Source organism: Pseudomonas sp. 1D4 (assembly GCF_001728925.1).
GTDB classification, from domain to species: domain Bacteria; phylum Pseudomonadota; class Gammaproteobacteria; order Pseudomonadales; family Pseudomonadaceae; genus Metapseudomonas; species Metapseudomonas otitidis.
This window is the reverse complement of the sequence record NZ_LXJQ01000003.1, coordinates 108,997-166,667: the sequence shown is the minus strand read 5'-3', so window position 1 is coordinate 166,667 and position 57,671 is coordinate 108,997. Positions and strand designations below refer to the sequence as shown.

48 protein-coding genes (1 of these 48 running past the window's edge) are annotated in these 57,671 nt (G+C 67.9%); 30 read left to right on the top strand and 18 right to left on the bottom strand.

Annotation, left to right across the window (positions count from 1 at the left end):
- Positions 1–880, bottom strand: the start of a protein-coding gene (locus A7D27_RS02895; protein ID WP_069564025.1) for an AAA family ATPase. The gene continues 2,543 nt to the left of window position 1, outside the view; the window shows 880 of its 3,423 coding nt (coding positions 1–880); it begins with the start codon at positions 878–880; its stop codon lies beyond the left edge, outside the window.
- Positions 881–1,032: 152 nt separating this feature from the next.
- Here A7D27_RS02895 and A7D27_RS02890 point away from each other — a divergent pair, with 152 nt between their 5' ends.
- Positions 1,033–2,520, top strand: a complete 1,488-nt coding sequence (locus A7D27_RS02890; RefSeq protein ID WP_069564024.1) for a PLP-dependent aminotransferase family protein — start codon at positions 1,033–1,035, stop codon at positions 2,518–2,520.
- 4 nt (positions 2,521–2,524) lie between these two features.
- On the opposite strand, the gene sbcD is transcribed toward A7D27_RS02890, so the two are convergent.
- A complete protein-coding gene (gene sbcD, locus A7D27_RS02885; RefSeq protein WP_069564023.1) occupies positions 2,525–3,745 on the bottom strand; it encodes an exonuclease subunit SbcD in 1,221 nt (406 codons plus the stop codon).
- Between the two features lie 138 nt (positions 3,746–3,883).
- On the opposite strand from sbcD, the gene A7D27_RS02880 reads away from it, so the two are divergent.
- Positions 3,884–5,224 carry a TAXI family TRAP transporter solute-binding subunit gene (locus A7D27_RS02880; protein ID WP_069564022.1) on the top strand — a complete coding sequence of 447 codons (1,341 nt, stop codon included), beginning with the start codon at positions 3,884–3,886 and terminating at the stop codon, positions 5,222–5,224.
- A gap of 48 nt (positions 5,225–5,272) precedes the next feature.
- Here the strand turns inward: A7D27_RS02880 and A7D27_RS02875 are convergent, their stop codons facing one another.
- Positions 5,273–10,237, bottom strand: coding sequence for a C39 family peptidase (locus A7D27_RS02875; RefSeq protein WP_069564021.1), 4,965 nt, complete (start codon positions 10,235–10,237; stop codon positions 5,273–5,275).
- 216 nt (positions 10,238–10,453) lie between these two features.
- Between A7D27_RS02875 and A7D27_RS02870 the strand changes: the two genes are divergently transcribed.
- Positions 10,454–10,837 carry a hypothetical protein gene (locus A7D27_RS02870; RefSeq protein WP_069559360.1) on the top strand — a complete coding sequence of 128 codons (384 nt, stop codon included), beginning with the start codon at positions 10,454–10,456 and terminating at the stop codon, positions 10,835–10,837.
- 173 nt (positions 10,838–11,010) lie between these two features.
- Positions 11,011–12,015: a nucleoid-associated protein YejK gene (gene yejK, locus A7D27_RS02865; RefSeq protein ID WP_069564020.1), complete on the top strand. Its 1,005-nt coding sequence runs from the start codon at positions 11,011–11,013 to the stop codon at positions 12,013–12,015.
- A 483-nt stretch (positions 12,016–12,498) separates the two neighbouring features.
- Here the strand turns inward: yejK and A7D27_RS02860 are convergent, their stop codons facing one another.
- From A7D27_RS02860 to A7D27_RS02845, 4 genes are all read right to left on the bottom strand, one after another.
- Positions 12,499–13,431, bottom strand: a complete 933-nt coding sequence (locus A7D27_RS02860) for a glutathione S-transferase family protein (RefSeq protein WP_069564019.1) — start codon at positions 13,429–13,431, stop codon at positions 12,499–12,501.
- Positions 13,432–13,481: 50 nt separating this feature from the next.
- Positions 13,482–13,790 (bottom strand): GIY-YIG nuclease family protein, encoded by a 309-nt coding sequence (locus tag A7D27_RS02855; protein WP_069559363.1) that lies wholly within the window; start codon positions 13,788–13,790, stop codon positions 13,482–13,484.
- The gene (locus A7D27_RS02850; RefSeq protein ID WP_069559364.1) at positions 13,787–14,485 is read right to left on the bottom strand and encodes a glutathione S-transferase family protein; all 699 of its coding nucleotides are present in this window, start codon (positions 14,483–14,485) and stop codon (positions 13,787–13,789) included. Before A7D27_RS02850 ends, A7D27_RS02855 begins: the two co-directional genes overlap by 4 nt.
- Before the next feature lie 79 nt (positions 14,486–14,564).
- Positions 14,565–15,035 (bottom strand): nuclear transport factor 2 family protein, encoded by a 471-nt coding sequence (locus A7D27_RS02845; protein ID WP_069564018.1) that lies wholly within the window; start codon positions 15,033–15,035, stop codon positions 14,565–14,567.
- Positions 15,036–15,156: 121 nt separating this feature from the next.
- Between A7D27_RS02845 and A7D27_RS02840 the strand changes: the two genes are divergently transcribed.
- Complete coding sequence (locus tag A7D27_RS02840; RefSeq protein ID WP_069564017.1) at positions 15,157–16,110, top strand: GlxA family transcriptional regulator; 954 nt, start codon at positions 15,157–15,159, stop codon at positions 16,108–16,110.
- A gap of 685 nt (positions 16,111–16,795) precedes the next feature.
- Here A7D27_RS02840 and A7D27_RS02835 read toward each other — a convergent pair.
- The 4 genes from A7D27_RS02835 to A7D27_RS02820 all read right to left on the bottom strand — a co-directional run bounded on the left by A7D27_RS02835 (position 16,796) and on the right by A7D27_RS02820 (position 20,952).
- Positions 16,796–17,557: an amino acid ABC transporter ATP-binding protein gene (locus A7D27_RS02835; RefSeq protein ID WP_069559367.1), complete on the bottom strand. Its 762-nt coding sequence runs from the start codon at positions 17,555–17,557 to the stop codon at positions 16,796–16,798.
- Between the two features lie 13 nt (positions 17,558–17,570).
- Positions 17,571–18,665 carry an amino acid ABC transporter permease gene (locus tag A7D27_RS02830; RefSeq protein WP_069559368.1) on the bottom strand — a complete coding sequence of 365 codons (1,095 nt, stop codon included), beginning with the start codon at positions 18,663–18,665 and terminating at the stop codon, positions 17,571–17,573.
- Between the two features lie 10 nt (positions 18,666–18,675).
- Positions 18,676–19,860: an amino acid ABC transporter permease gene (locus tag A7D27_RS02825; protein ID WP_069559369.1), complete on the bottom strand. Its 1,185-nt coding sequence runs from the start codon at positions 19,858–19,860 to the stop codon at positions 18,676–18,678.
- Positions 19,861–19,923: 63 nt separating this feature from the next.
- Positions 19,924–20,952 (bottom strand): amino acid ABC transporter substrate-binding protein, encoded by a 1,029-nt coding sequence (locus A7D27_RS02820; RefSeq protein ID WP_069559370.1) that lies wholly within the window; start codon positions 20,950–20,952, stop codon positions 19,924–19,926.
- A 464-nt stretch (positions 20,953–21,416) separates the two neighbouring features.
- Between A7D27_RS02820 and A7D27_RS02815 the strand changes: the two genes are divergently transcribed.
- The 8 genes from A7D27_RS02815 (at position 21,417) to A7D27_RS02780 (ending at position 30,988) form a co-directional block, all read left to right on the top strand.
- On the top strand, positions 21,417–22,076 hold the full coding sequence (locus tag A7D27_RS02815; protein WP_069559371.1) for an alpha/beta hydrolase: 660 nt from the start codon (positions 21,417–21,419) through the stop codon (positions 22,074–22,076).
- Positions 22,077–22,102: 26 nt separating this feature from the next.
- Positions 22,103–24,010, top strand: a complete 1,908-nt coding sequence (locus A7D27_RS02810; protein ID WP_069564016.1) for an acyl-CoA synthetase — start codon at positions 22,103–22,105, stop codon at positions 24,008–24,010.
- Between the two features lie 232 nt (positions 24,011–24,242).
- Entirely contained in the window at positions 24,243–25,181 is a 939-nt protein-coding gene (locus A7D27_RS02805) for a GGDEF domain-containing protein (protein ID WP_069559373.1), read from the top strand.
- Positions 25,182–25,249: 68 nt separating this feature from the next.
- On the top strand, positions 25,250–26,413 hold the full coding sequence (locus tag A7D27_RS02800; RefSeq protein WP_069559374.1) for a dipeptidase: 1,164 nt from the start codon (positions 25,250–25,252) through the stop codon (positions 26,411–26,413).
- Between the two features lie 95 nt (positions 26,414–26,508).
- Entirely contained in the window at positions 26,509–28,020 is a 1,512-nt protein-coding gene (gene rhlB, locus A7D27_RS02795; RefSeq protein ID WP_069559426.1) for an ATP-dependent RNA helicase RhlB, read from the top strand.
- Between the two features lie 172 nt (positions 28,021–28,192).
- On the top strand, positions 28,193–29,149 hold the full coding sequence (locus A7D27_RS02790) for an ornithine cyclodeaminase family protein (RefSeq protein ID WP_069564015.1): 957 nt from the start codon (positions 28,193–28,195) through the stop codon (positions 29,147–29,149).
- The gene (locus A7D27_RS02785) at positions 29,146–30,270 is read left to right on the top strand and encodes an FAD-binding oxidoreductase (protein ID WP_069564014.1); all 1,125 of its coding nucleotides are present in this window, start codon (positions 29,146–29,148) and stop codon (positions 30,268–30,270) included. Before A7D27_RS02790 ends, A7D27_RS02785 begins: the two co-directional genes overlap by 4 nt.
- Positions 30,271–30,346: 76 nt before the next feature.
- Positions 30,347–30,988 carry a transcriptional regulator gene (locus tag A7D27_RS02780; RefSeq protein WP_069564013.1) on the top strand — a complete coding sequence of 214 codons (642 nt, stop codon included), beginning with the start codon at positions 30,347–30,349 and terminating at the stop codon, positions 30,986–30,988.
- A 102-nt stretch (positions 30,989–31,090) separates the two neighbouring features.
- Here the strand turns inward: A7D27_RS02780 and A7D27_RS02775 are convergent, their stop codons facing one another.
- Positions 31,091–31,867, bottom strand: a complete 777-nt coding sequence (locus A7D27_RS02775) for an ABC transporter substrate-binding protein (RefSeq protein ID WP_069559377.1) — start codon at positions 31,865–31,867, stop codon at positions 31,091–31,093.
- 299 nt (positions 31,868–32,166) lie between these two features.
- Between A7D27_RS02775 and A7D27_RS28250 the strand changes: the two genes are divergently transcribed.
- A complete protein-coding gene (locus A7D27_RS28250; RefSeq protein ID WP_165664358.1) occupies positions 32,167–32,331 on the top strand; it encodes a hypothetical protein in 165 nt (54 codons plus the stop codon).
- A 3-nt stretch (positions 32,332–32,334) separates the two neighbouring features.
- Here the strand turns inward: A7D27_RS28250 and moaE are convergent, their stop codons facing one another.
- The 6 genes from moaE to A7D27_RS02740 form a co-directional block, all read right to left on the bottom strand.
- A complete protein-coding gene (gene moaE / locus A7D27_RS02765; protein WP_069559378.1) occupies positions 32,335–32,796 on the bottom strand; it encodes a molybdopterin synthase catalytic subunit MoaE in 462 nt (153 codons plus the stop codon).
- A gap of 1 nt (position 32,797) precedes the next feature.
- Positions 32,798–33,046: a MoaD/ThiS family protein gene (locus A7D27_RS02760; RefSeq protein WP_044411734.1), complete on the bottom strand. Its 249-nt coding sequence runs from the start codon at positions 33,044–33,046 to the stop codon at positions 32,798–32,800.
- Positions 33,047–33,048: 2 nt separating this feature from the next.
- Positions 33,049–33,519, bottom strand: a complete 471-nt coding sequence (gene moaC, locus A7D27_RS02755; RefSeq protein ID WP_044411737.1) for a cyclic pyranopterin monophosphate synthase MoaC — start codon at positions 33,517–33,519, stop codon at positions 33,049–33,051.
- Positions 33,520–33,638: 119 nt separating this feature from the next.
- Complete coding sequence (locus A7D27_RS02750; protein ID WP_069559380.1) at positions 33,639–35,030, bottom strand: PhoH family protein; 1,392 nt, start codon at positions 35,028–35,030, stop codon at positions 33,639–33,641.
- Between the two features lie 308 nt (positions 35,031–35,338).
- Positions 35,339–36,466 (bottom strand): polysaccharide deacetylase family protein, encoded by a 1,128-nt coding sequence (locus A7D27_RS02745; RefSeq protein WP_069559381.1) that lies wholly within the window; start codon positions 36,464–36,466, stop codon positions 35,339–35,341.
- Positions 36,467–36,534: 68 nt separating this feature from the next.
- Positions 36,535–37,719, bottom strand: coding sequence for a tetratricopeptide repeat protein (locus A7D27_RS02740; protein WP_069564011.1), 1,185 nt, complete (start codon positions 37,717–37,719; stop codon positions 36,535–36,537).
- A 180-nt stretch (positions 37,720–37,899) separates the two neighbouring features.
- Between A7D27_RS02740 and yaaA the strand changes: the two genes are divergently transcribed.
- The 16 genes from yaaA (at position 37,900) to A7D27_RS02660 (ending at position 57,554) form a co-directional block, all read left to right on the top strand.
- On the top strand, positions 37,900–38,679 hold the full coding sequence (gene yaaA / locus A7D27_RS02735) for a peroxide stress protein YaaA (protein WP_069564010.1): 780 nt from the start codon (positions 37,900–37,902) through the stop codon (positions 38,677–38,679).
- A gap of 739 nt (positions 38,680–39,418) precedes the next feature.
- Positions 39,419–40,729, top strand: coding sequence for a GDP-mannose 6-dehydrogenase (gene algD / locus A7D27_RS02730; protein WP_069559384.1), 1,311 nt, complete (start codon positions 39,419–39,421; stop codon positions 40,727–40,729).
- A gap of 110 nt (positions 40,730–40,839) precedes the next feature.
- The gene (alg8, locus tag A7D27_RS02725; protein WP_069564009.1) at positions 40,840–42,321 is read left to right on the top strand and encodes a mannuronan synthase; all 1,482 of its coding nucleotides are present in this window, start codon (positions 40,840–40,842) and stop codon (positions 42,319–42,321) included.
- A gap of 25 nt (positions 42,322–42,346) precedes the next feature.
- Positions 42,347–43,513, top strand: coding sequence for an alginate biosynthesis protein Alg44 (locus A7D27_RS02720; protein WP_069564008.1), 1,167 nt, complete (start codon positions 42,347–42,349; stop codon positions 43,511–43,513).
- 11 nt (positions 43,514–43,524) lie between these two features.
- Complete coding sequence (algK, locus tag A7D27_RS02715) at positions 43,525–44,898, top strand: alginate biosynthesis TPR repeat lipoprotein AlgK (RefSeq protein WP_069564007.1); 1,374 nt, start codon at positions 43,525–43,527, stop codon at positions 44,896–44,898.
- Positions 44,899–44,908: 10 nt separating this feature from the next.
- Positions 44,909–46,360, top strand: coding sequence for an alginate export family protein (locus A7D27_RS02710; protein ID WP_069564006.1), 1,452 nt, complete (start codon positions 44,909–44,911; stop codon positions 46,358–46,360).
- 26 nt (positions 46,361–46,386) lie between these two features.
- The gene (gene algG / locus A7D27_RS02705) at positions 46,387–47,946 is read left to right on the top strand and encodes a mannuronan 5-epimerase AlgG (RefSeq protein ID WP_069559389.1); all 1,560 of its coding nucleotides are present in this window, start codon (positions 46,387–46,389) and stop codon (positions 47,944–47,946) included.
- 28 nt (positions 47,947–47,974) lie between these two features.
- Positions 47,975–49,390, top strand: a complete 1,416-nt coding sequence (locus A7D27_RS02700) for an alginate O-acetyltransferase (RefSeq protein WP_139131055.1) — start codon at positions 47,975–47,977, stop codon at positions 49,388–49,390.
- 14 nt (positions 49,391–49,404) lie between these two features.
- The gene (locus A7D27_RS02695) at positions 49,405–50,505 is read left to right on the top strand and encodes a mannuronate-specific alginate lyase (protein ID WP_069559391.1); all 1,101 of its coding nucleotides are present in this window, start codon (positions 49,405–49,407) and stop codon (positions 50,503–50,505) included.
- Between the two features lie 173 nt (positions 50,506–50,678).
- Positions 50,679–52,235, top strand: coding sequence for an MBOAT family protein (locus A7D27_RS02690; protein WP_069564005.1), 1,557 nt, complete (start codon positions 50,679–50,681; stop codon positions 52,233–52,235).
- A gap of 13 nt (positions 52,236–52,248) precedes the next feature.
- Positions 52,249–53,385 carry an alginate O-acetyltransferase gene (locus A7D27_RS02685; RefSeq protein WP_069564004.1) on the top strand — a complete coding sequence of 379 codons (1,137 nt, stop codon included), beginning with the start codon at positions 52,249–52,251 and terminating at the stop codon, positions 53,383–53,385.
- Positions 53,386–53,441: 56 nt separating this feature from the next.
- Positions 53,442–54,086 carry an alginate O-acetyltransferase AlgF gene (locus A7D27_RS02680; protein ID WP_069564003.1) on the top strand — a complete coding sequence of 215 codons (645 nt, stop codon included), beginning with the start codon at positions 53,442–53,444 and terminating at the stop codon, positions 54,084–54,086.
- 127 nt (positions 54,087–54,213) lie between these two features.
- On the top strand, positions 54,214–55,662 hold the full coding sequence (locus A7D27_RS02675) for a mannose-1-phosphate guanylyltransferase/mannose-6-phosphate isomerase (protein WP_069559395.1): 1,449 nt from the start codon (positions 54,214–54,216) through the stop codon (positions 55,660–55,662).
- Between the two features lie 182 nt (positions 55,663–55,844).
- A complete protein-coding gene (locus A7D27_RS02670) occupies positions 55,845–56,309 on the top strand; it encodes a multidrug transporter (protein ID WP_069559396.1) in 465 nt (154 codons plus the stop codon).
- Positions 56,310–56,349: 40 nt separating this feature from the next.
- Positions 56,350–57,189, top strand: coding sequence for an SDR family oxidoreductase (locus A7D27_RS02665; protein ID WP_069564002.1), 840 nt, complete (start codon positions 56,350–56,352; stop codon positions 57,187–57,189).
- Complete coding sequence (locus tag A7D27_RS02660) at positions 57,186–57,554, top strand: hypothetical protein (protein WP_069559398.1); 369 nt, start codon at positions 57,186–57,188, stop codon at positions 57,552–57,554. The genes A7D27_RS02665 and A7D27_RS02660 overlap by 4 nt, the downstream gene beginning before the upstream one ends.
- Positions 57,555–57,671: the final 117 nt, after the last annotated feature.

Here is a 57,671-nt window from a genome sequence, read left to right as displayed (position 1 = left end):
TGCGCAGGCGCTCGGCCGGCTCGCTGGCCGCCAGTTGCTGCAGCTCCGGCTCGGCCGCGTCCCGGGCCTGCCGGGCGGTCTCGCCCTGGGCCTGGGCGGCGTGCAGGCGGGCCTCGGCGTTGGCCACCGCCTCGCGCCATTGGCGCTGGCGTTGCAGGGCGTCCTGCTGCTGGCTGAGGGCAGCTTCGCGGGGGTCGAGGGCGGCGAGTTCGTCCTGCAGGCCCTGGCGCTGCGCGTCGTCGAGCAGTTCGACACCCTCGGCGCGGGCGCGGGTCTGCTCCAGGGCCGCCTTGGCTTCGCGGGTGGACTCGTACACCCGCTGGGAGATCAGCCCGTATACCTCGGTGCCGGTCAGCTCCTCCAGCAACTCGGCGCGCTGGTTGGCGTTGGCTTCGAGGAAGGCGGCGAACCCACCCTGGGCCAGCAGCATGGACTTGGTGAAGCGCTCGAAATCGAGCCCGGTGAGGCTTTCGGTCTGCTTGAGCTTGTCGTTGATCTTGTCGGTGAGGATCTCCCCATCGGCGATGCGCGCCAGCTCCACCTTGGGCGGCTGCAGCCCGCCGTCCACCTTGTCGCGGGCCCGGCGCTGGCTCCAGAAGGCGCGGTAGCCCACGCCCTTCACCTCGAACTCCACCTCGGCCAGGCAGTCGGCGGTGTGCCGCGTCATCAGTTCGTTGGCCGAGGCGGAGACGCTGCTCATGCGCGGCGTGCGGTGGTAGAGCGCCAGGCAGATGGCGTCCAGCAGGGTGGTCTTGCCGGCACCGGTGGGGCCGGTGATGGCGAACAGGCCGTTGCCGGCAAAGGGCTCGGCGGTGAAGTCGATCTTCCACTCGCCCTTGAGCGAGTTGAGGTTCTTCAGGCGCAGGCTGAGGATTTTCATGCGGGGGTCGTGCTCATCCGGGAAGCCGGCATTCTGTCATCCCCGTGCGCCCGTGCCGACCCGCATCCGCACCCGCGCAGCGGCCCTGCCCCATTGGCCTGCCAAAGCCGTACACTCGCCGACTTCCTGCCAGACCACCCACAGGCCACGCCATGGCGACACGTTTCGAGCTGGACACCCTGAAGATGCGCATCGCCCAGGCCGAGCTGCAGCCCCTGGACCTGCACCAGCGCATCCAGCGGGCGCTGCAGGGGCTGATCCTCGACGGCACCCTGGCCCCCGGCCTGCGCCTGCCGGCCACGCGCAGCCTGGCCACTGCCCTTGGGGTGGCCCGCGACACGGTGGAGAACGCCTATGTGCAGCTCCAGCGCGACGGCTACATCGCCCGCCAGCAGGGCTCGGGGAGCTTCGTCTCCGACAGCCTCGGCCAGCGCCTGCGCGGCGCCCCCGCCCAGCGCCGGGCGACCCGCCCTGCCGCCGCCACCGCCACCCCGACCAGCGGGCTGAGCCGTCGCGGCGAGGCCATCCTCGCCAGCGGCGGCATCCAGGACCACCGGCAGGTGCGTGCCTTCGCCACCGGCCTGCCGGAGACCCGCTCCTTTCCCCTCGCCACCTGGACGCGCCTGCAACGCCAGGCCCAGAAGGACCCGGCCGCCCTGCTGCACGGTGACCCGCAAGGCTGCGAGGCGCTGCGCACGGCCATCGCCACCTACCTGAACCTGGAGCGCGGCGCCCGCTGCAGCCCGGACCAGGTGCTGGTGCTGAGCAGCACCCGCCAGGGCCTGTTCCTCTGTGCCCAACTCCTGGTGGACGAGGGCCGCCCGATCCTGCTGGAAGACCCGGGCTACATCGGCGCCCGCCGCGCCTTCGAGGCCGCCGGGACACGGGTGTTGCCGGTCCCGGTGGACGCCAAGGGCCTGAGCACCGAGGCACTGCGGGCCGACCGCAGCGGCGCCAGTTGCGTGTACGTGACGCCGTCGCACCAGTACCCCACCGGCGCCACCCTGCCGCTGCAGCGGCGCCTGGAGCTGATCGGCTGGGCCGCCGAGCGCCGGGGCTGGATCATCGAGGACGACTACGACAGCGAGTTCCACTACGACGGCCTGCCCACCGCCTGCGTCCAGGGCCTGGACGACCAGCAGCGCACCCTCTACCTGGGCACCCTCAGCAAGGCCCTGTACCCCGGCCTGCGCCTGGGCTACATGGTGCTGCCGCCGGCGCTGGTGCCCGCCTTCACCCACGCCCGCAGCATCATCGACGGCCACAGCCCGCAGGTGCTGCAACTGACCCTGGCGCGCTTCATGGAGGACGGCCACTACAACGCCCACGTGCGCGCCATGCGCAAGCTCTACGCCCAGCGCCAGGGGGTGCTGGTGGATGCCCTGGAGCGCCACCTGCCGAGCGTGGTCCAGACCCTGCGCCCGCCAGGCGGCCTGCAACTGCCCTGCCTGCTCGCCGAGGGCTGGACGGAGGCGCGCACCCAGGCGCTCGCCGCCCGTGCCGGGCTGCTGCTGCCGGGGCTCAGTCGGTTGTACCTGGGGGCGGAGAAACGCCAGGGCTGGCTGCTGGGCTATTCGGCCCTCAGCGACCACGAGATCGAAGGGGCGGTGCGGCGCCTGGCCGACGCGCTGGGGGCGTGACGGCTCAGGCCGTGTCGTCGCGCACCTGCTCCAGCACCTGGCGGTAGAGGTCGGTCAGCCGCGCGGCCTCGGCCTCTTCCAGGGCCTCCAGCCCCAGGCGACGCTGGAACACCTCTTCCACGCTCAGCTCGTCGAGGGTTTCCCGCGCCTCGCCCTGCAGGCCGGGGCGCGCGGCACCGCGTTCGCGGCGGATGCGCAGCACCTCCACCGACAGCCCGTCGCACAACTGTGCCAGGCGGGCCTGGAGGTCATTGAGGTAGTCGTCCGTGGTCACCACCACTTCCAGCCAGGCCGGGCGCTCCGGGGTGCCCTCGCGGGCGGCCTCGGCCAGGCGTTCAGGCAGTTCGGCGAGGCTGCCGCGCAGGCTCAGCAGCGGCTGGAAGCACGGCACCGGGAGCGCCTGCACCTCGCGCAGGCCGCTGCCGTCCAGCTCCACCAGCAGCACCTCCTTCTGCTGGCGCGCCTCGTCGAAGGCCAGGGGGATAGGCGAGCCGCTGTAGCGGATGTGCGCCAGGCCGCCGACCTGCTGCGGCCGGTGGATATGCCCCAGGGCGATGTAGTCGGCCGCCGGGAAGGCGCTGGTGGGGAAAGCCTCCAGCGCGCCGACGTAGATTTCCCGCACCGACTCGCTGGCACTGGCGCCCACCGTGGTGAGGTGGCCGGTGGCGATGATCGGCAGGTCACCGCCCGAGGCGGCGCGGCACTGCAGGGCACGCTCGAACAGCGCCTGGTAGTGGGCCTGGATGGCCTGCTGCAGCCCCAGTTGCTTGTCCTCGGCGCTCTGCCCGGCCTGGCTCAGCAGCACGTCACGGGGCCGCACGAAGGGCACCGCGCAGAGCACCGCACCGGGCTGGCCATCGCGCCGGGGCAGCACCCGCACCTGTTCGTCCGGGTCGGCCACCACCGCCGGCACCACCCAGGTGTCCAACTGGGCCAGCAGCTCGCGGCTCTCGCCGAGCATCGCCACCGAGTCGTGGTTGCCCCCCAGCACCACCAGCCGCGCCCCGCTGGCGCGCAGGTCGACGATGAAGCGGTAGTACTGCTCGCGGGCATAGCTGGGCGGCGCGCCAGTGTCGAACACATCGCCGGCCACCAGCACCGCGTCCACCTCATGCACCCGCACCTGCTCCAGCAGCCACTGGCAGAACGCCTGGTGCTCGGCCTGGCGAGTCTTGCCCATGAAATGCTGGCCCAGGTGCCAGTCGGAGGTGTGCAGGATGCGCATCGGAAACCACGCTGAAGACGATGAAGGCGGCCACCTTGTCATCGGCCACCGGCGCTGGCAACCACCGCAAGCGGCTCGTGCTGCCCAGCGCAGCGGCACGCACTATCCTGTAGCCGTCATACCCGCAACGGAGTCCCCATGCCGAGGCTGTTGAAAGACCTGAAGATCATGCTGCTGGCCAACCTGTGGACGGTGCCGGTGCTGGCTGCGCTGGTGGGCGCGCTGTTCTACTTCGTCGCCCCGCCGCCGCCCATGCACGCACGCCTGGCCACCGGCGCTGCCAATGGTGGCTACGCGGTGTTCGGCCAGCGCCTCAAGGAGGAACTGGCGCGCCAGGGCTTCGACCTGGAGCTGGTGCCCAGCGACGGCTCGCTGGACAACCTGGAGAAGCTGCGCAAGGGCGAGGTGGAGATGGCCCTGGTGCAGAGCGGCCAGGAACTGACCCTGCCCGTGGAAGTGCGCCAGCGCCTGCACGGCCTCGGCGTGATGTATCAGGAGCCGCTGTGGCTGTTCCGCCGCGCCGACGTGGACATCGACAGCATGGCCGACCTGCAGCAGCTGCGGGTGGCGATCGGCAAGCCCGGCAGCGGCACCCGCGCCATCGCCGATGCGCTGTTCGCCGCCAACGCCATCCCCACGGATACCTACCCGGCCAGTTGGCAGGCCTACAGCGGCAGCCGCGCCGCCGAGCAGTTGCTGAATGGCGGGCTGGACGCGGCCTTCGTCGTCGGCCCGGCGGAGAACGCCGTGGTGCAGCGCCTGGCCGCCAGCCCGGGGGTGGACCTGGTGAGCTTCCGCCGCAGCGCCGCCTACCGCGCGCGGCTGCCCTACCTGACCCGCCTGGACGTGGGCGAAGGGCTGCTCAACCTGGCCAACAACGTGCCCCGCCAGGACATGCTCACCCTCGGCCCGGTGGCCACCCTGGTGGCCGGCGAAGGCTTCCACCCTTCGCTGACGCCGCTGATCCTCGAAGCCGCCCGCGAGGTGATGCAGAACGGCAGCCTGCTGGACCCGTCCGGCACCTACCCGAAGGAGCAGCCGATGACCCTCGCCGCACTGGACGAGGCCAGCTACTACTACCGCAACGGCTTGCCGATCCTGCAGCGCTACCTGCCCTTCCGCATCGCCTCCCTGGCGGACCGCTACATCATCCTGCTGATCCCGCTGCTGGTGGTGATGTTCCCGCTGCTCAAGGCCGTGGGCCCGGTGTACCGCTGGCGCGTCCGCGCGCGCATCTACCGCTGGTACAAGCACCTGCGGGAGATCGACCGCAAGCTCGAACGCGGCACCGCCCCCGAAGCGCTGGACGAGGAAATCCGCAGGCTGGATGCCCTGGAGGCACAACTGGGCCGGGTCGACGTACCGCTCTCCTACACCCACGAGCTGTACGACCTGCACATGCACCTGCGCTACGTCATCGAACGCCTCAAGGCCCTGCGCGCCCAGCGCCAGGCCGACGCACCGGGCATGCGGGACTGAACGCAAGCGGGCCGGGTTACCCCGGCCCGCAACGCCCGATTCAACGACCTACGCCAACTGCAACCAACGCCACAGTGCCGCCCAGCGCGGAGTCAGCGGGCCGAAGGCCAGGCGCCGTGCCAGGCCATGGCGCAGGCGCCGGTAGAAGGGATGACTGCCGACATGACGGGCGTACCCGCCGGCCTCCCCGAAAAGGGCTCGGGCGGCGCGGGCGTCGCCCTGTTCCCAGGCCTTGGCGGTGCCTTCGGCCAGCCGCTTCAGGCACAGGTAGAAGGCTCTCAACTCTGCCCCTTCCAGCCTGGTCAGCCACTCAGTCACCGCTTCACGGTCACCGGCCAGGGCGGCGTCGCCCACCAGCCAGGCCATGGCGTCGTGGTTGTTGGGGTCACGCTGCAGGGACAGGCGCGACACCTCCGCCGCCTCGGCATCGCGCTTGAGGGCACGCAGCGCCAGGGACAGGTTGTCCAGCGCCCAGGCGGGCAGGTCGTCGCGCTCGCGCCAGTCGCCCATCCAGTGGAGCATCGCCGAGTAGCGCTCCTGGCTGCTCAGCGCGTAGCTGGCCATGCCCCAGGTCACGGGGTTCTCGCGGATGGCCGGGGCGCACGCTTCCAGGGTGCGCGTGAGCAGCCCGCTAGCGTTCTTGCGCTCGGCCAACAGGTCGAACATGCCGTGGCGGGCGGCGTGACGTTCATCCTGGGGCAGCACGCGCTGGAAGGCCCGCCACAGGGAACCGGGCATCCAGCGGGCATCCTCCATGGCGAACCAGTGGCGGTAGGCGATGCGGTGCAGCTCGCCGCTCGGGGCGAACTGCTCGAGCACGTCGCTCCAGATCCGATCATCCACTGGGACGCCCAGCACCTCGATGACGCCTTGCCAGGCATCCAGCCCCGCGGCGGTGGTGCAGACCCGCTCCAGGGCCTGGCGCTTGAGTTCGCGGTCGTTGACCATCCCGGCCGCCCGCACGCCGCGCACCAGCGCGGAGGGGCTGGCCTCGCCGGCCAGCAGGCGGCGCACCACGTCGGCCGACTCGGCGTGCCGGCCGTTCTCGGCCAGCAGGTCGAAGGCATGCAGCCCGGCGAAGCTGTAGTCGCGGTCCAGCTCGAAGGCCTTGAGGAAGGCCGGCAGTGCGTCGGCCTTGCGTTCGGCCATCAGCAGGGCATGACCACGGAAGCCATGGGAGACGGCCTTGCGCGGTTCCAGGCGGACCATCTGGTCGGCGGCGGCCAGGTAGGCCTGGGCGTTGCCGCCGTTGTCGTGCAGGTCGGCCAGCTCGCGCCAGCCGTCGTAGGCATCCGGGTGCACCCGCAGCAGCGCGTCGAGTTCGGCCTGGGCGCCCTCGCGGTCGTCGTTGCGCAGGCGCACGCGGGGGCCGTAAAGCGCCAGTTCCACAGGTGGCGCGCCGCCCCAGCAGGGCGCCTGGAGCAAGGCATCCAGCTCGTCCTGGCGGCCGCCTTCCAGCAGCAGGCGGGCCAGCAGGTCGTTGGCGCCCCGGTGCCGGGGGTTGAGCTGCAGGGCGCGGCGCAGGGCCTGTTCGCGGGCTTCGTCAGCGCTTTCCTGCTCGGCCAGGGCCAGCCAGGCGTCGCTGTCGCCGGCGCGCCGCTCCACCAGGCTGCGGGCCAGGGCCAGGGGCCGCTCGGGCTGGTCCAGCGCAGCGCTGTAGCGGCGCAGTTGGTTCCAGGCCCAGCCGTTGCCGGGCTCGTCGAGCAGGACGCGCTCGGCTTCGTCGGCACCGGCGGCCATCTCGCCACGCTCGCCCAGCACGTAACCGAGCCAGGCGCGCAGGTCGGTGTTGTCGGGGGTGCGCTGGAGCACGCCGCGCAGCATGGCTTCGGCCTCGTCGAGGCCGGTGCCCTCCTCCACCAGGGTCTCCACGTAGAGGCGCACGCTCTGGGTCCACAGCGGGTTGATCCGCAGGCTGTCGCGCAGGGTCTCGCGGCACTCGGCGTAGCGGCCCTGGTCGCGCAGCAGCAGGGCGCGCTCCAGACCCAGGCGCGGCATCTGGCTGAAGCGTTCCTGGGCGCGGGCCAGCAGGGCGTCGGCTTCGTCGGTGCGTTCGAGGAAGGCCAGTTGGCGGGCGGTGACCACCCACAACTGCCAGGTGTCCGGCTGGCGCTCCAGGGCGGCCTGGAGCTGCTCCAGCAGCGCGGCATCGTCCAGCAGGGCGCGGGCCTGGTAGGCGTAGGTGAGCCAGCCGTCGCCGAAGTTCACCTGCTGCACCAGTTGGGCGTGGATGTAGGCCAGGGCTTCGTCCAGTTCCTCGCGGCTGGCGCAACTGTCCAGCAGCATGCTCAGGGCGTAGTCGTTGTCGATGCTGCGGGCCAGCGCCAGGCGGAAGGCCTCGCGGGCGGCTTCGCGACGGCCGGCCTGCAGGTGCACGAAGCCGAGGGTGGACTGGGCGCTGGTGGCGCCGTGCTCCACCTGGATGGCCCGCTCGCAGGTCTCCAGGGCTTCGTCGTCGCGCCCGAGGCGGGCCAGGGTCACGGCCAGTTCGCGGATCGCCCAGGCGTGCTCGGGGTGGCTGGCCAGCAGGCGCAGCAGGGCGGTCTCGGTGTCTTCCAGGGAGCGCCGCTTGGCCCGCTCCACGGCCAGGTCGGCGATGCCCCGGTGATGAGGGAAGCGCGCCACCAGGGCTTCGACATAGGCGTCCACCGCCTCTTCGCCGGCGCTCTGCAGCAGCAGGTCAACCTGCAGGCGGTGCACGCGCATGTTCAGCGGGTCCAGTTCGCCGGCTTCGCGGCACCAGGCCAGGGCCTGTTCGAGGTCACCGCCGGCGCGCTGGCTGTGCAGCACGGCGGCGCGCAGCCAGTTGCCGCGCCGGCTGACCGGTTCGGCGCGTTCGAGCAGGGCCTGGTTCAGCTCCAGTTCGCCGATGCGCCCGTAGAAGTCGGCCAGGTTGAGCAGCAGCGCGGGGTCGCGCGGGCGCTGTTCGACGGCCTGCTCCAGGACCTCGCGGCACTCGCGGGAGAAATCCAGCTCCTCCAGGCATTCGGCGAGGGTCAGGCTGGGGCCGGCGTCCAGGCTGCCCAGGCGTGCCTGCCGGCGACGCAGGAAGGCCAGGCCCTCCTCCTGCCGGCCGAGGAAGCGCAGGGCGCGGAAGTACTGGACGCTGAAGCCTTCGTTGGTGTCGTGCAGGCAGGCGGCGATGCGGTAGTAGTCGCAGGCCGCCTCGCGCTCACCGGCGCTCCACAGCTGGCTGGCCAGTTCGTTCCAGGCCAGGGCGTTGGTCGGTGCCTGGCGCAGGACGCGGGCCAGCAGGCGGCGGGCCTCGGGGGCGTCGCGGCCGTCCTCGCCGAGCACGCTGGTGTAGCGCACCAGCAGCACGGGGTCGCACCAGCGTTCCTGGCAGTGCTGGGCGAGCCAGTCGAGGTGGACTTCGCGGCTTTCCAGCTGGGACAGCGAGGTGGCCTTGGAGAGGATCAGGTTGGCGTCTTCGGGAAAGCGCTGCAGCAGCGCCTCGGTGGCCTCCAGCACCTGGCTCTCGCGGCCGTCATACCAGCCGAGGGCGCGCTGGCCCTGGTAGGCCAGGCGGTGCTCGGAGGCAGCTTGGCGCAGGGCCTGGAGGGCGGCCTCGGCCTCTTCGCGGTCGTGCACTTCCAGGGCGCTGACCAGTCGGTAGTAGTGATCCCACACGTCGCTTTCGGGCAGTTCCAGCCCGTCCAGCCGGTGGGCTTCCTCGGGGGGCAGCAGGAGCATGCCGCGCGGGCCGGAGGGGCGCTGGCTCTCCAGCAGGCCGACGGCGAGGGATTCGCCGAAGTGGGCCTGGCCGGGGTCGCGGATCAGCAGGGTGCCACGGGGTTCGTCGTAGCCCACCACGGCCTGCAGGTGGCCGCTGCCGGTGTACTGCAGGGTCAGGGTGAAGGGGATGCCGCGGTCGATCAGGGCGCGGCTGGTGGCCCAGTCCACGGTGAACTCGCGGGCCAGCCAGCCGTTGCGCTCGCCCCAGGCGCGCTCGGCCTGGTGGGAGGTGCCGTCGTAGCAGATCTCCTCGGCGACTTCGAGGTGGCCGACGGGGCGGCCCCAGTAACCGGACAGCGCGGTGAGGGTGGCCGGTACGCAGGTCATGTGGTGCTGGCGGACGAAGCGCACCGGCAGCAGGCAGCGCCGGCCCTGGGGCTCGGCGAGGTGCTCGGCGACCTTGCGGTAGAACGGCGACTCCGACTCCAGGGCCAGGCGATGCCCGGCGGCCAGGTCGCCACGCAGGCAGGCGATGTCGCAACGGCGGGCGGCGTACCAGCCGCGCATGCCCTTCTCCATCAGCGGCGCCAACTGTTCGCCATGGGCCAGCCAGTGCTCGGCCTCGTCGAGGGCCTCGCGTTCGATCAGCAGGTCGGTGAGCTGGGCGCACAGGCTGGCGCTCTCGCTGCGCGCGCAATCGGCCCGCAGGCGCGCCAGGGCGGCGTCCTCGCGGCCGAGCTGCAGTTCCAACTGTGCGGCCTGGTGCTGGGCGCTGCGGTAGTCGGGGCGTTCGGCGAGCACGGCTTCGCAGAGGGCCAGGGCTTCTTCGTAGCGGTCCTCCTGCTCCAGGCTGTAGGAGCGCTCCACCGGCAACCACGGGTCGCCGGGCAGCAGGCGCTCGGCTTCGGCGTGGCATTCGGCGCTGCGGTCGAAGTCACGCAGCAGCGCGTGCAGGTAACCGAGGAAGGACAGCCATTCGGCGCGCAGCTCGGGCGCCTCGGGCAGGCAGCCGTCGAACCCCTGGACGAAGCGCCAGGCGCGGAACTGCCCGCGACGCGAGAGCAGGAAACGCGCATGGCGCAGGCGTGCCTCGGGGGATTCGGGGTGGCGGCGGTAGGTGCGCCAGGCCAGGGCATCGGCCAGGCGCGGCGCGCCCATATGGCCGACCAGGCGGCTGGCCAGGGCCAGGGCAGCGGGGTCGCGCCATTGGCGGTAGTCCCCCAGGCGGCCGGCCAGGGCATGGGCCTGGAGGAACAGGCCACGGTCGGCCAGCGCTTCGATGGCGTGCAGCAGCTCGGCGCGCTGGTGGGCGGGTAGATCGAGGGCGATGTCGGTCATCGGAACCATCCCTGGTCAGGCGGGGCCGCCACGCTGAGGTGGTGCCGCGCTCAAGGTGAGAGCGGATTCATCCGCGAAACAGGCGGAAAAGAATAATGCCCGGCCCCGGGCAGAACCAGCGCCTGCAGCCGCGTTCTACTGCGCGACGGCTCATCGGTTCACAGGGGTGTGAACCGGGTAGCAGTCGTCGGATTCCTTCAGGAGCGAAGAAACGAGATGGCGACAAAAGCGGGTGTCTTCACCAAACGTGTGGTGGGCGTGCTTTTGACCGTGGTGGCGCTGGGGGCGGTGACGGCCCAGGCAATCGACTACGACCTGGATAACGATGGCTATCGCGATGCGCAGTTCGGTGGCAGCGATTACGACCTGGACAACGATGGCTACCGCGATGCCCAGTTCGGCGGCAGCGATTACGACCTGGACAACGATGGCTACCGTGATGCCGAGTTCGGTGGCAGCGATTACGACCAGGACAACGACGGCTACCGCGATGCGCAGTTCGGCGGCAGCGACACCGACCTGGATAACGACAGCTACCGGGATGTCCGCTTCAACGGCAGCGATACCGATCAGGACAATGACGGCAACCGCGACGATTGATCCCGTCCCTCCAGTGAGAACGCCCGCCTGTGCGGGCGTTTTCGTTTACCGCCCCCTTGTTACCCCCTCCCGCGAAACGACCACCCGCCGCGCCGTTGCGCCGGGAGCCTGTTAGACTTCCGCCCCTCAGCCGACCCCAGCGGTCGCCCCGTCCACCGTTCCCGGATATGTCCATGCCGATTCGCCATTGCATCGTCCACCTCATCGACAAGAAGCCCGACGGCAGCGCCTCCACCCTGCACGCGCGCGACAGCGAGCTGGCCGAGTCCAAGGCCATCGAGAACCTGCTGGCCGACCTCAACGACAGCTACAACGCCAAGCAGGGCAAGGCCTGGGGCTTCTTCCACGAGGAGTCCGGCGCCTACCCCTTCAGCGGCTGGCTGAAGGCCTACCTGGAAGGCGGCGAGTTCGCGCCCTTCACCCGCCAGGCGGCGGAGCACCTGCAGAAGCTGATGGACGAGTCCAACCTCTCCACCGGCGGCCACGTGCTGTTCGCCCACTACCAGCAGGGCATGACCGACTACCTGGCCATCGCCCTGCTGCACCACAGCGAAGGGGTGACGGTGACCGAGTCCCTGGAGCTGGCCCCGGCCCGCCACCTGGACCTGGGCCAGTTGCACCTGGCGGCGCGCATCAACCTCTCGGAGTGGCGCAACAACGCGCAGTCCAGGCAGTACATCTCCTTCATCAAGGGCAAGAACGGCAAGAAGGTCTCGGACTACTTCCGCGACTTCATCGGCTGCCAGGAAGGCGTCGACGCCCCCGGCGAGACCCGCACCCTGCTCAAGGCCTTCAGCGACTTCGTCGAGCAGGAGGACCTGGCCGAGGAACAGGCCCGCGAGAAGACCAAGACCCTGGTGGACTACGCCACCACCCAGGCCAAGCTGGGCGAGGCCATCACCCTGGAAGAGCTGTCCGGGCTGATCGACGAGGACCGCCCGCGTGCGTTCTTCGAGCACATCCGCAACAAGGACTACGGCCTGTCCCCGGAGATCCCGCCGGACAAGCGCACCCTCAGCCAGTTCCAGCGCTTCACCGGCCGAGCCGAGGGTCTGTCCATCAGCTTCGAGGCCCACCTGCTGGGTTCGAAGATCGAGTACGACGAGGGCCGCGACATGCTGATCATCCGGCAGGTGCCGACCCAGTTGAAGGATCAGCTCAAGCGCCGCAAGGACTAGGTCTAGGCGCCAATAAGGCTGTGTGCTGGTGTTGTAACGCCCGGTTGGTTTCCGAGTTCTGCTGAAGTCTTTGGTTTCGCCCTCCCGGGCGAGCCCCTTTTGGCAGTCGCCCCCAAAAGGGGTCAAAAGGGCTTGCCCCTGCATACGGCCCGACTCCGTCGGGTCCCCTCGCTACATCGTTGTTCCAGGGGCACGCGCTGACGGGCCATCCCTGGCCCGGCAGCGCTCTCGCGACATCCATGTCGCTCAACCCCTTTCACGACGATTCCACTCGGCCTCCTGAAGGGGCATTTTCGCCGCCCTATCTTCGCGAACCTGGCACCATTTCTGTGTGCGCACTTGGCTAGCGCCTCTGTCCATAAGAGAGGGGCTCAAGGTACAGAGCGCCGGAAAGTAGTCGCTGAAGAAACTCAATGACCCAACAAAAAGCCCGGCACATCGCCGGGCTTTTTGTTGTTCGCTGACGCGGGAGGCTCGGTGTTGTCAGCGCGCCTCGATATGGAAGCCGACCCGCGGGAAGTGCACATGGACCACCCCGGCGCGGTCGTCCTCGCGGCGCAGGATGAGGCTTTCCAGGCCGACGAACAGCAGCTCGCCTTCCACCGGGTCGACGCCGTAGTCGGTGGCGGCGATGCTGACCGCCTGGCCGGCTACCAGGCCATTGGCGTCGCTGAAGGGCTCGGCCGGCAGCGGGGCCGGTTCGGCGGCGCGGGCGATTTCGATGGCTTCGGCGGCGCTCAGTTGGCTGGAGGCGCCATGGCCGAAGCCGAGCACGCGGCCCAGCCAGGCGGCGACCTCCGGGTAGTCATCCACCAGCGGGGCGGTGACCGGGGTGCCCTTGAGGAACCACAGGCAGTGGGCCAGGGAGAAGTCGGCCATGCTCGGCTCGCCGAACAGGAAATCGCCGCCGGCAGCCAGTTGCGCCTGGACCCGGGCCATGAAGGTGGGCCAGTTGTGCCGGGCCACCTCCAGTGGCAGGCGGCTGCTGGTGCCGCCGCTGAACAGCGCGGCGCGGTCGGCCATGAAGGCCTTGATCGCCTCCGGCGGCAGGCCGGCGAAGCGCACGGCGGCCGATTCGGGCTGGAACACCAGGGCCACGGCGTGCTGGAAGATCACCGCGTCCACCCAGTGGCAGAAGCTGGCGATGTTGAAGGCGTGGGCATCGGGCAGCAGCGCCGGGACGGCCTTCTCCTGTTCCAGGCGACGGGCGATCAGGGCGGTGTCGCAGTAGATGTCGGCACCCACCTGCAGCACCGGCGTCTTGCGGTAGCCGCCGGTCAGGGCCATCAGGTCGGGCTTGGGCATCACCCGGGGAATGTGCACCGAGCGCCAGGACAACTGCTTGAAGCCCAGCATCAGGCGGACCTTTTCGGCGAAGGGCGAGGCGGGATAGTGGTGCAGGATCAGCTCGTGCATGGCGCGCTCCATCGGGTGGCGTGGGAGCCGCAGCTTAACCGGCCAGCGCGCTACGGCCTATTGCCCAACGGGCATGACAGGCCATCAGCCTCGCTGATGCAGGCCGCCACCAGCGCCTCCTTGGCGCGCTTGCTCAGGGCCTTGATGGCGCGCTCACGGCGCAGCGCGTCGCCCTTGCTGGCACAGACCTCGACGTAGACCAGCGCCTGGGCCGGGCTGGAGTGGAAGAAGCGCGCGCCCTTGCCGCTCTGGTGCTGCTCGAAGCGGCGCAGCGGGTGGTCGCTGATGCCGCAGTACAACGCACCGTTCAACGCACGCACCAGGTAGACGAACCAGGGCCGGGGTGGCGCTGCACTCATGCCCAGGCCACGGCTCGCAGGCGCTGGCAGTAGTCCACCAGCACGGGGTATTCCCGCGTCAGGCGGTTGAGCGGGGTCTGCAGGGAGCAGAACACCAGGTTGGCCAGCACGCCGTAGGCGGAGGCGTCGGCGCTGCAGGGGCGGTCGCCGCCAAAGAACGGGGCGTCGCCAAGCAGGTCGGTGAGGGCCTGCAGGTCTTCCCGGGCGAAGGTGAGCAGGTCTTCCCGCTCGTGGCGGGCGAAGCCCTGGGCGCTCAGGTCGGCCCTGACGCGGCGCTGGATCAGCGGGGTGATCAGCGTCAGCAGCGCCGGGCCGAGGTGGCCGAAGAAGGCCTGACGGGTCTGCTGCCAGCCCTCCGGCTCCAGCCAGCGGAAGTACACCAGCAGCCAATAGAGGTGGTCGTCGCACAGGCGGGCGACGGCCACCGCGCGGCCACGAGCCTCGGCGTCGAGGTGCTGGTCGAGTTCCAGGTGCAGGCGTTCGGTGAGCACCCGCTGGATGATGGCGCTGTCGGCGATCAGCTCGCCGTCGAAGTCGATGTAGGGGAGCTTGCCCTTGGGGGCCTTGCGCGGGTCGCGGAGCGCACGCACCTGGTACTGCACGCCGGCCAGGCGCATGAAGGTCTCCAGCTTGAGGCAGAAGGGGCTGACGTTGGGCACATCGAACCCGGCAGGGAACTGGTAGAGCCTGATCATGGAGGAGTTACCGGTGAACAATCCGCCGGCGAGCTTAGCAGGTTGCCCGGGGGGCATCGCGCCCCCCGGCTCCGGCGGCTCAGTGGTTGGCGCGCCAGGCCGCCAGCCCGTGGGCGGCCTGGCGGCGGATCGCCGCCTGCACCGGCGGCAGCCAGCCCAGCAGCAGGCCCTTGGCGCCGAGGGCCTGGCGGGCCCAGCGCCACAGGTCGAAGCTGTCGCGGTGCTCGACGATCAGGCCGTTCTCGAAGCGGAAGTGCGCCTCGATGCGGTTGACCACGGTGCGCCCGGTCTGGCTGAACAGGTAGGTGGCGACCCAGCGCGCGCGGCCCTCGTGGTCATCGGCCTCGACACCGTCGAAGGTCAGGGAGAAGGCCTGGGCGCGCTGGGTCAGCATGCGCCACATGTCCGCCGCCTCGCTGCCGCGCAGGTCGGTGAACACCGGGTCGGCGAAGCGCACGTCGGCGGCGTAGCAGGCGGCCATGGTCTCGGCGTCCAGGGCCTGGAATGCGCGGTAGAAGCGTTCGATGAGGGCGGCGTTGGGGTGGCTCATGGGGCGGCTCGCGGCAAGTGGGGTGAGGAGAGTATCGACGCCTTTCCGCTGGCCGGCGATTGGCTGTATCGCCATCTTTGTGGCAATAATCGCCACCCTCCCCTACCCGCCGAGCCTTGTGATGATCCGAATCGCCCTGCTGGTATGCCCACAGACGATCTGCTCCAGCCTGGCCATGGCAGACGACGCCTTCCGCCTGGCCAATGGCCTGGCGGGCGAAGCGCTGTTCGAGGTGCTGCGGGTGAGCCGCGATGGCCAGCCGGTGGACCTGGGCATGGCCAGCATCCGCGTGGATGGCGACCTGGGCCTGGCCGAAGGCGCGCGCCTGGTGATGCTACCGGCCACTGGCAGCGCGGTGGAACGCGCCATCACCGCCAACCCGGAGCTGCTGCGCTGGCTGGCACAGCGGCCCGCCCGGCAGCAGGTGGCCAGCCTGTGCAGCGGCGCCTTCCTGCTCGGTGCCGCCGGGCTGCTGGAGGGCCGGCGTGCCACCACCCACTGGGCCCTGGCCGGCGCCTTTCGCCAACGCTTCCCCGGGGTGCGGCTGGAGGCGGATGCGCTGTACACCGAGGATGGCGAGCGCTTCTGCTCCGGCGGCGCCCAGGCCGGGCTGGACCTGTGCCTGCACCTGATCGCCCGGCACGCCGGCGAGTGGCTGGCCCAGCGGGTGGCCAGCGCGCTGGTGGTGGAGCGCGAGCGTGGCGGCCAGAACCGCTTCGCCCCACTGGTGCCCGAGGCCGGCCTGGACGACCCGCAACTGGGCGCCTTGCTGGCCTGGCTGCAGGCCCACTACGCCGAGCCCATCGACCTGCCGGGCCTGGCGGTGCGAGCCCACTGCTCGACCCGCACCCTGCTGCGGCGCTTCCGCACGGTGACCGGGCTGACCCCGAACGAGTACGTGCAACGCCTGCGCATCGGCGCCGCCCAACTCGCCCTGCGCCACCCGGGCCGCTCCCTGGAACAGGTGGCGGCACAGGTGGGCTACGGCGACCGGGCGACCTTCGCCAAGCTGTTCAAGCAGGTGTGCGGGGAAACGCCGGGGGCCTTCCGGCGGCGCTTGCGGGAACAGGCGTGATCCGCGTCATGCACCGTATGGAGTGGCCGTTTTTCCCGGACTGAAGTCCGGGCTACTCGTGTCCAGCCGGACTGTAGGAGATTCCCTGTCAATCCGCCTTGGCGACGCGAGCTCGATAGGGCTTGCGACTGCTCATCATAGCAAAGGCGATCCTTGTCAGGACGTAGGGTGGACCGCGCTTCACCGGTCCACCATGCGGGTCACGGCGAACGCCACGGGTCGCCATCCACCCTGCAACCCGACGGGCAACACGCCGTTCTGTAGGAGCGAGCTCTGCTCGCGAAGCTTTTAAACACAGGAACGGAGTAGCCGGCTTTCCCGGACTGAAGTCCGGGCTACTCGTGTCCAGCCGGACCGTAGGAGATTCCCTGTCAATCTGCCTTGGCGACGCGAGCTCGATAGGGCTTGCGACTGCTCATCACAGCAAAGGCGATCCTTGTCAGGACGTAGGGTGGACCGCGCTTCACCGGTCCACCATGCGGGTCACGGCGAACGCCACGGGTGGATGGAAAAAGCACCATCCCCCCGACAACCCGACGGGCGACACGCCGGTCTGTGGGGGCGAGCTCTGCTCGCGAAGCCTTTCAGCCCAGAAATGGAGTAGCCGGCGTTCCCGGACTGAAGTCCGGGCAACGGCGGAAATGAAAAAGGGGCCCGGAGGCCCCTTTTCGTGTCGTGCTGGCGATCAGTGCAGGATCTGCCCGAGGAACAGCTTGGTGCGCTCGTTCTGCGGGTTGTCGAAGAAGGCGTTGGGTTCGTTCTGTTCGACGATCTCGCCCTTGTCCATGAAGATCACCCGGTCCGCCACGGTTCGGGCGAAGCCCATCTCGTGGGTCACGCAGAGCATGGTCATGCCGTCCTGGGCGAGGCCGACCATGGTGTCGAGCACTTCCTTCACCATCTCGGGGTCGAGGGCGGAGGTGGGTTCGTCGAACAGCATGATCTTCGGCTTCATGCACAGGGCGCGGGCGATGGCCACGCGCTGCTGCTGGCCGCCGGAGAGCTGGCCGGGGAACTTGTGGGCCTGCTCGGGGATGCGCACGCGCTCCAGGTAGTGCATGGCGATCTCTTCGGCCTGGCGCTTGGGCATCTTGCGCACCCACATGGGTGCCAGGGTGCAGTTCTGCAGCACGGTGAGGTGCGGGAACAGGTTGAAGTGCTGGAACACCATGCCCACTTCGCGGCGGATGGTCTCGATCTGCTTCAGGTCGTTGGTCAGCTCGGTGCCGTCGACGACGATGCGGCCCTGCTGGTGCTCTTCCAGGCGGTTGATGCAGCGGATGGTGGTGGACTTGCCCGAGCCCGAGGGGCCGCACAGCACGATGCGCTCGCCCGGCTTGACGTTCAGGTTGATGTCCTTGAGCACATGGAACTGCCCGTACCACTTGTTCACGCCCTGCAGCTGGATGATCGGCGCAGCAGCGTCTTTCTGGATGGCTTCACTCATTCGAATCTCTCTCCTAACGCTTGTGCCCGGTGTTCAGCTTGTGTTCGAGGCGCATGGAGTAGCGCGACATGCTGAAACAGAAGATCCAGTAGATCAGGGCGGCGAATACGTAGCCTTCGGTGGACATGCCCAGCCATTTGGGGTCGGTGGTCGCCTGCTTGATGCTGTTGAGCAGGTCGAACAGGCCGATGATGATCACCAGGCTGGTGTCCTTGAACAGGGCGATGAAGGTGTTGACGATGCCGGGGATGACCAGCTTGAGCGCCTGCGGCAGGATCACCAGCGCGGTGCTGCGCCAGTAGCCCAGGCCGAGGGCGGCGGCGGCTTCGTACTGGCCCTTGGGAATGGCCTGCAGGCCGCCCCGGACCACTTCGGCGACGTAGGCCGCCTCGAAGAAGATCACCATCACCAGGGCGCGCAGCAGCTTGTCGAGGTTCATGCCCTCGGGCAGGAACAGCGGCAACATCACCGAGGACATGAACAGCACGGTGATCAGCGGCACGCCGCGCCAGAACTCGATGAAGGTCACGCAGATGACCTTGATCGCCGGTAGTTGGGAGCGCCGCCCCAGGGCCAGCAGGATGCCCAGCGGCAGGGCACCGGCGATGCCGACGTAGCCGATCACCAGGGTCAGCATCAGGCCGCCCCAGCGGCTGGTAGGCACTTCCTGCAGACCCAGGCCGCCGTGCAGCAGCCAGAAGGCCAGCAGCGGGTAGACCACCAGGAAGCCGATGCCGTACAGGGCCTTGCGGGGCATCTTCTTCAGGAACAGCGGCGCGGCGCCGATGATCGCCAGCCACACGGTGACGTCCACCCGCCAGCGCAGCTCGCTGGGGTAGAAGCCGTACATGAACTGGCCGAAGCGTTGCTGGATGAAGACCCAGCAGGCGCCCTCGCCGGTGCAGTCGGTGCGGGTGGTGCCGCTCCAGGTGGCGTGGATCACCGCCCAGTTCAGCAACGGCGGGAGGATCAGCCACAGCAGGTACAGCGACAGCAGGGTGAGCACGACGTGCAGCGGGCTGGCGAACAGGTTGTGGCGCAGCCAGGCGAGCGGCCCCACGACGTTGCTCGGCGGCGGCAGATCGGGCTTGAAGGTATGGGTGTTCATGGCTGTGCCCTCACCGCTCGATCAGCGCGATGCGCTTGTTGTACGCGTTCATCAGCAGCGAAATGCTGATGCTGATGGCCAGGTAGACGCTCATGGTGATGCCCATCACCTCGATGGCCTGGCCGGTCTGGTTGAGCGTGGTGCCGGCGAACAGCGAGACCATGTCGGGGTAGCCGATGCCAGCCGCCAGGGACGAGTTCTTCGCCAGGTTCAGGTACTGGCTGGTGAGCGGCGGGATGATCACCCGCAGGGCCTGGGGCACGATGACCAGGCGCAGGGTCAGGCCGGGGCGCAGGCCCAGGGAGTGGGCGGCTTCGGTCTGGCCGTGGCTGACGGCCTGGATGCCGGCGCGCACGGTCTCGCCGATGAAGGCGGCGGTGTAGATGGACAGCGCCATCATCAGCGCCACCAGTTCGGGGATCACCACCCAGCCGCCACGGAAGTTGAAGCCTGCCAGGTGCGGCACCTCCCAGTGGAAGGGGCTGCCGATCAGCAGGGCACTGAGGCCGGGTACCAGCACCAGCAGGGCGATGCCGCTGAGCAGCACGGGGAAGCGCTGGCCGGTCTCGTCCTGGCGCTTGCGGGCCCAGCGCCACAGGGCATAGGTGGCCACCAGGCACAGCAGCACGGCAATGGCGAAAGGCCAGAAGCCGTCGGCCATGCTGGGCGAGGGCATGTACACGCCCCGGTTGTTGATGAAGAAGGTGTCGGCCAGGCTGAGGCTCTGCTTCGGCCCGGGCATGGGCAGCATCACCGCGAAGTACCAGAAGAAGATCTGCAGCAGCGGCGGGATGTTGCGGAAGGTCTCGATGTACACGGTGGCCAGCTTGCGCACCAGCCAGTTGGGCGACAGCCGGGCCACGCCCAGGATGAAGCCGAGGATGGTGGCGAGGATGATGCCGATCACCGTCACCAGCAGGGTGTTGAGCAGGCCGATGAAGAAGACGCGCCCGTAGGTGTCGCTTTCCTGGTAGTCGATCAGGTGCTGGGAGATGCCGAAGCCGGCGCTCTGGTCGAGAAAGCCGAAGCCGGAAAGGATTCCGCGCTTCTCGAGGTTGACCTGGGTGTTATGGAAGAGGAACCAGCCGAAGCCCACGACGGCGACCACGGCGATGATCTGGAAGAGCCACGCGCGCACCTTGGGATCGGTCAGTACCGACCCTCGGGCACGCGGGGCTTGGGAAGTGTTGTGCATGACAGCCCTCGACGATTGGAACGGAACGCTGCCGCCCGCCTCCGCAGGCGGCAGCGTGGTCGGTCAGCGCACCGGCGGTGCGTACTGCAGACCGCCCTTGTTCCACAGAGCGTTGAGGCCGCGTTCGATCTTCAGGTCGCTGCCGGCGCCGACGTTGCGATCGAAGATTTCGCCGTAGTTGCCGACCTGCTTGACGATCTGCACGGCCCAGTCCTTCGGCAGCTTGAGGTCCTTGCCGAAATCACCCTCGGCGCCCAGCAGGCGGGCGATATCGGGGTTCTTGGTGGACTTGGCGGTTTCCACGACGTTCTTCGAGTCGATGCCCAGTTCCTCGGCGTTCAGTTGAGCGAACAGGGTCCAGCGCACGATGTCGAACCACTCTTCGTCACCCTGGCGCACGGCCGGGCCGAGGGGCTCCTTGGAGATGACTTCCGGCAGTACCACGTACTCGTTCGGCGCGGCCAGCTTGATGCGCTGCGCATAGAGCTGGGACTGGTCGGAGGTCAGCACGTCGCAACGGCCGGATTCGAGGGACTTGGCGCTCTCGTCGGAGGTGTCGTAGGTGATGGGGGTGTACTTCAGGTTGTTGGCGCGGAAGTAGTCGGACAGGTTCAGCTCGGTGGTGGTGCCGGCCTGGATGCACACGGTGGCGCCGTCCAGTTCCTTGGCGCTGGAAACGCCCAGCTTCTTGTTCACCAGGAAGCCCTGGCCGTCGTAGTAGGTCACGCCGGTGAAGTTGAGGCCCATCGCCGCATCGCGGGAGCTGGTCCAGGTGGTGTTGCGGGAGAGGATGTCCACTTCGCCGGATTGCAGCGCGGTGAAGCGCTCCTTGGCGGTCAGGGGGCTGTACTTGACCTTGCTGGCGTCGCCGAAGACTGCAGCGGCAACGGCACGGCAGACGTCCACGTCGATGCCCTTGTACTCGCCCTTGGAATCGGCGTAGGAGAAGCCCGGGAGGCCGTCACTGATGCCGCACTGCACGTAGCCTTTCTTCTTCACTGCGTCCAGGGTGGCGCCGGCCTGCACGAAACCACTGGCGCCGAGCACAGTAGCTGCGGTCAGCACAGCCAGGGTGGATTTCACCATCTTCATCAAAACCTCCAGTTGCTTTTATTTGTGTTGGAGTCTCGGTCCTACCGCCGTACCCTCGTGAGGCAGGTTCAACCGCCTGGGCGGCCAACCGGGGAATCGGACCCAAGGAAAGCCGGGATGCACCGCTCCACTCGTCCCGTGCCTTCCCCGCCCATTGGTCGAATGGGCTGGAGACGGATTTTCGTCCACAGGCTTCGCGGAACCCCGCAGCCAGCGGACGCTTGCAAGGGCACGGCGAGCCGTTCCCCAACCCGTTGGGCCGCCGCCCGGAGTGTTACCTCACGGCCGGTGCCAGCAGTCTGCTACGGCCTTAGCAAGGCCCGTACCAGCATTCTTCCCGAAAGACTCTTCCGATAGGTCAATAGGAAAAGTTTTGACGGTGCGACATGTTCTTCACAGATAGACCACAACCTCGCAATGCGCCAGCACCACACTGGTGCACACGCCCCAAATCGGAGCCCCACATGCGTGAATCCCTGATCCTGGAACCTACACACTCCGTCGATTCGTGCGTCATCTGGTTGCACGGCCTGGGGGCGGACCGTTACGACTTCCAGCCGGTGGCCGAGGCCCTGCAGCAGCAACACACCGGCACCCGCTTCATCCTGCCCCAGGCGCCGACCCGCGCCGTGACCATCAACGGCGGCTGGGCCATGCCGTCCTGGTACGACATCCTCGCCATGACCCCGGCGCGGGCCATCGACCAGGACCAGTTGGAAGCCTCGGCGCAGATGGTGATCGACCTGATCGAAGGCCAGCGCGATGCGGGCGTCGACCCCGCGCGGATCATCCTCGCCGGCTTCTCCCAGGGCGGCGCGGTGGTGCTGCACACCGCCTTCCTGCGCTGGAACGGTCCGCTGGGCGGAGTGATGGCGCTGTCCACCTATGCGCCCACCTTCCCTGATGCGCTGGAGCTGGCGGATACAAAACTCCAACTGCCGGCCCTCTGCCTGCATGGCACCTTCGACGACGTGGTGCCGCCGGCCATGGGCCGTGCCGCCCACGACAAGCTCGCCGCCGCCGGCGTGCCGGTGACCTGGCACGACTACCCCATGGGCCACGAAGTGCTGCCCGAGGAAGTGCGCGACATCGGCGCCTGGCTGGCCGAGCGCCTCGTCCGCTGACCCGAACAACCTACAAGAATCCGGCCATGACCCAGACGCCCATCACGCCCATCGTCACCCTGCGCGACATCGAAGCGATCGAGCGCACCCCGCTCGAAGAGCGCGGCATGCCCGCCAGCACCTACGAGCTGATCCGCCAGAGCGCCGAGCGCAGCCCCGACGCCACCGCGATGAGCTTCCTGCTCCAGGGGAGCGCCGAGGAAGCGCCCTGGCAGCTCACCTATGCCGAGCTGCTGGCCCAGGTCACCCGTACCGCCAACGCCTTCCACCGCCTGGGCGTGCGCCCGGGCAAGGCGGTGTCGTTCCTGCTGCCGAACCTGCCCCACACCCACTTCACCCTGTGGGGCGGCGAGGCGGCGGGCATCGTCAATGCCATCAACCCGCTGCTGGAGCCCGAGCACATCGCCGAACTGGTCCGCGCCGCCGACTCCGAAGTGCTGGTGACCCTGGCGCCCTTCCCCGGCACCGACTTGTGGGACAAGGTGGCCGGCCTGCGCGAGCACCTCGGCTCGCTCAAGGCCATCGTCACCGTGGACCTGGCCAACTACCTGCCGGAACCCCAGCGCAGTGCCCTCAAGGCCCAGCGCGGCCCGCTGCCGGAGGGCGTGCTGGACTTCGACACGCTGATCGCCGACTGCCCGGCCGACCACCTGGAAAGCGGCCGGGTGATCGCCCCGGACGACATCGCCTCGTACTTCCACACCGGCGGCACCACCGGTACGCCGAAGCTGGCGCCGCACAGCCACCGCAACGAGGTGGCGATGGCGATGATCCTCGCTTATACCATCCACCTCGGCCCGCAGGACGTGACGCTCTGCGGCCTGCCGCTGTTCCACGTCAACGGCGTGATGGTCACCGGCCTGGCGCCCTTCTTCGTCGGCGCCCAGGTGCTGCTGGCTACGCCCCAGGGCTACCGCAACACCACGCTGATCCAGAACTTCTGGAAGGTCATCGAGCGCTACCGGGTGAGCTTCTTCAGCGGCGTGCCCACCATCTACGCCGGCCTGCTGCAGGTGCCCAGCGAGGGGCATGACCTGTCCAGCCTGCGCTACGCCCTGTGTGGCGCCGCGCCGATGCCGGTGGAGCTGATCCGCCAGTTCGAGGCCAAGACCGGCCTCACGCTCATCGAAGGCTACGGCCTCACCGAAGGCACCTGCGGCAGCTGCGGCAACCCCAATGCCGGTGAGCGCCGCCCCGGCTCCATCGGCCTGCGCATGCCCTACTGCGAGGTGAGCATCAAGGTGCTGGACGAGGACGGCCACGACCTGCGCGATGCCGCTGCCAACGAGATCGGCAACGTCTGCCTGCGCGGCGTGACGGTGTTCAAGGGCTACCTGCAGGCCGGCAAGAACGCCGGCATCTGGGTCGACGGCGACTGGTTCAACACCGGCGACCTGGGTCGCATGGATGCCGACGGCTATATATGGCTGACCGGCCGCAGCAAGGACCTGATCATCCGCGGCGGCCACAACATCGACCCGCAGATGATCGAGGAAGCCCTCCACGGCCACCCCGCCGTGGCCATGGCCGCGGCCGTCGGCAAGCCCGACGAGAAGGCCGGCGAGCTGCCGGTGGCCTACGTGCAGCTCAAGCCCGGGCAGCAGGCCAGCGAGGACGAACTGCTGGCCCACGCCGCCGCCCATGTGCCGGAGCGCGCCGCGATACCCAAGGATGTGTGGATCATCGACGCGCTGCCGGTCACGGCGGTGGGCAAGACCTTCAAGCCGGCCCTGCGCCACGACGCCATCCGGCGCGTGCTCGAAGAACGCCTGGCTGAAATCGCCCCCGGTATACGGGTCGAGGTGCGCAGCGATGACCGCCACGGCCAACTGGCGCACATTCATGTACCGGGCCTGGACGATGCCCGACGCGCCGCTCTGGAACAGGGCCTGGCCGGCTTTTCCGTGCGCTACGCGCTGTACCTCGCGGACTGAAATCCAGCGCCCCCGGACCACCCGGACGGGGGCTTCCCCATCCCGCAACCGGCCGATGGAATGGCCGGTTTGTGACGCCTTTCGGATTTTCGCCGGCCACCGGTCGGCCCGACTTCCGGCGTGCGTTGAAAGCGCTTCGGCCCAGCAATAATGTCGGGTCATGCAATTCCCGCGATGACACGGACCGTTCTGCAATGTCTCCTTCCGTTGGCCTCCGTGATGGAGGTGATCCATGAAGAACGCCCATTGGCAGGCCGATGTGCAGCAGTTGAAGGACCAGCGGCTGTTCCAGAACGTCGCCGTCCACAGCCTCCGTCAGGTCCTGCGCGAATTCACCGCCTACGACCTGGAACAGGGCGAAGTGCTGCTCTCCCCCTTCGACCGCAACCAGTACCTCTACCTGGTGGTGCGCGGCGCCCTGCAGGTCTACCTCGGTTCGCTGGACAACCAGCCCATGTCCACCCTGGGCGTCGGTGACTGCGCCGGGGAAATCAGCTTCATCGACCACGAGCACCCGTCTGCCTATGTGGTGGCCGCCGAGCCCAGCACCGTGCTGCGCCTGCACCGGGAGGCGCTGCTGAAGCTGTTCCAGCAATCCCCGCAGATGATGCAGAACCTGCTGGAGCTGCTCTGCGAGCGGGTGCGCGGTGGCAACCGGGTCATCCTCGACACCGAGCAGAACGCCAACGTCGACACCCTCACCGGCCTCTACAACCGGCGCTGGCTGGAACACGTTTACGCCCGCGAGAGCACCCGCTGCGCCTTCAATGGCCAGCCGCTGTGCCTGCTGATGCTGGATGTGGACCACTTCAAGGCCTACAACGACCGCCACGGCCACCTGGCCGGCGACTATGCGCTGTGCCTGGTGGCCCATACCCTGCGCAACCAGCTGCGGCCGAAGGACAGCATGTCGCGCTTCGGCGGCGAGGAGTTCGTCATCCTCCTGCCGGACATCGCCCTGGACGAGGCCCGCCGCATCGGCGAGCGCCTGCGCGCCAGCCTGGAGCAGATCGCTTCCTTTTATTCACCGGTCGGCGTCCTGCCCGGCGTCACCGTCTCCATCGGGCTCACCGAAATGGCCCCGCGCGACGACCTCAAGTCGTTGATCGCCCGGGCCGACCAGGCCCTCTATGACGCCAAGATGCGGGGACGAAACTGCCTTAGCGGCTGAGCCCCGCTGCATCGGCCACGACGGCTTGCTAGAGTGCGCCTCCACAACAACAGAAGCGGGATGCTCCCATGCGCAAAGTCCTCATCGCGCTGGCCGTCTTGGCCGTGCTCGGTCTGGCCGTGTTCTTCACCCTGCCCAACCTGCTGGACCGGCGGATGAACACCGTGGCCCAGCCCGGCCCCTACCAGGCCGGCGCCGGTGCCACCGACCTGCACAAGACCCTGTTCGTCGCCGACCTGCACGACGACGCCCTGCTCTGGCAGCGCGACCTGCTGGAGCGCCACGACTACGGCCACAGCGACCTGCCGCGCCTGCTGGAAGGCCACGTCGGCCTGCAGGTGTTCTCCACCGTCACCAAGACGCCGCGCGGCATCAACTACGAGAAGAACGACAGCGACAGCGACAACATCACGCTGCTGGCCATGGCCCAGCGCTGGCCGGCACGCACCTGGCACAGCCTGCTGGAGCGCGCGCTGTACCAGGGCGAGAAACTGGAGGACGCCGCCCGCCGCAGCGACGGCAAGCTGGTGCTGGTGCGCACCCGGGGCGATCTGGAAGGCTTCCTCGCCGCCTGGCAGAAGGACCCGCAGCGGGTCGCCGCGATCCTCGCCACCGAAGGCCTGCACCCGCTGGAAGGCAAGCTGGAGAACGTCGACCGGCTGTATGACGCGGGCTTTCGCATCACCGGGCTGACCCACTTCTTCGACAACGAGGTCGGCGGCTCCGCCCACGGCATGGAAAAGGGCGGCCTGACCCGCTTCGGCCGCCGGGTCATCGCCCGCCTCGAAGAGAAGCACATGGTGGTGGACCTGGCCCACGCCTCCCGCGCCCTGATCGATGACGTGCTGAAGATCGCCGAGCGTCCGGTGCTGGTCTCCCACACCGGTGTCGAGGGCACCTGCAAGGGACCGCGCAACCTCAGCGACGAGCACATCAAACGGATCGCCGCCACCGGCGGGGTGATCGGCATCGGCTACTGGGACGCCGCCGTCTGCGACACCTCGGTGGACGCCATCGTCAAGGCCATCCGCTACACCGCCGACCGGGCGGGCGTCCGGCACGTCGCCCTGGGCTCGGACTTCAACGGCACCGTGCACACCCCGTTCGACACCAGCGGCCTGGCCCTGCTGACCGAAGGCCTGCAGAAGGCCGGCTTCAGCCAGGACGAGATCGCCGCCATCATGGGCGGCAACGTGCGCCGCCTGCTGCTGGCAAGCCTGCCCACCGAGTGAGGCTGCAGGCCCCGGAAAGTCCGGGGCCTTCGCCGCGATGGCTTCTTGCTTTACACTGGCGCCCGTTCACTCCTTAACCAATCGACGAGATGACCGTGCTCAAAGCACTCAAAAAGATATTCGGCAAGGGCGAAGCGCCCTTTGCCGGGAGCGCACCCAGCGCACCGGCCACCCCCACCCGCGAAGGTGAAAACAGCCCCGTACCGGCGCAACAGGCGCCACGCGCCGAGAAGCCGGCCCGCGACAACGCCCCCCGTGGCGAGCGCAAGCCGCGCGCCGAGAAGACCGCCGACGCCCCCCGCGCCGACAAGCCCAAGACCGACAAGCCCCGCGGCGAGAAGCCACGCAGCGAGAAGCCGCGCCGTGAGCGCGCGCCCAAGCCGGTGGACACCTGGAAGCTGGAAGACTTCGTGGTCGAGCCGATGGAAGGCAAGACCCGCTTCCACGACTTCAAGCTCGCCCCGAGCCTGATGCACGCCATCCACGACCTCGGCTTCCCCTACTGCACCCCGATCCAGGCCGGCGTACTGGGCTTCACCCTCAAGGGCCAGGACGCCATCGGCCGCGCCCAGACCGGCACCGGCAAGACCGCCGCCTTCCTGATCTCGATCATCACCCAGCTGCTGCAGACCCCGCCGCCGAAAGAGCGCTACATGGGCGAGCCCCGTGCGCTGATCATCGCGCCGACCCGCGAGCTGGTGGTGCAGATCGCCAAGGACGCCCAGGCCCTGACCAAGTACACCGGCCTGAACGTGATGAGCTTCGTCGGCGGCATGGACTTCGACAAGCAGCTCAAGCAGTTGGAGTCGCGCTTCTGCGACATCCTCGTGGCCACCCCCGGCCGCCTGCTGGACTTCAACCAGCGCGGCGACGTGCACCTGGACATGGTCGAGGTGATGGTGCTGGACGAAGCCGACCGCATGCTCGACATGGGCTTCATCCCCCAGGTCCGCCAGATCATCCGCCAGACCCCGCCCAAGGGCGAGCGCCAGACCCTGCTGTTCTCCGCCACCTTCACCGAAGACGTGATGAACCTCGCCAAGCAGTGGACCGTCGACCCCGCCATCGTCGAGATCGAGCCGGAGAACGTCGCCAGCGACACCGTCGAGCAGCACGTCTATGCCGTCGCCGGCAGCGACAAGTACAAGCTGCTCTACAACCTGGTCGCCCAGAACAACTGGGAGCGGGTGATGGTCTTCGCCAACCGCAAGGACGAGGTGCGCCGCATCGAGGAGCGCCTGACCAAGGACGGCATCAGCGCCGCCCAGATGTCCGGCGACGTGCCCCAGCACAAGCGCATCAAGACCCTGGAAGGCTTCCGCGAAGGCAAGATCCGCGTCCTCGTCGCCACCGACGTCGCCGGCCGCGGCATCCACGTCGACGCCATCAGCCACGTGATCAACTTCACCCTGCCGGAAGACCCGGACGACTACGTGCACCGCATTGGCCGTACCGGTCGCGCCGGCACCAGCGGCACCTCCATCAGCTTCGCCGGTGAGGACGACGCCTTCGCCCTGCCGCCGATCGAAGAGCTGTTGGGCCGCAAGATCAACTGCGAAACCCCGCCCGCCGAGCTGCTCAAGCCGGTGCCGCGCAACAAGCACTGATCCGCCGCCACGCGACGGAAAAAGGCGAAGCCCCCGGGCTTCGCCTTTTTCATTTCAGCCCCTGCAGCCCGATGTAAAAACCTCACCATTTCCTCGCCCTCCATCGTCCGACCCTTGCCGATCGATACAATAAATTCCACTATAGACAAATTGTTTAAAGCGGAGTCCCACCATGTCCAGCGCCCTGCCCCGGGTCATCCCCGCCCACGAAGCCGAACGCCTGCTGCCCCTGATCGACGTCCAGGCCGCCCTGCGCGGCATGTTCCTCGACCTCGCCGCCGGTGACGCGGTGCAGCCGCCCCAGCAACTGGTGCCGTTCCCCGGAGGCGGTGACTTCATCAACTACCTCGGCGTACTGGCCCGCGAGCAGGTCTACGGGGTCAAGACCTCGCCCTACCTGCCCAAGCCACAGGGTGCGGTGGTCACCGCCTGGACCCTGCTGATGTCCATGCAGGACGGCCAACCGCTGCTGCTCTGTGACGCCGCCACCCTCACCACCGAGCGCACCGCCGCCACCACGGCGCTGGCGGTGGATGCCCTGGCCCCGGCCGATGCCACCGAGCTGGCCGTGATCGGCAGCGGTGCCGTGGCCCGCGCGCACATCCGCCATTGCCTGGCCCTGCGGCCCTGGCAGCGCATCCGCGTGCACTCCCCCCGCCTGCAGGCCGAGGGGGAGCGTGCCGACGCCCTGCGCACGCTGGACCCGCGCGTGACCCTCTGCACCCGGCAGGACGACGCCGTGGCCGATGCCGGGGTGATCCTGCTCTGCACCTCGTCCGCCGGGCCGGTGCTGGACCCGCGCAGCCTCGGCCATGCGCCGCTGGTCACCTCCATCAGCACCAACGCCCCGCACGCCCACGAGGTGCCGCCGGGCGCCCTGGCCTCGATGGACGTGTACTGCGACTACCGCGCCACCACCCCCGCCAGCGCCGGGGAGATGCAATTGGCGGCCGAACACCACGGCTGGTCCGTCGATGCCCTGCGTGGCGACCTGCCCGAGCTGCTGACCGGTCGCGCGCCCCGCCCGGACTACCAGCGTCCGGTATTCTTCCGCTCCATCGGCCTGGGCCTGGAAGACGTCGCCCTGGCCCACGCCCTGTACCGGCTCAGCAGCGAGGAAACGGCATGACCCAGGCGGACTTCATCATCATCGGCGGCGGCATCGCCGGCGCCTCCACCGGCTACTGGCTGTCGCGCCACGGCCGGGTCGTGCTGCTGGAGCGCGAAGAGCACGCCGGCTACCACGCCACCGGGCGCTCCGCCGCGCTCTACACCGTGGCCTACGGCACGCCCCAGGTGCGCGCCCTCACGGCGGCCAGCCGGGCCTTCTTCGATGCACCGCCGGAAGGCTTCTGCGAACACCCGATCCTCACCCCACGGGGCGAGATGGTGGTGGACTTCACCGGAGACCGTGACGAACTCCAGCGCCAGTTCGACAGCGCCCGGGAACAGGTGCCCGACGTGCGCCTGCTGGACGCCGACGAAGCCTGCCGCCTGGTACCGGTGCTGCGGCGGGAGAAGGTCCACGGCGCCATGCTCGACCCCAGCGCCGCCGACATCGACACCGACGGCCTGCACCAGGGCTACCTGCGCGGTATCCGCCGCAACGGCGGCGAAGTGCTGACCGGGGCCGAAGTCGCCGCCCTCGAACGCCATGGCGACACCTGGCAGGTGGACAGCCGTGCCGGCCGCTTCAGCGCCCCCGTGGTGGTGAACGCCGCCGGCGCCTGGTGCGACCGCGTCGCCGAGCTGGCCGGGGCCCGCCCCCTGGGCCTGCAGCCCAAGCGCCGGGCGGCGTTCATCTTCGCCCCGCCGGAAGGCATGGACTGCCACGCCTGGCCGGCGCTGGTGAGCCTCGACGAATCCTTCTACTTCAAGCCCGATGCCGGGATGCTGCTGGGCTCCCCGGCCAACGCCGACCCGGTGGAGCCCCAGGACGTGCAGCCCGAAGAGCTGGACATCGCCCTGGGCATCTACCAGATCGAGGAGCACACCCTGCTGAACATCCGCCGCCCCGCCCGCACCTGGGCCGGCCTGCGCTCGTTCTTCGCCGACGGCGACCTGGTCTCTGGCTACGACCCCCGCCTGCCCGGCTTCTACTGGGTGGCCGGCCAGGGTGGCTACGGCATCCAGACCTCCGCCGCCATGGGCGAGGCCAGCGCCGCGCTGATCCGCCGCCAGCCGTTGCCCGAGCACCTCGCCCGCTTCGGTCTCAGCGAGGCGATGCTGGCCCCCGCCCGCCTGGGATGACGGCCCCGGCGCATTGCGCCACACTCCCCCGCGCCGGCCACCGGGCCGGCGCCGTTTCCCGTCCCTGGAGCCCCGCATGACGCCAAGCCCTGCCCCCGATCTGGACAACTACCGGGCCATCGCCGACGCCATCGCCACGCTGTTCTTCCCCCACGCCGAAGTGGTCGTGCACGACCTGCGCACGCAGACGATCGACTACATCGCGCACAACCTGTCCAAGCGTTCGGTGGGCGACGATTCGGCCCTGGAGGACATGCTCGAAGAAGGGGTCGAGGAGCGGAACATCGGCCCCTACGAGAAGCTCAACTGGGACGGTCAGAAGATCCGCTCGGTGAGCACCGTGCTGCGCGATGCCGAAGGCAAGCCGGTGGCGGTGCTGTGCATCAACCTGAACATCTCCCTGTTCGAGTCGGCCAAGGCGGCGCTGGACCTGTTCCTTGCCCCCGGCAAGCTGATCCCCCAGCCGGACGCGCTGTTCCGCGACGACTGGCAGGAGCGCATCAACACCTTCCTCCACAGCTGGATGCGCCAGCGCCAGCTCGGCCTCAACCTGCTGACCCGCGAGCACAAGCGCGAGCTGGTCCTGGCCCTGCATGCCGAGGGCGCCTTCAAGGGCAAGAGCGCCGCCAACTACGTGGCCAACGTCCTCAACATGGGCCGCGCCACGGTCTACAAGCACCTGCGCGAACTCAAGGAAGAACCCGAAACCGATAGGTAGGGGCCATTCGTTGCGCCAGCCCCGTAGCCCGGGCTTCAGACCGGGACGTGCACGCGAAACCCGGACTGAAGTCCGGGCTACGTCTGCTGCATCCCCTTCCTATCAATCCCCGTAGATATCGAAATCGAAGTACTTCGCCTGGATCGTCTGGTAGGTGCCGTTGGCGCGCAGGGCCTTGATGGCGGCGTCCAGCTTGTCGCGCAGTGCGGTGTCGCCCTTGCGCACGGCGATGCCGGCGCCTTCGCCGAAGTAGCGAGGGTCGTTCAGCACCGGGCCGACGAGGGCGTAGCCCTTGCCGTTCTCGGTCTTGAGGAACCCCTCGTTGAGCGGGAACACGTCGGCCAGCACCGCGTCCAGGCGTCCGGAGAGCAGGTCCAGGTAGATCTCGTTCTGGGTGCTGTAGCGCACCACCTTCACGCCCTTGGGCTCCAGCACCTCGGTGGCGAAGCGGTCGGTGGTGGTGGAGCGCTGGGTGCCGACGGTCTTGCCCGCCAGGCTGGCGAAGCCGTCGTCGACGCTGCTACCGGCCTTCATCGCCAGCCGTGCGGGGCTGTAGTAGTACTTGCCGGTGAAGTCGACCGACTTGCGGCGTTCCTCGGTGATGGTCATGGACGAGAGGATGGCGTCCACCTTCTTCACCTTCAGCGAGGGGATCAGCCCGTCGAACTCCTGCTCCACCCACTGGCATTGCACCTTCATCTCCGCGCACAGGGCGTTGCCGATGTCGTAGTCGAAGCCGGCGATCTGCCCGTCGGGCGTTTTGTAAGCAAAGGGCGGGTAGGCCGCCTCGATGCCGATGCGCAACGGCTTGTCGGCCGCGAACACGGTGGAGGCCAAGAGGCCGAGGGCAAGGCTGCCAAGGAGGACGAGTTTCTTCATGGTGCGACTCCCGCTGTGCATGTGTGGGCCCGGCCGTTCAGGGGCGAGCCGTTTCGTGGTGGGCGTTGAAGGAGGGCAGTGACCGGCACCTGCGGCTGGCGCAGGTACCCGGCGTGGAGAAGGAAAAGGGGATCGCGCGGCACGGCGACACCTTGTTATTGGAATTTCAGTCCACTCTGGACTTTTATGTACATATCGTCAATCGGCCGCTCAATGGCCGGCACGGCTGACCCAGGTCATGCCATGACCCGACGGGGCGTCTAGGCTGCCTACAGGCAACCCAACGGGAGAGGCAGGCCATGGACCACGTACACCTGATGATCGCGCTGCTGGTGGCGGGCTTCCTGTTGCTGGGCATCGGCTTCAGCAACCGGGAGAAGGAATGGGGGGTGTGGCTGACGGGGCTGGGCACGGCGTCCATGTTCATGCCCATCGTCTTCAAGATGTACATCGAGCTGGGCTGAGCCTCAGCTCTCGGGGGTATCCCAGCGCTTCGCAGCGGCCTGGTCGCTGCAGCGGCCTTCGACCCAGCGGGGGCCGTCGGGGGTGTCTTCCTTCTTCCAGAACGGCGCGCGGGTCTTGAGGAAGTCCATGACGAAGTTGCACGCATCGAACGCGGCCTGGCGGTGGGCGCTGGCGGTGCCGACGAAGACGATGGGCTCGCCCGGCTCCAGCCGGCCGATGCGGTGGAGGATGTCGATGTTGAGCAGCGGCCAGCGGGCCGAGGCCTCGTCCGCGATCTTCTGCAGCGCCTTCTCGGTCATGCCCGGGTAGTGCTCGAGGAACATCCCGGCCACGTCCTGGCCGTCGTTGAAGTCCCGCACGTAGCCGACGAACCCCACCACCGCACCGACGCCGACGTTGGCGGCGTGCAGGGCATTGAGTTCAACGCCCGGGTCGAAGGCAGCGCTCTGCACGCGAATGGCCATGTCAGCCTCCGGTCACGGTGGGGAAGAAGGCCACTTCGTCGCCTTCGGCCAGCGCCTCGTCGAGGCTGCACAGCTCCTGGTTGCGGGCACACATGAGGTTCTGCTCGTCGAGCACCGCCCACACGCCGCCGCGCGCCGCGAGGTGCTGGCGCAGGTCGTCGAGGCGGGCGAAGGCCGGGTCCCAGGCCAGTTGCTCGCCGTCCAGGCCGAGGGCCTCGCGGTAACGGGCGAAGTACTGCACACGGATCATGGTCACGCCTCCGCCTGGTAGTGGCCGCTCTTGCCGCCGAGCTTTTCCAGCAGCCGCACGGACTCGATGGTCATGCCCCGATCCACGGCCTTGCACATGTCGTAGAGGGTCAGCGCAGCGACGCTGGCGGCGGTGAGGGCCTCCATCTCCACGCCGGTCTGCCCGGCCAGCTTGCAGCGGGCGACGATGTGCACCACGTCGTCGCCTTCGGCAGCCAGCTCCACCTTGACGCTGGTGAGCATCAGCGGATGGCACAGGGGGATGAGGTCGGACGTCTTCTTCGCCGCCTGGATGCCGGCGATGCGCGCCACGGCGAACACGTCGCCCTTGGGATGGCCGCCGGCCTGGATCATCGCCAGGGTTTCCGGGCGCATGCGCACCCGCGCTTCGGCCGTCGCCTCACGGGCGGTCACCGCTTTTTCGGTGACGTCGACCATGTTGGCGCGGCCTTGGGAATCGAGATGGGTCAGCACTGCAAGTCTCCTCGGGCGACCCGGTGGGAGCGGGCCGCAGGAGGCGAATTGTATACAGAAGAGCCGGCGGCGGTCGCGCTTTCGCCGCCGGGCGGGTGAGCGCCCGGCGGCGACGGCGGCTACATGTGGGCTTCGGCGTATTCGGCGAGCACCGAACGCGGGACGCCCTGGAGGGTGATGTGAACGCCGTGGGGGAAATCCTTGAAGCGTTCGGTCAGGTAGGTCAGGCCCGAGCTGGGCGCCGACAGGTAGGGGGTGTCGATCTGCGCGAGGTTGCCCAGGCAGATCACCTTCGAGCCGGTGCCGGCGCGGGTGATGATGGTCTTCATCTGGTGCGGGGTGAGGTTCTGGCACTCGTCGATGATGATCAGACTCTGCTGGAAGCTGCGCCCGCGGATGTAGTTCAGCGATTTGAACTGCAGCGGCACCTTGCTGAGGATGTAGTCCACGCTGCCATGGGTGCTCTCGTCATCCATGTGCAGGGCTTCGAGGTTGTCGGTGATGGCGCCCAGCCAGGGCTCCATCTTCTCGGCCTCGGTGCCGGGCAGGAAGCCGATCTCCTGGTCCAGCCCCTGCACGCTGCGGGTGGCGATGATGCGCCGGTAGCGCTTGGTCACCATGGTCTGCTCGATGGCTGCGGCCAGCGCCAGGATGGTCTTGCCCGAGCCGGCGGCGCCGGAGAGGTTGACCAGGTGGATGTCCGGGTCCAGCAGCGCGTACAGCGCCAGCGCCTGGTACACATCACGCGGGCGCAGGCCCCAGGCTTCCTGGTGCAGCAACGGCTCCTGGTGCAGGTCGAGGATGGTCAGCTCGGTGCCCTGGATGCCCTTGATCCAGCCGACGAAGCCCTGCTCGTCAACGATGAACTCGTTGACGTGCACCGCCGGCAGGTTGTCGGTGAGCTGCACCCGGTGCCAGGTGCGGCCATGGTCCTGGCGGGTCTCCACCTTGCTGACGCGCTCCCAGAAGGACCCGGGCATGTCGTGGTAGCCACGGGACAGCAGGGAGACGTCGTCCACCAACTGGTCGGTGTGGTAGTCCTCGGCATCGATGCCACAGGCACGCGCCTTCAGGCGCATGTTGATGTCCTTGGTGACCAGCACCACGGACAGGCCGGGCCGGCGGGTCTTCAGCTCCACCAACTGATTGATGATGCGGTTGTCGTTGAGGTTGTCCGGCAGCCAGGTGATGGGGGCTGCGCTCTTGCTCATGAGGATCGAGAGAAAGCCGCAGGGGCCGCTCTTCTCGCGCTGGATCGGTACGCCGTGCTCCACCTGCTCGGGGGTCGCGCCACCGAGGATCTTGTCGATGAGGCGAATGGCCTGCCGGCATTCGGCGGCCACGCCCTGCTTGCCACTCTTGAGCTTGTCCAGTTCCTCCAGCACCGTCATGGGGATGGCAACGTGGTGTTCTTCGAAGTTGAGGAGGGCGTTGGGATCGTGGATCAGAACGTTGGTATCGAGGGCATAGAGGGTTGGAGCGGTGGGGCGGGCGCGTCCGTGGTCATCCATACTCGGTCACCTTCTTGTCGGTCCGGGCGACGGAATGCCGGTACGGCGCTCCGCCGAGGAAGGACTGCCGCCCTGCCTGTCCGGGTCATGCCGGGAGCCAGGGACGCCATGAGAAGGATGAGGGCCTGGGGCCGCCACCCTGCTCAGGATTCGGCGGTCTGATTCGTTAATAACCCAAGAGAGATGACAGAAAAAAGAACTTTTTGGTCGGCAAAACCCTTTTTTTATCCTTCGACGAATAACCCTTGGCGCCGGGCAGGAGCGTCGCTAAAGTCCGAAGTCCCCCCTGCCCGTGCTGCCCCGCCCCTTCAGCGGTAGGTGTTGCAAGGCATCCAGTCCACACCCGCCAGGGCCGTCCGGTCCTTCAGCCAGGGCAGCGCCGCCAGCGCCTTCGGGTGGATGTCATGGAACAGCACCACGCCCCGGCGCCACAGCAGCATCAGGTTCAGTACCCGCTGCGCCGCCTCGTCGCCGCTGATGCGGGCGTTCCAGTCCTGCGAATCGATGTTCCACAACGCCACCGTCAGCCCCTGGGCGGCGAAGAACGCTCCGCTGTCGGCACGACGCTGGCCATAGGGCGGGCGGAACAGCGGCACGGCGTTGTCCGGCAGCGTGCGGGCCACCAGGTCGCGCACCCGCACCACCGAGTCCTGCCACTGCGCCCAACTGCTGTGGGACTTGTGCTCCCAGCCGTGCAGCCCGACGCACTGGCCGGCGTAGAGCTGGCGCATCGCCTCCGGCGAGGTCTTGCCCAGGCGGGTCTGGAACCCCTGTCCCAGCACGTAGAAGGTCGCACTCATGTGCTGCTCACGCAGCCAGGTGGTGAGGCGATCGCTGAGGCCGTCACGGGGCGTCGGGCCATCGTCGAAGGTGAGCAGGAACTGCCGGTCCTTCAGCTCGTCGCCATTGCGCTCCCGCTCGGAGAACAGACCGATCTCGCTGCTGATGCGCGGGAACAGCGCCGCCAGGCGCATCTGCTCGTCCAGGTAGCGCAGGTGGAAGCCTCGGCTGGCCTCGGACCAGGCGAAAAATGGCGAATCCGGCGCCACCTCGAAGCGCCGGGCGCGCTCGCGCAAGGCCGCCTCGTCGGCTGCCGGCTCACAGAACGGCCGCGTGGCGTTGCAGCCCTGGCTGGCCAGCCGGTAGTTCTCCGCCAGGCGCGCCCAGAAGCGCTTGCGCACCGTGGCGATGCCGTCCAGGTCCACCGCCTTCAGGCCCAGACGTTGCTGCCAGGCGGCGGCGTCCAGCCCCTCGCTCTGCAGCAGGGTCTGGGCGAAGACCAGGATCTCGCCCCGGGAGGCGTCATCGAAGGCCGCTGGCGAATCCAGCGCAGCGGGCCAGGTGGAGCGGTCGATCAGGGCGATGCGGCTGGGGCCGGCGGCCTGGGCGAAGGTGGCACCGAGCAGTGCGGCACCGAAAGCGAGGGTACGGAACATGGCGTTCTCCGTTCACGGCAGCGGAAACGAACGCGCCCCCGAAGGGGCGCGCTGTCAGCAGGGAGGGATCAGTGGCGGTCCTGAACCCGTTGGATCGCCTTGTCGTACACCGGGTTCGCCTTCTGCTCCTTGGCCAGGTGGTAGTGGCGCAGGGCATCGTCGTACTGCTCGGCCGCCTCGTAGATGCGGGCGATGTTGTAGTAGGAGCTGGCGCGCACGGTGGCCGCGTTGGCGCCAGTGGCCAGGGCGATGGCCTTGCGGTTGGCCCAGATGGCCTCGGCGGTGCGGTTGGCCTTCTGGTAGGCCAGGCCGAGGTTGCTGTAGGCCTGGCCGTAGTTGGCATCCAGCTCGATGGCCTGGCGGTAGAGGTCGATGGCCAGGTCCAGCTTGCCTTCGTGGTAGGCCGCCTCGCCCTTGCGGTTCAGCGCCTTGGCATCACCCTGGGCAGCCTGGGAAGCCGCCTGCGCGGCCACGCTGCGGCCCTCGTTGAGCAGCGGCTCGATGTCGCCCAGCACGTAAGCCGCGTCCTTCGCCTGGCTGCCCTCCAGGGTGTTGATGTCCTGGAAGTCGCCGGACGCGGTGATGCGGAACACCTTCCACAGGTTGCCGCGCTGCTCCTTGGGCACGTAGTAGGTGCGCACCAGGGACTGGCCGACGTAGACGAACACCTTCGCCTGGCTGCCCGCCAGTGCCTTGGAGGACGGGTTGTCCCTGTTGGTGAAGTCATGCACCGCGTAGACGTAGGTCTCGCCGTAGCGCTTCTTGTGCAGGGTGATGGTCTCCGGGCCGTAGCTGTCGGTGTCGTCCACGTCCAGGTCGGCGTCGGTGCCTTCCTTCTCGGCGAAGTAGATGTGGTTGCCCGGGTAGGCGATGTGGGAGTCCAGGTCCTCCGGCTTCTCGCCCCAGCTCAGCACGATGCGCAAGCCGTCCAGGTCCTTCATCACCGGGCTGATGGCATAGGTCATGCCGGTGCACGGGCACTTGGCGACGAGGTTGGAGTAGCCGTCCTTCTTCACGATCACCAGGCTTTCCGGGTCATCGGCAAAGCTGCTGTCCAGGGTCACGCGGCCCTGGGCGTCGGTACGGCCGGTCACGGTCTGGGCACCGTTCTTCTGCAACAGCACCTCGGCGCCGGCGATCTTCTCGTCCTTCACCACGGCGCTCAGCACCTCGATGGATACCGGCGCGGCCTGAGCCACCACGGCACCGGAAGCGAACAGCAGGGAAAGTGCGATACGCGAGAGGGTCTTCACAACGACCTCCTTGTCAGTCGGGGAATGGGCGGCCAGGGCCGCGGGGGAGCGCACTATAGCGCAGCCTCCCGGCCCGGTGTGTGACGCGGGGCATGGCCCCTGTCCACTCAATCGGGGCGATAGGTGGAGCCTGCCCGGGCAAGTCCCTACAATCGCGCCATTGCCGAAGGAGACAAGCCGATGCTGATGGTGATTTCGCCCGCCAAGACCCTGGACTACGAAACCCCACCGGTCACCGACCGCTACACCCAACCCCGCCACCTGGACCACGCCCAGGAGCTGATCCAGCAACTGCGCACCCTGGCCCCGGCCGACATCGCCCAACTGATGCACCTGTCCGACAAGCTCGCCAGCCTCAACGCCGCGCGCTACGGAAGCTGGCACCCCGACTTCACCCCGGAGAACGCCAAGCAGGCCCTGCTCGCCTTCAAGGGTGACGTCTACACCGGCCTCGACGCCGAAAGCTTCGAGGACAGCGACTTCGACTTCGCCCAGCGCCACCTGCGCATGCTCTCCGGCCTCTACGGCCTGCTGCGCCCGCTGGACCTGATGCAGCCCTATCGCCTGGAAATGGGCACCAAGCTGGCCAACGCCCGGGGCAAGGACCTCTACGCCTTCTGGGGCGAACGCATCAGCACCTGGCTCAACGAAGCCCTGGCCGAACAGGGCGACAACGTCCTGCTCAACCTGGCCTCCAACGAATACTTCAGCGCCGTGAAGCGCAAGGTGCTGGACGCCCGCATCATCGACACCGAATTCAAGGACCTGAAGAACGGCCAGTACAAGATCATCAGCTTCTACGCCAAGAAGGCCCGTGGCCTGATGGCCCGCTACGTGATCAAGGAGCGCCTCACCGACCCGCAGGGCCTGAAGGACTTCGACTACCAGGGCTACCGCTTCGCCGCCGAAGCCTCCAGCGAGAACAAGCTGGTGTTCCTGCGCGACACCCCGCAGGACTGACCCGCCCCCTCGCCCCTCCTCCCCCGGAGGGGCCACTTGCCTCCCCCCGCTTACACCCCCGACCCGATGAAAGGTCTTATAACCATTCCGCCCAATGCACTTAAAACTTCATCGCTCACCGGCGAAGTTTGATATCACCGTGCAATAACAAATGCTCACCCTCATCGGGTAAATCCCAACTCCACTGCCGCCCTCTACACCGGCCATTACAGCGCAAACCCGCGCCACGCCCGGCATTTGAAAGTTTGAACTTCCCCATAAACTTTAAACAAACAAAGTTTGCCATCACCGTGATGCCAAACTTACCGCTTATCGAAAAAGTGAAACACCGCAAAATATTGACGAATGACCGGAACTATCCAACTGGCCCCACACTCATAAACCGCGATACATAATTCTTCATATTTCCGTTTCTTACTGATTATGAAAACTGCCCCCGCTATCGGAACACTCCGAGGGGGTAGTCATGCGTAACGGAAAGTTCCACTTGAACAAGGAGTGCAACGCCATTCTCGACGAGTGACATAAAAACCAGGGGCCAGAGCCGTTGAGGTGATCAGTCCAGGACTCTCTGGAACCAGCGTCATTACAGGCTCCGCTTCAGGTACCCGCAGTTTCGGTGCCCGGTATCCGTCATGCCTGCACGCAGTGGAAAGTTGCTGTTTGGTGACAACTGCAGAAACGGCCGTGGCCAATAAGCCACTTATTAACACGTACTTAATGGAATGAGGTGATAGCGATGCGTATCAGCATCTTTGGTTTGGGCTACGTCGGTGCAGTGTGTGCCGGTTGCCTGTCCGCTCGTGGTCATGAAGTTGTCGGCGTGGATGTTTCCAGCACCAAGATCGACCTGATCAACAAAGGCAAATCCCCCATCGTCGAACCGGGCCTGGAAGAGCTGCTGCAACAGGGCCTGAAGACCAACCGCCTGCGCGGCACCACCGATGTCGCCGCCGCCGTGCGCGATACCGACATGTCCTTCATCTGCGTCGGCACCCCGAGCAAGAAGAACGGCGATCTGGGCCTGGAATACATCGAAGGCGTCTGCCGCGAGATCGGCTTCGCCCTGCGCGACAAGGCCGAGCGCCACACCGTCGTGGTCCGCAGCACCGTCCTGCCGGGCACCGTGAAGAACGTGGTGATCCCGATCATCGAAGACTGCTCCGGCAAGCAGGCCGGCGTCGACTTCGGCGTCGCGGTGAACCCCGAGTTCCTGCGCGAAAGCACCGCCATCAAGGACTACGACTTCCCGCCCATGACCGTCATCGGCGAACTGGACACCGCCTCCGGCGACCTGCTGGAAACCCTCTACCGCGAACTGGACGCCCCGATCATCCGCAAGGACATCGAGGTCGCCGAGATGATCAAGTACACCTGCAACGTCTGGCACGCCGCCAAGGTCACCTTCGCCAACGAGATCGGCAACATCGCCAAGGCCGTCGGGGTCGATGGCCGCGAAGTGATGGACGTGGTCTGTCAGGACCACAAGCTCAACCTCTCCAAGTACTACATGCGCCCCGGCTTCGCCTTCGGCGGCTCCTGCCTGCCCAAGGACGTGCGCGCCCTCAGCTACCGCGCCAGCTCCCTGGACGTCGACGCCCCGCTGATCGGCTCGTTGATGCGCAGCAACTCGGCCCAGGTGCAGAAGGCCTTCGACATCATCGCCGCCCAGGACAAGCGCAAGGTTGCCCTGCTCGGCCTGTCGTTCAAGGCCGGCACCGACGACCTGCGCGAGAGCCCCCTGGTGGAGCTGGCCGAGATGCTCATCGGCAAGGGCTTCGACCTGCGCATCTACGACCGCAACGTCGAATACGCCCGCGTCCACGGCGCCAACAAGGACTACATCGAATCGAAGATCCCCCACGTCTCGTCCCTGCTCGACAGTGACTTCGACGGCGTCGTCGACAACGCCGAGGTGATCGTCCTGGGCAACCGCGACGAGCTCTTCGCCCCCCTTGCCCAGCGCGCCCCCGAAGGCAAGCACGTGATCGACCTGGTGGGCTTCATGCCCAAGGCCAGCCACGGCAACGCCGAAGGCATCTGCTGGTAACCGCGACCGCTTCAGCGCAACGCGATGACGCACCTTGGGCGAGCGAAACAATGACAAGCAGCGCCCACGCCCGAGGTCCGTCCAGCGTTCACGAAGGAATGGATGAATCAATGGACAAGCTCAAGCGAAGCCTCACCGAGGCAGCCGGCTGGCTGTTCTTCCTGACGGGCCTGATGCTGCTCGCGCTGGCGCTGCCCCGCTCGGTGTTCGACCCCGAGTCCAAGCACTTCCTGCTGCTCATCGGCGTGGTCGGCATCTGGCGCTATTCCATGGGCGCCCTGCACTTCCTGCGCGGCACCCTGTTCCTCTACGTCGTCTATCCCTGGCAGCGCCGCCAGGTGCGCAAGCTCGGCGCAGCGGCCGACCCCTCCCACGTCTACCTGCTGGTCACCAGCTTCCGCATCGACGCCCTGACCACCGCCATGGTCTACCGCTCGGTGATCCAGGAAGCCATCGACTGCGGCTACCCCACCACCGTGGTCTGCTCCATCGTCGAACTCTCCGACGAGCTGCTGATCAAGAACCAGTGGAACCGCCTGGCCCCGCCGGAGCGCGTCAAGCTGGACTTCGTGCGCATCCCCGGCACCGGCAAGCGCGACGGCCTGGCCTACGGCTTCCGCGCCATCTCCCGGCAACTGCCCGACGACGACGCCGTGGTCGCCGTGGTGGACGGCGACACCGTGCTCACCCAGGGCGTGGTGAAGAAGACCGTGCCCTGGTTCAAGTACTTCCCCAACGTCGGCGGCCTCACCACCAACGAGTTCTGCGAGGTGCGCGGCAGCTACCTGATGAGCGAATGGCACAAGCTGCGCTTCGCCCAGCGCCACCTCAACATGTGCTCCATGGCGCTCTCCAAGCGCGTGCTGACCATGACCGGGCGCATGTCGGTATTCCGCGCCAGGGTGGTCACCGACCCCGGTTTCATCGCCGACGTGGAGAGCGACCACCTCGACCACTGGCGCCTGGGCCGCTTCCAGTTCCTCACCGGTGACGACAAGTCCAGTTGGTACAGCCTGATGCGCCTGGGCTACGACACCTTCTACGTGCCGGACGCCGCCATCAACACCGTCGAGCACCCGCCGGAGAAGAGCTTCATCAAGGCCAGCCGCAAGCTGATGTTCCGCTGGTACGGCAACAACCTGCGGCAGAACACCCGCGCCCTGGCCCTCGGCCCACGTCGCCTCGGCTGGTTCACCACCCTGGTGCTCAGCGACCAGCGCGTGTCCATGTGGACCTGCCTGCTGGGCCTGGCCGTCGCGGTGATCGCCAGCCTCAAATACAGCATCGCCTACCTGCTCGTGTACCTGCTGTGGATCGGCCTCACCCGCCTCATCCTCACCCTGCTGCTCAGCGTCACCGGGCACCCCATAGGACCGGCCTACCCGCTGATCCTCTATTACAACCAGATCGTCGGCGCGCTGGTGAAGATCTACGTCTTCTTCCGCCTGGACCAGCAGTCCTGGACGCGCCAGAACACCAAGCTCAACCGGGACCTGGCCAGCTTCACCCGCTGGTTCAACACCTGGTCTTCCCGTGCCATGACCTTCACCGCCAGCAGCGTCTTCGTTGCCACGCTGATGGCGTTCGTGTGACCGAACCCGATAGGAAATCCAGACCATGAATACAGCCGTCAACGTCAATGTGGTGCACGAATCCGAAGCCCAGCGCCAGCACGCCCGGGTCAAGCTCCCCGCCAAGGTGCGCTACCTGGTGGGCAAGGAGCGTGTCGAGCACCGCCTGCTCGACCTCTCCGCCGGCGGGTTCGCCTTCCAGGTGGAACCGGGGCAGAAGGTCCAGGTGGGCGACTACCACCAGGGCCGCATGCAGTTCCAGGTGGACAACCTCAGCCTCGGCCTGGACATCGAATTCCAGGTGCGCTTCCTCGACCCCCAGCAGGAGCGCGCCGGCTGCCAGTTCCACAACCTCAAGCCGCGTGACATCGCCACCCTGCGCTACCTGATCAGCGCCCACCTCTCGGGCGAAGTGGTCAGCGCCGGCGACATCCTCAACACCCTGCAGCGCGAGAACTTCACCAAGCCGCGCAAGAACGGCAGCGGCGGTGGCATGGACCTGCTCGGCCGTCTGCGCGCCGTCACCTTCAGTGCCGGCCTGTTCCTCGTCGGCCTGGCCGCCTTCGGCTTCATCTTCAAATCCCTGTATGGCCTGTACTTCGTCACCCACGCCGAATCCGGCATGGTCGCCGTGCCCGCCATGCAGATCACCATGCCCCGCGAAGGCACCGTGCAGAGCCTGATCGGCGGCGAAGGCACCGTGGTGCAGAAGGGCGCCCCGATCGCCTCCTTCTCCTCCACCATGCTGGAGATGCTCAGGGGCCACCTGACCGACGACCAGCTTGCCCCCGCCAACGTCGAGGAACTGTTCGGCAAGCAGATGAAGGGCACCCTCACCAGCCCCTGCAACTGCAAGGTCGCCCGCCAACTGGTCGCCGACGGCCAGTTCGCCGGCAAGGGCGACGTGATCTTCGAACTGGTCCCCCAGGACTTCGAAGCCACCGTCAGCGCCCGCTTCCCCTACCGCAACTTCGCCCAGGCCAAGCCCGGCGCCAGCGTCACCTTCCAGGTGGCCGGCGAAGACACCCCGCGCCACGGCAAGATCATCAGCTCCAGCCTGATCGACAGCGGCCTGTCCTCCGACATCCGCGTCGTCATCCAGCCCGACCAGGTACTGGACAGCAAGCTCGCCGGACAGCCCGTCGAAGTCAGCATCGACCGCGGCCCCTCCTTCGACTGGATGATCCACCGCGCCCTGGCGGCCGGCTTCTGAGGAGGACACCCGTGGCGACCCTTCCCTCCCGCACCCTGCTGCTCGGCGTCGCCGTCGCGCTGGCCGGCTGCGCCGGCCTGCCCGACCAGCGGCTGGCCAGCGAAGCGCTCAAGCGCGGCGACACCGCCACCGCCGAGCGCAACTTCCGCCAGCTCGCCGAGCTCGGCTACGTCAACGCCCAGGTCGGCCTCGCCGACCTGCAGGTGGGCAGTGGCGACCCGGAGCAGATGCGCCAGGCCGAGCAGACCTACCGCCAGGCCATGGACCAGTCGCCGCGCGCCAAGGCCCGCCTCGGCAAGCTGCTGGCGCGCAAGCCCGACAGCACCCCGGCCGAACGCCAGGAAGCCGCCCGGCTGCTGGAAGACGCCTACAAGGCCGGCGAGCCCAACAGCCTGCTGCCCCTGGTGATGCTCTACCTCACCTTCCCCCAGGACTTCCCCGGCGTGAACGTGCAACAGCGCATCGCACAGTGGCGCGCCGAGGGTCAGCCCCAGGCCGAACTGGCGCAGATCCTCTACTACCGGACCCAGGGCACCTACGACCAGCACCTGGCCGAGATCGAGGACATCTGCACCCGCAACCTGCAGCAGGCCGACGCCTGCTACGTCGAACTGGCCACCGTCTACAGCAAGCAGGGCAAGGGCGACGCGCGCCAGGCCCTGGTGGAGCAGGTCATGGCCCGCTACGCCGCCGGCACCCTGCCCGCCCAGCGTGTCGACTCGGTGGCCCAGGTGCTGGCCGACGCCGAGCTGGGCAAGCCTGACGAAGGCCAGTCCCAGGACATGCTCGAACGCATCGCCCCGGCCTACCCGCCGGCCTGGGTCAGCCTCGCCAAGCTGCTCTACGAATACCCGGGCCTGGGCGACATCGACACGATGATGAACTACCTCGACCACGGCCGCGAAGCCGCCCAGCCGCGCGCCGAACTGCTGCTCGGCCGCCTCTACTACGAAGGCAAGCTGGTCCCCCTGGACCCGGTGAAAGCCGAACGCCACCTGCTCAAGGCCTCCGCCACCGAGCCCACCGCCAACTACCTGCTGGGGCAGATCTACATCCGTGGCTACCTGGGCGACATCGACCCGGACAAGGCCCTGGACCACCTGCTGAGCGCCGCCCGCAACGGCCAGATCAACGCCGACTACGCCCTCGGCCAACTGTTCGCCCAGGGCAAGGGCATCCGCCCCGACCTGGTCAACGCCTACGTCTTCAGCCAACTGGCCCTGCCCAAGAACACCCCGCAGGCCATCGAGCTGGCGCAGGGCGTGGAACAGCAACTGAGCCCCACCGACCGCGCCCGCGCCGAACAGCGCCTGCGCGAGGAGCGCCAGTTCCGCGGCGTCGCCCTGCAGGACACCACGCAGATGCAGGCCATGCAGACCCCTTGAAGGAACCGACATGACATTCAACCTCTGGACGACCGCCAGCCTCGGCCTGGGCCTCACGCTTCTGTCCACCAGCAGCGCCTTCGCCGTGCAGATGAGCGACAAGAACGTCGGCCTCGACATCAAGATCACCGCCCAGTCCGAAGACGACCGCGACCTCGGCACCCAGAAGGGCGGCGACGTCAGCGGCGTGGGTATCGACCTGCGCCCCTGGGTCTACGCCGAACGGGGTGACTGGAGCGCCTTCGCCATGGGCCAGGCCGTCAGCGCCACCGACATCGTCGAGACCGACACCCTGCAATCCAGCGACACCGACGGCGAACAGGGCGTCCGCGACGACGGCCGCCAGCCGGACAAGAGCTACCTCGCCCTGCGCGAATTCTGGGTCGACTACGGCGGCCTCACCGCCTACCCCGGCGAACACCTGCGCTTCGGCCGCCAGCGCGTGCGCAGCGCCGAAGGCACCTGGTGGGACACCCACATCGAAGCCCTGCGCTGGAGCTTCGACACCACCCTGCTGACCGCCCATGTCGGCGTCGCCGAACGCTTCAGCGAATACCGCACCGACCTCGACGAACTGGCCCCCGAAGACAAGGACCGCCAGCACGTCTTCGGCGACATCGCCACCCAGTGGACCCCGGGCCACTGGGTCGGCCTCAAGCTCCACCACAGCCGCGACACCGGCAGCCTGCCCGACGCCGGCGACGTGGTGGAGCCCCTGGACAAACGCTACACCGGCGACCTCACCTGGGTCGGCATCAACGCCGACGGCGGCTTCTTCGACCGGCGCTCCACCGCCCCGCTGAACTACTGGGCCCAGGCCACCTGGCTCACCGGCGACACCGACGAACTGACTCAGACCGTGATCGGCGACGAACGCCTCGCCAGCGGCTCGCGCAACGTCGACGTCAACGCCTGGGGCGTCGACCTCGGCCTGCGCTGGAACCTCTCCGAGCAATGGAAAGTCGGCGGCGCCTACGCCCGTGGCAGCGGCGGCGGAGATGGCGATAGCTCCCGCCAGTTCCGCCAGACCGGCATGGAGAGCAACCGCTCCAGCTTCACCGGCACCGAAGCCCGCATGCACCGCTTCGGCGAAGCCTTCCGTGGCGAGCTGAGCAACCTGCAGGTGGCCACCGCCTTCGCCTCCTGGCAGTTGCATGACGACTACGACGCCAGCCTCGTCTACCACCGCTTCTGGCGCGTGGACGACAACCAGGACGTCGGCCAGGCCGGCATCACCGCCCCGCTGGAAGACGGCGAGAAGGACATCGGCCAGGAAGTCGACCTGGTGGTGACCCGCTACTTCCGCCAGGGCCTGCTGCCCGCCGGGATGGCCGAGCACCTGGACGACGCCTCCGCCCTGGTACGCCTGCGTGGTGGCGTGTTCAAGCCGGGCGATGCCTACGGCAGCGGCACCGACTCGCTCATGCACCGCGCCTTCGTCGACTTCATCTGGCGCTTCTGATGCCAGCGAGCCCAGGGAGAACAGCCATGCCCCACCTTCTCGCAACCCCCCGGCCGCTCAGCGGCCTGGTGCTCGGCGTGCTGCTGGCCAGCACCCCGTGGGTGCACGCGGCCGAGCCGGCCAAAGGCCTCAAGGAAACCAAGAACTACACCGTCACCAGCGCCCCGGTGGACCAGTTGCACCTGGACCCGCCCGAGCTGCCCGACCTCTCCGGCTACACCCGCCAAGCCATCGAAGCCAAGGTGGACCGACGCACCGCCGGCAAGGTGGTGGTCCGGCGCATGCTCCAGCAGGACGCCCTGAAGGACTTCATCGGCGGCAACGAGCGCATGCGCGACTGGGTCAGCCGCCAACGCGGCATGCCCCAGGCGATCTTCATCGAAGGCGGCTTCGTCACCCCGGCCGACCTGGCCAGGGCCCTGCCCGACAGCCAGTTCGCCGAAACCGCACCGGGCGTCTACATCGCCCGCCTGCCAGTCGTGGTGGCCCAGGGCGCCAGCCTGCGCATCGGCGAAGAGACCCATGATTTCCGCCTGTCCCAGGAGCGCGGCGCATTCCTGGTCAACGACGGCAAGCTGTTCATCACCGGCACCAGGCTGACGGCCTGGCGCGAGCAGGACGACACCCCGGCCTGGTTCCGCACGCCCTCGGAGTTCCGCCCGTTCCTGGTCTCCTGGGGCGGCAGCGAGCTGTACATCGCCGACAGCACCGTCACCAGCCTGGGCTACGACAACTCCAAGTCCTATGGCGTCGCCATCACCCAGTACACCCCCGGCATGCACGCGCGCCTCAAGCGCCCGGAACCCACCGGCTGGCTGCTGAACTCGGAGTTCGTCGACCACTGGTACGGCTTCTACTGCTACGAAGCCCGCGACGTGGTCATCAAGGGCAACACCTACCGCGACAACATCGTCTACGGCATCGACCCCCACGACCGTTCCCACGGCCTGGTCATCGCCGAGAACACCGTCCACGGCACCCGGAAGAAGCACGGCATCATCATCTCCCGCGAGGTGGACGACAGTTGGATCATCAACAACAAGACCTACGACAACAAACTCTCGGGCATCGTCATCGACCGCAACTCGGTGAACAACCTGGTGGCCTACAACGAGGTCTACCAGAACCATTCCGACGGCATCACCCTCTACGAGAGCTCCAACAACCTGCTGTGGGGCAACCGGATCGTCGGCAACCAGCGCCACGGCATCCGCCTGCGCAACAGCGTGAACATCCGCCTGTACGAGAACCTGTCCATGGCCAACGGCCTGACCGGCGTCTACGGGCACATCAAGGACCTGTCCAACACCGACCGCGACATCGAGCTGGACCCCTTCGACACCAAGGTCTCGATGATCGTGGTCGGCGGCAAGCTCGCCGGTAACGGCTCCTCGCCCCTGTCCATCGACTCCCCCCTCTCCGTGGAGCTGTACCGCGTGGAAATGCTCGCCCCGAGCAAATCCACCGGCATCAGCTTCGCCGGCGTACTGGGCGAGAAACAGGAGGAAATCCTCGACCTGATGGTGCGCCGCAACAAAGCGGTGCTCATCGACCCCGTCGAAAGCCAGGCCGAACTCCAGGATTGAGGCACACACCACCATGCACAGACACCCCATGAAATGGCTCGCCCCCTCCACCCTCGCCGCCGCCCTGCTGGCCGCGTCCCAGGGGGCCTGGGCCGCGCCCGAATACAGCGTGCAGCGTACCGGCCCCCTGTGCGCCGTCGCCCAGGACCCGAGCGTGTACACCACCAAATACCTGAGCTTCTTCACCGCCCTGGTCCAGGGCCGTGGCGACTGGCTGTTCCGCACCCGCTACGACTTGCGCACCGACTTCGGCACCAGCGCCTTCGGCTACAGCGAGTTCAAGCGCCTGCGCGATGCACTCAAGGCCAAGGGCGTCGAGCTGATGGTGGTCTACCAGCCGACCCGTGGCCTGGTGAACCGCGAACAGCTCACCGAAGCGGAGAAGGCCCGCTTCGACTACGACCTGGCGAAGAAGAACTACCTCAAGGCCGTGGACGACTTCCGCAAGACCGGCATCTGGGTCACCGACCTCTCGCCGCTGTTCGACGAGCAGGGCGTGGACACCGACTACTACTTCAAGGCCGACCACCACTGGACCCCGGCCGGCGCCGACCGCACCGCCAGACTGGTGGCCGAGACGCTGAAGCGGATGCCCGGCTTCGACGAGATCCCCAAAAAGACTTTCGACAGCAAGGTCGTCGGCCTGCTGCCCAAGGCCGGCACCCTGCACAAGACCGCCGGCCAGCTCTGCGGCACCACCTACGCCACCCAGTACGTCGACCGCTACGAAACCGAAGCCTCGGGCGAGGGGGCCAGCGGCGACGCCCTGTTCGGCGACGAATCCAACCCGCAGATCGTCCTGGTGGGCACCAGCAACAGCGGCCCGGCCTACAACTTCGCCGGCTTCCTGCAGCAGCACAGCGGTGCCGAAGTGCTCAACATGGCGGTCAGCGGCGGCGGCTTCGACAGCGCCCTGCTGCAGTACATGAGCAGCGCGGAATTCCACGAGCACCCGCCGAAGATCATCATCTGGGAGTTCGCCACCCACTACGACATGGCGCAGAAGAGCTTCTACCGCCAGGCCCTGCCGCTGGTGAACAACGGCTGCCAGGGCCAGCCGGCGGTGATGCAGCGCAAGGTGCGCATGAAGCCCGGCGCCAACGAAGTCTTCGTCAACGGCCAGAACCAGCCGATCAAGGACATCCGTGGCGGCGACTACCAGGTGGACCTGACCTTCAGCGACCCGACCGTGCACGAGTCCAAGGCCACCGTCTGGTACCTCAACGGCCGCCGCGAGAACTTCAAGATCGAACAGAGCGACCGCGTCGACACCGGCGGCCGCTACGCCTTCGAACTGCGCAACGACCCCGACTGGCGGGACCTCAACGTCCTCGCCCTGGAAATCCACAGCCCCGAAGAGATGCCTGAGAACCTCAGCGTCGACGTGACCCTGTGCAAGCGCCCGGGCCACTCGGGCGAACACCTCGCGGCCAAGGCCGAGTGAGGAAGGAGGTCATCATGAAACCCCGACTCCGGTTGCTCGCCCCCTGCCTGTTCGGCGGCGCCCTGCTCGGCCCCCTCGCCCACGCCGGCGACCTGGTGCCCCCCCCGGGCTACTACACCCCGGTGGACGTCGACGCGCGCAAGGCCGAAAGCTGCGAAGCCCCGCCGCCGCCCTACACCGGCAAGCTGGAGTTCCGCAGCAAGTACGAGGGCTCCAACCGCGCCCGCGCCACCCTCAACCCCACGGCCGAACGGGCCTTCCGCGACAGCACCGCCGACATCACCCGCATGGAGCGCGGGGTCAACAAGATGGTCATGGCGTACATGCGCGAAGGGCAACGCGCGCAACTGGAATGCGCCCTGCAGTGGATGGGCAGTTGGGCCCAGGCCAACGCCCTGCAGAGCACCGAGTACAACCACACCGGCAAGTCCATCCGCAAATGGGCCCTGGGCAGCCTGTCCTCGGCCTACCTGCGGCTGAAGTTCTCCAACTCCCACCCGCTGGCCGGCTACACCCGGCAGAGCCAGCAGATCGAATCCTGGTTCTCGCGCCTGGCCGACCAGACGGTGCACGACTGGAGCGGCCTGCCGCTGAAGAAGATCAACAACCACGCCTACTGGGCCGCCTGGTCGGTGATGGCCACCGCCGTCGCCACCAACCGCCGCGACCTCTTCGACTGGTCCGTCGCCCAGTTCCGCGTCGCCGCCAGCCAGGTGGACAAGGACGGCTTCCTGCCCAACGAACTCAAGCGCGAGCAGCGTGCCCTGGCCTACCACAACTACAGCCTGCCGCCGCTGGCCATGATCGCCGCCTTCGCCCAGGCCAACGGCGTGGACCTGCGCAACGAGAACGACGGTGCCCTGCGCCGCCTCGGCGAAAAGGTCATCGCCGGGGTGGATGACCAGGAACCCTTCGACGACAGGACCGGCAAGGACCAGGACATGGAGGACCTGGAGAAGCGCGCCAAGTTCGCCTGGCTCGAACCCTGGTGCGCCCTCTACGGCTGCAAGCCCGAGACCCTGCGCTGGAAGGACTCCATGGCCCCCTACAAGACCTTCCGCCTGGGGGGCGACATCACCCAGGTGTTCCACCCGAAGAAGGAGGGCGGCAGCTGATCCGGTGCCCTCCCCCACCCGGGGGAGGCGCCTGAAAGAACCAACCGACCGCGCAGCAGACGCGGCGGCGCAAGGATTTGAACGCCACACCCTGGGGAGGGACTGGCGGATCGCACACCGGGCCGGAGGTCCGGCGGCGGTCCAGTAATTCGACGTTCAGTGGAGAGACTCGGATGGTCTTTTCTTCCAACGTGTTCCTGTTCCTGTTCCTGCCGATCTTCCTCGGCTTGTACTACCTGGTCGGGACGCGCTATCGAAACCTGCTCCTGCTCATCGCCAGCTACGTGTTCTACGCCTGGTGGCGGATCGACTTCCTGGCGCTGTTCGCCGCCGTCACGGTGTTCAACTACTGGATCGGCCTGCGCATCGGCGCCGCCGGGGTGCGCACCAAGCCCGCGCAGCGCTGGCTGCTGCTCGGCGTCGCGGTGGACCTGTGCGTGCTGGGCTACTTCAAGTACGCCAACTTCGGCGTGGAGACCTTCAACGCGATCTTCACCCAGTTCGGCCTGGAGCCCTTCGTCATCACCCACATCCTGTTGCCGATCGGGATCTCGTTCTACATCTTCGAGTCCATCAGCTACATCATCGACGTGTACCGGGGCGACACCCCGGCCACCCGCAACCTGGTGGACTTCGCCGCCTTCGTGGCGATCTTCCCGCACCTGATCGCCGGCCCCGTGCTGCGCTTCCGCGACCTGGTGGACCAGTTCAACCACCGCACCCACACCGTCGACAAGTTCGCCGAGGGCTGCACCCGGTTCATGCAGGGCTTCATCAAGAAGGTCTTCATCGCCGACAGCATCGCGCCCATCGCCGACCACTGCTTCGCCCTCTCCGACCCCACCACGGGCGACGCCTGGCTCGGCGCCCTGGCCTACACCGCGCAGTTGTACTTCGACTTTTCCGGCTACAGCGACATGGCCATCGGCCTGGGCCTGATGATGGGCTTCCGCTTCATGGAGAACTTCAACCAGCCCTACATCAGCCAGTCCATCACCGAGTTCTGGCGGCGCTGGCACATCAGCCTCTCCACCTGGCTGCGGGACTACCTGTACATCAGCCTGGGCGGCAACCGCGGCACCACCTTCCAGACCTACCGCAACCTGTTCCTCACCATGTTGCTGGGCGGCCTGTGGCACGGCGCCAACTTCACCTACATCATCTGGGGCGCCTGGCACGGCGCCTGGCTGGCCATCGAACGCGCCCTGGGCGTGGACGCCGCGCCGAAGGTGATCAACCCGCTGCGCTGGGCCTTCGCCTTCCTGCTGGTGGTGATCGGCTGGGTGATCTTCCGCGCCGAGAACCTCGACGTCGCCTGGCGCATGTACGCCGCCATGTTCAGCTTCGGCGAACTGGGCCTGTCCGAACTCAACCGCGCCCAGCTCACCAGCCTGCAGATCGCCACCCTGGTGCTCGCCTATGCCGTGCTGGCCTGGTTCGGCATCCGCCAGTTCCACGCCAAGCCACTGACCGGCGCGCCCAAGGCCCGTGCCGACGAACACATCGACGCCAACGGCCCGGCCACCGCCCAGCCGCGCAGCCCGCAGGCCGCCGCCGACGACCCGGCCGCCATCGCCTACTCCCCCAGCGGCGCCCTGGTCTGGCAACAGACCTGGATGACCCAGTTGCCGGTGCTGGCCACCCGCATCGCCCTGCTGCTGCTGTTCGCCGCGTCGATCCTGAAGCTCTCGGCGCAGAGCTTCTCCCCCTTCCTCTACTTCCAGTTCTGAAGGGAGCGCACACATGAGCAGACCTGCAAACACCCTCTACATCGTCGCCTTCGCCGCCATGCTGCTGGCCCTGAGCCTGTGGTCCATGCGCGGCATCGTCGGCTTCAGCGTGGCCAGGGAAACCACCGTGCTCAACGGCAAGCTGGCCCATGCCTTCGAGAAGCACTACGACGACGAATTCCCCATCAAGCAGATCGGCACCAACCTCTGGGCCCTGGTGGACTACGGCCTGTTCGGTGAAGGCCGCCAGGGCGTGGTGATCGGCCAGGACGGCTGGCTGTTCTCCGACGAGGAGTTCGACCCGGTGGCCGACGGCGAGCGCCACCTGCGCGACAACCTGGCACTGATCCAGGGCGTGCGCGACGAACTGGACAGCCGGGGCATCAAGCTGGTGCTGGCCATCGTCCCGTCCAAGTCGCGGCTCTACCCCGAGCACGTCGGCCAGGCCCGCCCCACCGCCCTGCGCCAGGACCTCTACGCCCACTTCCGTGGCGCCGTGCGCAAGGCCGGGATCATCGCCCCGGACCTGCTCGGCCCGCTGGAACAGGCCAAGAACAACGGCCAGGTGTTCCTGCGCACCGACACCCACTGGACGCCCCAGGGCGCCGAAGTGGTGGCCCAGCGCCTGGGCCAGGTGGTGCGCGAGCGCGTCAGTCTCTCCGGCAGCGACCAGGCCTTCGTCACCGAAGCGGTGAAGAACGAGGACTACAAGGGCGACCTGACCCGCTTCCTGCCGCTCGACCCGCTGTTCGCCGACCTGATGCCCGCCCCGGACACCCTGCAGAAGCGCGAAACCCGCGCCACAGCCGAGGAGGAATCCGGCGACCTGTTCGGCGACAGCCACGTACCGGTGGCCCTGGTGGGCACCAGCTACAGCGCCAACCCCAACTGGAACTTCGCCGGCGCCCTGCGCCAGTCCCTGCAGCGCGACCTGGTGAACCACGCCGAGGACGGCCACGGCCCGATCCTGCCGATGCTCAAGTACCTCAAGAGCGACGAACTGAAGGACGCCGCCCCCGAGCTGGTGATCTGGGAATTCCCCGAGCGCTACCTGCCCATGCCCAACGACCTGAGCGAATTCGACCCGCAGTGGATCGCCCAGTTGCGCAAGGGCGGTGCCCCCGGCGAGCGCGTCGCCACCACCCATTAACGAACGGGCCTTCGGGTCCCAAGCGCCATGCGCACTGCACCAAAGGAGGAAACACCATGAACCGACAGAAGCAACGCACCTGGACGTCGTATGCCTGCGCCCTGGCCCTGGGCGTCAGCGCCTTTTCCGCCCTGGCTGACGAAGGTGGCCTCTACGGCCCGCAGGCCCCCAAGGGGTCGGCCTTCGTCCGCGCCTACAACGCCGGCGCCAGCGAACTGGACGTCAGCGTCGGCAACGCCGCCCTGAACGACGTCGCCCCGCTGGGCTCCAGCGACTTCAAGTTCCTGCCCGCCGGCAACTACAACGCCCAGGTGGGCAGCGCCAGCATCCCGGTGAAACTGGAGTCCGACCGCTACTACACCCTGGTCAGCCAGCCGGGCGCCGAGCCCAGGCTGGTGGAAGAGCCGGCCTTCAAGAACAAGCAGAAGGCCCTGCTGCGGGTGCAGAACCTCTCCGACGCCAAGCTCACCCTGAAGACCGCCGACGGCAAGACCGCCGTGGTCGCGGACGTCGCGCCCCAGGGCCGTAGCGAGCGCGAGATCAACCCGGTGAAGGTGGGCCTGGCCCTGTTCGACGGCAACCGCAAGGTCAGCGACCTCAAGCCGGTCTCCCTGCAGCGCGGCGAGGTGGTCTGCCTCTACGTCACCGGCAGCGGCGGCAAGCTCTCCCCGGTCTGGGTCAAGCGCCCCGCCGAGTCCTGATCCGCCCCGCCCGGGGCCCAGGCCCCGGGCCACGCTTCGTACCCGCCGCACGAGACAGTGGGACTACAAGACAGAAACCAGTGATCGATGTGATGAGCAACTAATCAATGTTCCCAGGAGAAACACCATGATCCCTGTAATCCTTTCTGGCGGTAGCGGCTCCCGGCTCTGGCCCCTTTCGCGCAAGCAGTACCCCAAGCAGTTCCTCGCCCTGACCGGTGAGAAGACCCTGTTCCAGCAGACCCTCCAGCGCCTGGCCTTCGACGGCATGCAGGCCCCGGTGCTGGTGGCCAACAAGGACCATCGCTTCATCGTCCAGGAGCAGCTCGACGCCATCGGCGTCACCCCGCAGGCCATGCTGCTCGAACCCTTCGGCCGCAACACCGCGCCCGCCGTCGCCATCGCCGCCATGCAGTTGCTGGCCGAGGGCCGCGACGAACTGATGCTGGTGATGCCGGCCGACCACGTGCTGGAAGACCAGCGCGCCTTCCAGCAGGCCCTGACCCTGGCCACCCTCGCCGCCGAGAAGGGCGAGATGGTGCTGTTCGGCGTGCCGGCGCTGCGCCCCGAGACCGGCTACGGCTACATCCGTGGCCAGGCCGGCGGCGAGCTGCCCGAGGGCATCAGCCGGGTCGCCCGGTTCGTCGAGAAACCCGACGCCGAGCGCGCCCAGCAGTACGTCGAGGCCGGTGACTACTTCTGGAACAGCGGCATGTTCCTGTTCCGCGCCAGCCGCTTCCTCGACGAGCTCAAGCACCACGACGTGGACATCTACGACACCTGCCTGCTGGCCCTGGAACGCAGCCAGCGCGAAGGCACCACCGTTACCATCGACGCCGCCACCTTCGCCTGCTGCCCGGACAACTCCATCGACTACGCGGTGATGGAGAAGACCGCCCGCGCCTGCGTGGTGCCGCTCTGCGCCGGCTGGAGCGACGTCGGCAGTTGGAGCTCCATCTGGGAAGTCCACGACAAGGACCCTCAGGGCAACGTCACCAAGGGCGACGTGGTGGTACACGACAGCCGCAACTGCCTGGTGCACGGCAACGGCAAGCTGGTGTCGGTGATCGGCCTGGACGACATCGTCGTGGTCGAGACCAAGGACGCCATGATGATCGCCCACCGCGACCGCGTGCAGGACGTCAAGAAGCTGGTCAACGACCTCGACGCCCAGGGCCGCACGGAAACCCAGAACCACTGTGCCGTTTACCGCCCCTGGGGCTCCTACGACTCGGTGGACATGGGCGGCCGCTTCCAGGTCAAGCACATCACCGTCAAGCCCGGCGCCCAGCTCTCGCTGCAGATGCACCACCACCGTGCCGAGCACTGGATCGTCGTCTCCGGCACCGCCGAGGTGACCTGTGATGACAAGACCTTCCTGCTCACCGAGAACCAGTCGACCTACATCCCCATGACCTCGGTGCACCGCCTGAGCAACCCCGGCAAGATCCCCCTGGAGATCATCGAAGTGCAGTCCGGCAGCTACCTGGGCGAGGACGACATCGAACGCCTGGAAGACGTCTACGGCCGCAGTGAAAACGGCGTGCGCCTCAGCCAGGTGACCACCGCGCGCTGAAGGGCCGACCCCGGAGCCTCCCTCCCCCATCGGGAGGCTCCCGGCGCCTGTGCCAGCAGGTGCCGCCGCACGCACCGCCTCACGGGGCCCGAGCCAGGAATGGCCAACGGCCCCGTGCCTTTTACCCCTGCCGGCCCACGGTTTGCGCTAGCATTGCAGCCTTTCCGTCACGGGCCCTTCCCATGCTCATCGGCGCCATCCTCCTTTTCGCCTGGCTGATCCTGGTCATCCGCCACCCGACCAAGGCGCTGCCCATCTCCCTGGCTGCGGTGCTGGTGATCGGCCTCATGGCCGCCTGGGTGCTGTGGGAAGAGCGCCAGGTGAACGAACAACTGGCCCGCCTCGAGGTCCGCCTCACCTACCAGCCCGACCAGTGCCCCGCCGACCGACCGCTGAAGATCAGCGTGCACAACGGCAGCAACAGCACCCTGCTGGACCTCGCCTGGATCGTGCAGGCCTACCGCCCGGGCGACGACCTCAACCTCGCCGAATCCCCCTACGAGGCCGAGCGCAGCCTCGGCCCGCCGCGCCTGCAGGCCGGTGCCGACTGGCAGGACTGCCTGGCGCTGCCGACGCTGCGCCGTGGCTACCGCGCCGACACGCTGGAGTTCCGCGCCGAACGATTGCATGGCAGATTCGCCGACTGATCGACGTTCCATCACAACAAGACCAACAAGGACACTCGCAATGAGCCAACCCGTCGCCCTCATCACCGGCTGCTCCAGCGGCATCGGCAGGGCCCTGGCCGATGCCTTCAAGGCCGCCGGCTACAACGTCTGGGCCTGCGCCCGCAAGGCCAACGACGTGGACGCCCTGAACGTCGCCGGCTTCACCGGCGTGCAACTGGACGTCAACGACGAAGCCGCCGTGACGCGCCTGGGTGAACGCCTGCAGCAGGAAACGGGGCGGCTCGACGTGCTCATCAACAACGCCGGCTACGGCGCCATGGGCCCATTGCTGGACGGCGGCACCGAAGGCCTGCGCCGGCAGTTCGAAACCAACGTGTTCTCCCTGGTCGGCCTCACCCGTGCCTGCTTCCCCGTGCTGCGCGCCAGCCGTGGCCTGGTGGTCAACATCGGCAGCGTCTCCGGCGTGCTGGTCACCCCCTTCGCCGGCGCCTACTGCGCCTCCAAGGCCGCCGTGCACGCCCTCTCCGACGCCCTGCGCCTGGAACTGGCGCCCTTCGGCATCGACGTCATGGAAGTGCAGCCCGGCGCCATTGCCTCCAGCTTCGGCGCCAACGCCAGCCGCGAAGCCGAATCGCTGATCGCCGAAGGCTCGCCCTGGTGGCCACTGCGCGAGGGCATCCGCGCCCGGGCCCGCGCCTCCCAGGACAACCCCACCCCCGCCACCGAATTCGCCCGCGACCTGTTCAACGCCATCCAGCGCCACCCGCGCCCGCGCCTGCTGCGCCTGGGCAACGGCAGCCGCGCCCTGCCGCTGCTGGCCAGCCTGGTGCCCAAGGGCCTGCTGGAAGCGGTGCTGAAGAAGCGCTTCGGCCTCAACGTGGCCCTGGAACGCTCGTGAACGCGCCCCGCCCGCTGGCCCTGCGCTACATCGTGATCGGCGGCGTGGCCCTGGCCATGCTGCTCAACCTCGCCCTGCGCAGCCTGGTGCACCTCGGCGGGCTGCTGGCCACCCTGGTGATCGCCGGCGCCACCGCCCTGCTCATCGCCCTCGCCTTCCGCCTGCTGCACAAGCGCCCGCCGACCCGGGGCGAAGCCTGGCGCATCGTCCTCGGCTACGGCGCCCTGCTCGGCGTGCTCTACCTCGGCCTGCTGGGCATGATGACCCTGCAGAACGCCCCCGGCCCCATGGCCATCGCCCTGTTCGTCCTGCACTACCTCTGCTACCCCGTCCTCGCCGGCCTCGTCCTCCTGCACCGCCGCTGACACACATAGCGCCTCGCTCGGTCCTCATCACGGCGATGCGGTTCGCCAAGCTCACCGCATCCTACGGCCCCGCTCCCAGCTCCATCCGTAGGATGGGCTGAGCTGTGCGAAGCCCAT

Bases quoted from the DNA above. Each gene is read 5' to 3' on its own strand.
- A7D27_RS02890 (WP_069564024.1), top strand. From the start codon at position 1,033: ATGGCGACACGTTTCGAGCTGGACACCCTGAAGATGCGCATCGCCCAG.
- sbcD (WP_069564023.1), bottom strand. From the start codon at position 3,745: ATGCGCATCCTGCACACCTCCGACTGGCACCTGGGCCAGCATTTCATG.
- A7D27_RS02880 (WP_069564022.1), top strand. From the start codon at position 3,884: ATGCCGAGGCTGTTGAAAGACCTGAAGATCATGCTGCTGGCCAACCTG.
- A7D27_RS02875 (WP_069564021.1), bottom strand. From the start codon at position 10,237: ATGACCGACATCGCCCTCGATCTACCCGCCCACCAGCGCGCCGAGCTG.
- A7D27_RS02870 (WP_069559360.1), top strand. From the start codon at position 10,454: ATGGCGACAAAAGCGGGTGTCTTCACCAAACGTGTGGTGGGCGTGCTT.
- yejK (WP_069564020.1), top strand. From the start codon at position 11,011: ATGCCGATTCGCCATTGCATCGTCCACCTCATCGACAAGAAGCCCGAC.
- A7D27_RS02860 (WP_069564019.1), bottom strand. From the start codon at position 13,431: ATGCACGAGCTGATCCTGCACCACTATCCCGCCTCGCCCTTCGCCGAA.
- A7D27_RS02855 (WP_069559363.1), bottom strand. From the start codon at position 13,790: ATGAGTGCAGCGCCACCCCGGCCCTGGTTCGTCTACCTGGTGCGTGCG.
- A7D27_RS02850 (WP_069559364.1), bottom strand. From the start codon at position 14,485: ATGATCAGGCTCTACCAGTTCCCTGCCGGGTTCGATGTGCCCAACGTC.
- A7D27_RS02845 (WP_069564018.1), bottom strand. From the start codon at position 15,035: ATGAGCCACCCCAACGCCGCCCTCATCGAACGCTTCTACCGCGCATTC.
- A7D27_RS02840 (WP_069564017.1), top strand. From the start codon at position 15,157: ATGATCCGAATCGCCCTGCTGGTATGCCCACAGACGATCTGCTCCAGC.
- A7D27_RS02835 (WP_069559367.1), bottom strand. From the start codon at position 17,557: ATGAGTGAAGCCATCCAGAAAGACGCTGCTGCGCCGATCATCCAGCTG.
- A7D27_RS02830 (WP_069559368.1), bottom strand. From the start codon at position 18,665: ATGAACACCCATACCTTCAAGCCCGATCTGCCGCCGCCGAGCAACGTC.
- A7D27_RS02825 (WP_069559369.1), bottom strand. From the start codon at position 19,860: ATGCACAACACTTCCCAAGCCCCGCGTGCCCGAGGGTCGGTACTGACC.
- A7D27_RS02820 (WP_069559370.1), bottom strand. From the start codon at position 20,952: ATGAAGATGGTGAAATCCACCCTGGCTGTGCTGACCGCAGCTACTGTG.
- A7D27_RS02815 (WP_069559371.1), top strand. From the start codon at position 21,417: ATGCGTGAATCCCTGATCCTGGAACCTACACACTCCGTCGATTCGTGC.
- A7D27_RS02810 (WP_069564016.1), top strand. From the start codon at position 22,103: ATGACCCAGACGCCCATCACGCCCATCGTCACCCTGCGCGACATCGAA.
- A7D27_RS02805 (WP_069559373.1), top strand. From the start codon at position 24,243: ATGAAGAACGCCCATTGGCAGGCCGATGTGCAGCAGTTGAAGGACCAG.
- A7D27_RS02800 (WP_069559374.1), top strand. From the start codon at position 25,250: ATGCGCAAAGTCCTCATCGCGCTGGCCGTCTTGGCCGTGCTCGGTCTG.
- A7D27_RS02790 (WP_069564015.1), top strand. From the start codon at position 28,193: ATGTCCAGCGCCCTGCCCCGGGTCATCCCCGCCCACGAAGCCGAACGC.
- A7D27_RS02785 (WP_069564014.1), top strand. From the start codon at position 29,146: ATGACCCAGGCGGACTTCATCATCATCGGCGGCGGCATCGCCGGCGCC.
- A7D27_RS02780 (WP_069564013.1), top strand. From the start codon at position 30,347: ATGACGCCAAGCCCTGCCCCCGATCTGGACAACTACCGGGCCATCGCC.
- A7D27_RS02775 (WP_069559377.1), bottom strand. From the start codon at position 31,867: ATGAAGAAACTCGTCCTCCTTGGCAGCCTTGCCCTCGGCCTCTTGGCC.
- A7D27_RS28250 (WP_165664358.1), top strand. From the start codon at position 32,167: ATGGACCACGTACACCTGATGATCGCGCTGCTGGTGGCGGGCTTCCTG.
- moaE (WP_069559378.1), bottom strand. From the start codon at position 32,796: ATGGCCATTCGCGTGCAGAGCGCTGCCTTCGACCCGGGCGTTGAACTC.
- A7D27_RS02760 (WP_044411734.1), bottom strand. From the start codon at position 33,046: ATGATCCGTGTGCAGTACTTCGCCCGTTACCGCGAGGCCCTCGGCCTG.
- A7D27_RS02750 (WP_069559380.1), bottom strand. From the start codon at position 35,030: ATGGATGACCACGGACGCGCCCGCCCCACCGCTCCAACCCTCTATGCC.
- A7D27_RS02745 (WP_069559381.1), bottom strand. From the start codon at position 36,466: ATGTTCCGTACCCTCGCTTTCGGTGCCGCACTGCTCGGTGCCACCTTC.
- yaaA (WP_069564010.1), top strand. From the start codon at position 37,900: ATGCTGATGGTGATTTCGCCCGCCAAGACCCTGGACTACGAAACCCCA.
- algD (WP_069559384.1), top strand. From the start codon at position 39,419: ATGCGTATCAGCATCTTTGGTTTGGGCTACGTCGGTGCAGTGTGTGCC.
- alg8 (WP_069564009.1), top strand. From the start codon at position 40,840: ATGGACAAGCTCAAGCGAAGCCTCACCGAGGCAGCCGGCTGGCTGTTC.
- A7D27_RS02720 (WP_069564008.1), top strand. From the start codon at position 42,347: ATGAATACAGCCGTCAACGTCAATGTGGTGCACGAATCCGAAGCCCAG.
- A7D27_RS02710 (WP_069564006.1), top strand. From the start codon at position 44,909: ATGACATTCAACCTCTGGACGACCGCCAGCCTCGGCCTGGGCCTCACG.
- algG (WP_069559389.1), top strand. From the start codon at position 46,387: ATGCCCCACCTTCTCGCAACCCCCCGGCCGCTCAGCGGCCTGGTGCTC.
- A7D27_RS02700 (WP_139131055.1), top strand. From the start codon at position 47,975: ATGAAATGGCTCGCCCCCTCCACCCTCGCCGCCGCCCTGCTGGCCGCG.
- A7D27_RS02695 (WP_069559391.1), top strand. From the start codon at position 49,405: ATGAAACCCCGACTCCGGTTGCTCGCCCCCTGCCTGTTCGGCGGCGCC.
- A7D27_RS02690 (WP_069564005.1), top strand. From the start codon at position 50,679: ATGGTCTTTTCTTCCAACGTGTTCCTGTTCCTGTTCCTGCCGATCTTC.
- A7D27_RS02685 (WP_069564004.1), top strand. From the start codon at position 52,249: ATGAGCAGACCTGCAAACACCCTCTACATCGTCGCCTTCGCCGCCATG.
- A7D27_RS02680 (WP_069564003.1), top strand. From the start codon at position 53,442: ATGAACCGACAGAAGCAACGCACCTGGACGTCGTATGCCTGCGCCCTG.
- A7D27_RS02675 (WP_069559395.1), top strand. From the start codon at position 54,214: ATGATCCCTGTAATCCTTTCTGGCGGTAGCGGCTCCCGGCTCTGGCCC.
- A7D27_RS02670 (WP_069559396.1), top strand. From the start codon at position 55,845: ATGCTCATCGGCGCCATCCTCCTTTTCGCCTGGCTGATCCTGGTCATC.
- A7D27_RS02665 (WP_069564002.1), top strand. From the start codon at position 56,350: ATGAGCCAACCCGTCGCCCTCATCACCGGCTGCTCCAGCGGCATCGGC.